This window comes from Streptomyces sp. NPDC003027, assembly GCF_053591435.1.
This window is the reverse complement of record NZ_JBSFTU010000014.1, coordinates 55,109-112,779: the sequence shown is the minus strand read 5'-3', so window position 1 is coordinate 112,779 and position 57,671 is coordinate 55,109. Positions and strand designations below refer to the sequence as shown.

The 57,671-nt window shown below is 71.8% G+C and carries 46 protein-coding genes (2 of these 46 running past the window's edge); 31 read left to right on the top strand and 15 right to left on the bottom strand.

The features are described from left to right. From ACWDX6_RS13265 to ACWDX6_RS13210, 12 genes are all read left to right on the top strand, one after another. On the top strand, window positions 1-344 hold the 3' portion of the coding sequence (locus ACWDX6_RS13265; protein ID WP_451485036.1) for an NUDIX domain-containing protein. Its footprint begins 283 nt before the window's first position; only the last 344 of its 627 coding nucleotides appear in the window; the start codon falls outside the window, past its left edge; its stop codon occupies window positions 342-344. 202 nt (window positions 345-546) lie between these two features. Further along, window positions 547-2,532, top strand: a complete 1,986-nt coding sequence (locus ACWDX6_RS13260; protein ID WP_451485035.1) for a tetratricopeptide repeat protein — start codon at window positions 547-549, stop codon at window positions 2,530-2,532. A 147-nt stretch (window positions 2,533-2,679) separates the two neighbouring features. Beyond that, window positions 2,680-3,795 carry an alanine dehydrogenase gene (ald, locus tag ACWDX6_RS13255; RefSeq protein WP_451485034.1) on the top strand — a complete coding sequence of 372 codons (1,116 nt, stop codon included), beginning with the start codon at window positions 2,680-2,682 and terminating at the stop codon, window positions 3,793-3,795. A 430-nt stretch (window positions 3,796-4,225) separates the two neighbouring features. Then, the gene (locus tag ACWDX6_RS13250; protein WP_229818740.1) at window positions 4,226-5,269 is read left to right on the top strand and encodes a ParA family protein; all 1,044 of its coding nucleotides are present in this window, start codon (window positions 4,226-4,228) and stop codon (window positions 5,267-5,269) included. Further along, on the top strand, window positions 5,266-5,757 hold the full coding sequence (locus ACWDX6_RS13245) for a hypothetical protein (RefSeq protein WP_451485058.1): 492 nt from the start codon (window positions 5,266-5,268) through the stop codon (window positions 5,755-5,757). Before ACWDX6_RS13250 ends, ACWDX6_RS13245 begins: the two co-directional genes overlap by 4 nt. 44 nt (window positions 5,758-5,801) lie before the next feature. Beyond that, complete coding sequence (locus ACWDX6_RS13240; RefSeq protein WP_451485033.1) at window positions 5,802-6,860, top strand: segregation/condensation protein A; 1,059 nt, start codon at window positions 5,802-5,804, stop codon at window positions 6,858-6,860. A gap of 32 nt (window positions 6,861-6,892) precedes the next feature. Continuing rightward, the gene (scpB, locus tag ACWDX6_RS13235; RefSeq protein ID WP_451485057.1) at window positions 6,893-7,447 is read left to right on the top strand and encodes an SMC-Scp complex subunit ScpB; all 555 of its coding nucleotides are present in this window, start codon (window positions 6,893-6,895) and stop codon (window positions 7,445-7,447) included. Continuing rightward, entirely contained in the window at window positions 7,447-8,604 is a 1,158-nt protein-coding gene (locus ACWDX6_RS13230; protein WP_451485032.1) for a pseudouridine synthase, read from the top strand. The genes scpB and ACWDX6_RS13230 overlap by 1 nt, the downstream gene beginning before the upstream one ends. Window positions 8,605-8,740: 136 nt before the next feature. Beyond that, a complete protein-coding gene (pnuC, locus tag ACWDX6_RS13225; protein WP_451485031.1) occupies window positions 8,741-9,394 on the top strand; it encodes a nicotinamide riboside transporter PnuC in 654 nt (217 codons plus the stop codon). Next, window positions 9,391-10,470, top strand: coding sequence for an AAA family ATPase (locus ACWDX6_RS13220; RefSeq protein ID WP_451485030.1), 1,080 nt, complete (start codon window positions 9,391-9,393; stop codon window positions 10,468-10,470). The genes pnuC and ACWDX6_RS13220 overlap by 4 nt, the downstream gene beginning before the upstream one ends. Continuing rightward, entirely contained in the window at window positions 10,467-11,204 is a 738-nt protein-coding gene (locus tag ACWDX6_RS13215) for an NUDIX hydrolase (RefSeq protein WP_451485029.1), read from the top strand. The genes ACWDX6_RS13220 and ACWDX6_RS13215 overlap by 4 nt, the downstream gene beginning before the upstream one ends. After that, window positions 11,201-12,217 (top strand): ADP-ribosylglycohydrolase family protein, encoded by a 1,017-nt coding sequence (locus ACWDX6_RS13210; protein WP_451485028.1) that lies wholly within the window; start codon window positions 11,201-11,203, stop codon window positions 12,215-12,217. The genes ACWDX6_RS13215 and ACWDX6_RS13210 overlap by 4 nt, the downstream gene beginning before the upstream one ends. Window positions 12,218-12,223: 6 nt before the next feature. On the opposite strand, the gene ACWDX6_RS13205 is transcribed toward ACWDX6_RS13210, so the two are convergent. From ACWDX6_RS13205 to ACWDX6_RS13195, 3 genes are read right to left on the bottom strand one after another with little or no spacing between them, the layout of a single operon-like run. Then, the gene (locus ACWDX6_RS13205; RefSeq protein WP_451485027.1) at window positions 12,224-12,922 is read right to left on the bottom strand and encodes a nucleotidyltransferase domain-containing protein; all 699 of its coding nucleotides are present in this window, start codon (window positions 12,920-12,922) and stop codon (window positions 12,224-12,226) included. 10 nt (window positions 12,923-12,932) lie between these two features. Next, window positions 12,933-13,415, bottom strand: a complete 483-nt coding sequence (locus ACWDX6_RS13200; protein WP_451485026.1) for a Rieske (2Fe-2S) protein — start codon at window positions 13,413-13,415, stop codon at window positions 12,933-12,935. Between the two features lie 46 nt (window positions 13,416-13,461). After that, window positions 13,462-13,791, bottom strand: coding sequence for a DUF952 domain-containing protein (locus ACWDX6_RS13195; protein ID WP_451485025.1), 330 nt, complete (start codon window positions 13,789-13,791; stop codon window positions 13,462-13,464). 168 nt (window positions 13,792-13,959) lie between these two features. On the opposite strand from ACWDX6_RS13195, the gene aroH reads away from it, so the two are divergent. The 5 genes from aroH (at window position 13,960) to der (ending at window position 18,475) form a co-directional block, all read left to right on the top strand. Continuing rightward, the gene (gene aroH, locus ACWDX6_RS13190) at window positions 13,960-14,322 is read left to right on the top strand and encodes a chorismate mutase (RefSeq protein WP_451485024.1); all 363 of its coding nucleotides are present in this window, start codon (window positions 13,960-13,962) and stop codon (window positions 14,320-14,322) included. Then, on the top strand, window positions 14,319-15,407 hold the full coding sequence (locus tag ACWDX6_RS13185) for a prephenate dehydrogenase (RefSeq protein WP_451485023.1): 1,089 nt from the start codon (window positions 14,319-14,321) through the stop codon (window positions 15,405-15,407). The genes aroH and ACWDX6_RS13185 overlap by 4 nt, the downstream gene beginning before the upstream one ends. 207 nt (window positions 15,408-15,614) lie before the next feature. Beyond that, a complete protein-coding gene (gene cmk, locus ACWDX6_RS13180; RefSeq protein ID WP_451485056.1) occupies window positions 15,615-16,292 on the top strand; it encodes a (d)CMP kinase in 678 nt (225 codons plus the stop codon). After that, a complete protein-coding gene (locus ACWDX6_RS13175; RefSeq protein ID WP_451485022.1) occupies window positions 16,289-16,966 on the top strand; it encodes a lysophospholipid acyltransferase family protein in 678 nt (225 codons plus the stop codon). Before cmk ends, ACWDX6_RS13175 begins: the two co-directional genes overlap by 4 nt. Window positions 16,967-17,026: 60 nt before the next feature. Continuing rightward, window positions 17,027-18,475: a ribosome biogenesis GTPase Der gene (der, locus tag ACWDX6_RS13170; RefSeq protein ID WP_451485021.1), complete on the top strand. Its 1,449-nt coding sequence runs from the start codon at window positions 17,027-17,029 to the stop codon at window positions 18,473-18,475. A 64-nt stretch (window positions 18,476-18,539) separates the two neighbouring features. On the opposite strand, the gene ACWDX6_RS13165 is transcribed toward der, so the two are convergent. Next, window positions 18,540-18,806, bottom strand: a complete 267-nt coding sequence (locus ACWDX6_RS13165; RefSeq protein WP_451485020.1) for a hypothetical protein — start codon at window positions 18,804-18,806, stop codon at window positions 18,540-18,542. Window positions 18,807-18,988: 182 nt separating this feature from the next. Beyond that, window positions 18,989-19,771, bottom strand: coding sequence for a hypothetical protein (locus tag ACWDX6_RS13160; RefSeq protein WP_451485019.1), 783 nt, complete (start codon window positions 19,769-19,771; stop codon window positions 18,989-18,991). Between the two features lie 204 nt (window positions 19,772-19,975). On the opposite strand from ACWDX6_RS13160, the gene ACWDX6_RS13155 reads away from it, so the two are divergent. Next, window positions 19,976-20,575 carry a LysM peptidoglycan-binding domain-containing protein gene (locus tag ACWDX6_RS13155; RefSeq protein WP_451485018.1) on the top strand — a complete coding sequence of 200 codons (600 nt, stop codon included), beginning with the start codon at window positions 19,976-19,978 and terminating at the stop codon, window positions 20,573-20,575. A gap of 16 nt (window positions 20,576-20,591) precedes the next feature. Here the strand turns inward: ACWDX6_RS13155 and ACWDX6_RS13150 are convergent, their stop codons facing one another. From ACWDX6_RS13150 to ACWDX6_RS13140, 3 genes are read right to left on the bottom strand one after another with little or no spacing between them, the layout of a single operon-like run. After that, entirely contained in the window at window positions 20,592-21,242 is a 651-nt protein-coding gene (locus ACWDX6_RS13150) for an ATP-binding cassette domain-containing protein (protein WP_451485017.1), read from the bottom strand. Next, complete coding sequence (locus tag ACWDX6_RS13145; RefSeq protein ID WP_451485016.1) at window positions 21,239-23,866, bottom strand: ABC transporter permease subunit; 2,628 nt, start codon at window positions 23,864-23,866, stop codon at window positions 21,239-21,241. The genes ACWDX6_RS13150 and ACWDX6_RS13145 overlap by 4 nt, the downstream gene beginning before the upstream one ends. Then, entirely contained in the window at window positions 23,854-24,270 is a 417-nt protein-coding gene (locus tag ACWDX6_RS13140; RefSeq protein WP_451485015.1) for a hypothetical protein, read from the bottom strand. The genes ACWDX6_RS13145 and ACWDX6_RS13140 overlap by 13 nt, the downstream gene beginning before the upstream one ends. A gap of 94 nt (window positions 24,271-24,364) precedes the next feature. On the opposite strand from ACWDX6_RS13140, the gene ACWDX6_RS13135 reads away from it, so the two are divergent. The 4 genes from ACWDX6_RS13135 (at window position 24,365) to ACWDX6_RS13120 (ending at window position 28,174) form a co-directional block, all read left to right on the top strand. Then, the gene (locus ACWDX6_RS13135; RefSeq protein WP_451485014.1) at window positions 24,365-24,895 is read left to right on the top strand and encodes a hypothetical protein; all 531 of its coding nucleotides are present in this window, start codon (window positions 24,365-24,367) and stop codon (window positions 24,893-24,895) included. After that, window positions 24,873-26,165 (top strand): ABC transporter substrate-binding protein, encoded by a 1,293-nt coding sequence (locus ACWDX6_RS13130; RefSeq protein WP_451485013.1) that lies wholly within the window; start codon window positions 24,873-24,875, stop codon window positions 26,163-26,165. The genes ACWDX6_RS13135 and ACWDX6_RS13130 overlap by 23 nt, the downstream gene beginning before the upstream one ends. A 68-nt stretch (window positions 26,166-26,233) precedes the next feature. After that, complete coding sequence (locus ACWDX6_RS13125) at window positions 26,234-27,508, top strand: glycosyltransferase family 4 protein (RefSeq protein WP_451485012.1); 1,275 nt, start codon at window positions 26,234-26,236, stop codon at window positions 27,506-27,508. 447 nt (window positions 27,509-27,955) lie between these two features. After that, window positions 27,956-28,174, top strand: a complete 219-nt coding sequence (locus tag ACWDX6_RS13120) for an I78 family peptidase inhibitor (RefSeq protein ID WP_451485011.1) — start codon at window positions 27,956-27,958, stop codon at window positions 28,172-28,174. Between the two features lie 157 nt (window positions 28,175-28,331). Here the strand turns inward: ACWDX6_RS13120 and ACWDX6_RS13115 are convergent, their stop codons facing one another. Further along, window positions 28,332-29,333: a phosphatase PAP2 family protein gene (locus tag ACWDX6_RS13115; RefSeq protein ID WP_451485010.1), complete on the bottom strand. Its 1,002-nt coding sequence runs from the start codon at window positions 29,331-29,333 to the stop codon at window positions 28,332-28,334. 406 nt (window positions 29,334-29,739) lie between these two features. On the opposite strand from ACWDX6_RS13115, the gene ACWDX6_RS13110 reads away from it, so the two are divergent. Next, a complete protein-coding gene (locus tag ACWDX6_RS13110; protein WP_451485009.1) occupies window positions 29,740-31,497 on the top strand; it encodes an MFS transporter in 1,758 nt (585 codons plus the stop codon). 66 nt (window positions 31,498-31,563) lie between these two features. Here the strand turns inward: ACWDX6_RS13110 and ACWDX6_RS13105 are convergent, their stop codons facing one another. Then, entirely contained in the window at window positions 31,564-31,998 is a 435-nt protein-coding gene (locus ACWDX6_RS13105) for a cell division protein SepF (protein WP_391144508.1), read from the bottom strand. Window positions 31,999-32,320: 322 nt separating this feature from the next. Here ACWDX6_RS13105 and ACWDX6_RS13100 point away from each other — a divergent pair, with 322 nt between their 5' ends. The 4 genes from ACWDX6_RS13100 (at window position 32,321) to ACWDX6_RS13085 (ending at window position 36,614) form a co-directional block, all read left to right on the top strand. Beyond that, on the top strand, window positions 32,321-33,604 hold the full coding sequence (locus tag ACWDX6_RS13100) for a DUF5685 family protein (RefSeq protein WP_451485008.1): 1,284 nt from the start codon (window positions 32,321-32,323) through the stop codon (window positions 33,602-33,604). 51 nt (window positions 33,605-33,655) lie between these two features. Continuing rightward, a complete protein-coding gene (locus ACWDX6_RS13095; RefSeq protein WP_451485007.1) occupies window positions 33,656-34,444 on the top strand; it encodes a DUF1684 domain-containing protein in 789 nt (262 codons plus the stop codon). Between the two features lie 199 nt (window positions 34,445-34,643). Beyond that, window positions 34,644-35,534: a S1 family peptidase gene (locus tag ACWDX6_RS13090; protein WP_451485006.1), complete on the top strand. Its 891-nt coding sequence runs from the start codon at window positions 34,644-34,646 to the stop codon at window positions 35,532-35,534. Window positions 35,535-35,711: 177 nt separating this feature from the next. After that, window positions 35,712-36,614: a S1 family peptidase gene (locus tag ACWDX6_RS13085; RefSeq protein WP_451485005.1), complete on the top strand. Its 903-nt coding sequence runs from the start codon at window positions 35,712-35,714 to the stop codon at window positions 36,612-36,614. Window positions 36,615-36,952: 338 nt separating this feature from the next. Here ACWDX6_RS13085 and ACWDX6_RS13080 read toward each other — a convergent pair whose 3' ends face one another. Then, window positions 36,953-37,333: a hypothetical protein gene (locus ACWDX6_RS13080; protein ID WP_451485004.1), complete on the bottom strand. Its 381-nt coding sequence runs from the start codon at window positions 37,331-37,333 to the stop codon at window positions 36,953-36,955. A 1-nt stretch (window position 37,334) separates the two neighbouring features. Then, a complete protein-coding gene (locus ACWDX6_RS13075) occupies window positions 37,335-45,386 on the bottom strand; it encodes a polymorphic toxin-type HINT domain-containing protein (RefSeq protein ID WP_451485055.1) in 8,052 nt (2,683 codons plus the stop codon). Window positions 45,387-46,032: 646 nt separating this feature from the next. Here ACWDX6_RS13075 and ACWDX6_RS13070 point away from each other — a divergent pair. Then, on the top strand, window positions 46,033-49,164 hold the full coding sequence (locus ACWDX6_RS13070) for a DNRLRE domain-containing protein (RefSeq protein ID WP_451485003.1): 3,132 nt from the start codon (window positions 46,033-46,035) through the stop codon (window positions 49,162-49,164). A 75-nt stretch (window positions 49,165-49,239) separates the two neighbouring features. Here ACWDX6_RS13070 and ACWDX6_RS13065 read toward each other — a convergent pair whose 3' ends face one another. Next, window positions 49,240-50,265 (bottom strand): ABC transporter permease, encoded by a 1,026-nt coding sequence (locus tag ACWDX6_RS13065; RefSeq protein WP_451485002.1) that lies wholly within the window; start codon window positions 50,263-50,265, stop codon window positions 49,240-49,242. Window positions 50,266-50,425: 160 nt separating this feature from the next. On the opposite strand from ACWDX6_RS13065, the gene ACWDX6_RS13060 reads away from it, so the two are divergent. The 3 genes from ACWDX6_RS13060 to ACWDX6_RS13050 all read left to right on the top strand — a co-directional run bounded on the left by ACWDX6_RS13060 (window position 50,426) and on the right by ACWDX6_RS13050 (window position 56,083). Next, window positions 50,426-54,040: a DNA polymerase III subunit alpha gene (locus ACWDX6_RS13060; protein ID WP_451485001.1), complete on the top strand. Its 3,615-nt coding sequence runs from the start codon at window positions 50,426-50,428 to the stop codon at window positions 54,038-54,040. Further along, window positions 54,037-55,035, top strand: coding sequence for a DNA polymerase Y family protein (locus ACWDX6_RS13055; RefSeq protein WP_451485000.1), 999 nt, complete (start codon window positions 54,037-54,039; stop codon window positions 55,033-55,035). The genes ACWDX6_RS13060 and ACWDX6_RS13055 overlap by 4 nt, the downstream gene beginning before the upstream one ends. A gap of 178 nt (window positions 55,036-55,213) precedes the next feature. Then, window positions 55,214-56,083, top strand: coding sequence for an esterase/lipase family protein (locus ACWDX6_RS13050; RefSeq protein ID WP_451484999.1), 870 nt, complete (start codon window positions 55,214-55,216; stop codon window positions 56,081-56,083). Window positions 56,084-56,086: 3 nt separating this feature from the next. On the opposite strand, the gene ACWDX6_RS13045 is transcribed toward ACWDX6_RS13050, so the two are convergent. Both ACWDX6_RS13045 and ACWDX6_RS13040 read right to left on the bottom strand, forming a co-directional pair. Beyond that, window positions 56,087-57,109, bottom strand: a complete 1,023-nt coding sequence (locus tag ACWDX6_RS13045) for a lytic polysaccharide monooxygenase (protein WP_451484998.1) — start codon at window positions 57,107-57,109, stop codon at window positions 56,087-56,089. Window positions 57,110-57,577: 468 nt separating this feature from the next. Beyond that, a protein-coding gene (locus tag ACWDX6_RS13040) for a response regulator (protein ID WP_451484997.1) crosses the window boundary here: on the bottom strand, window positions 57,578-57,671 show its final stretch. The gene runs 575 nt beyond the window's last position; 94 of the gene's 669 nt are visible here — the last part of the coding sequence; the start codon falls outside the window, past its right edge — the gene reads right to left on this strand; its stop codon occupies window positions 57,578-57,580.

Here is a 57,671-nt window from a genome sequence, read left to right as displayed (position 1 = left end):
AGCGTGAGCTGTACGAGGAGGCGCACGTCAAGGCCGAGGACTGGCGGGTCCTGACCGACGTCTACACGACGCCGGGCGGCTGCGACGAGGCGGTACGGATCTTCCTGGCGCGCGAGCTGTCCGAGGCGGACGGCGAGCGCTTCGAGGTCTCCGAGGAGGAGGCCGACATGGAGCTGGCCCGAATCCCGCTGGACGAGCTGGTCCGCGGTGTCCTCGCGGGGGAGCTGCACAACAACTGCCTGGTGGTCGGCGTCCTCTCGGCGTCGGCCGCCCGCACCGGCGAGGGTTTCGACGCCCTCCGTCCGGCGGACTCCCCCTGGCCCGCCCGCCCCTTCGAGGCGTAGTCCTGTCCGGACAGGCACCAGCCCTCCGGGTGGTGGCCGGTTCCTCCGGGGGGCGGCCGGTCTGACGATCTGCTGATCCGATCGGGGGATGTGTCCGCCGCGCTCCGCCGGGTCGGGGCCATGCCCTGAACTACGCTCGGGATCGCCCGTGCGGAGACCCCCGCGGGCTCGGCTCGTGCGCAGGTGGACGGGAGCGTGGCCCGTGACGGATCAGGCGGTGACAGCGGGCGGGGTACGGCAGTTCTTCGGGCGGCAGCGGGAGTTGAAGGCCCTGCGCGCCGACATCGAACGGACCGGGCTCGACACCCTGGCCGGCCGCAAAGCCCCCAGCGCACGCGTGCTCCTCATCGCCGGGCGACCGGGCTCCGGGCGGACCACCCTCGCGGAGGAGCTCGTCGCCGGCCTCGGCGACCGGTACCCGGACGGGGTGTTCCGCGCCCGGCTCACCGAGCCGGGCGGCGCCCCCGTCCCCACGGCGCGGGTGGCCCGGGGCCTGCTCCAGGACCTGGGGGTCGACGATCCCCCCGGCGCCGCCGAGGACGAACTGACCGGACTGGTCCGGCAGGCCCTCGCCGGCCGGCGCACCGTCCTCGTCCTCGACGACGCCGTCGACGCCGAGCAGGTCGACCCGCTGATCCCGGACAACCCCGACGCCCTCGTCGTCGCCGTCGCCAAGGGGCCCCTCACCGGAATCCCGGACGTCCGCCCCTGCACGCTCGGCGGCCTCGAACCCAAGTCCGCCATCGAGCTGATCACCACCTTCACCGGCTCGGTCCGGGTCACCGTCGACCCGCAGGCCGCCGAGACCCTCGCCGAGGAGTGCGGCGGTCTGCCCGCCGCCGTGGTGCTCGCGGGCGGCTGGCTCGCCGCCCGCCCCAAGGCGTCCGTCGCCGATCTCGCCAAGCGGCTGCGAGCCCTCTCCGGCGATCCGCTCACCCGCGCCTTCCGGCTGGTGCACGACTCCCTGCCCCAGCCGGCGGCGCGGATACTGCGATTCCTCTGCCTCGCCCCGCTCGGCCGCGCCGACGCCCACACCGCCTCCGCGCTGGCCGGCTGCTCGGTCTCCGCCGCCGCCACCACGCTCGCCGACCTCCTCGCCCTGGGTCTGGTCACGGAAGAAGAGGACGGGCAGTACGAGGTGCCCGGGCATCTCGTTCCCCTCCTGCGCGCCGAGACGGAGGAGCGCGACCGGCCCGCCGAGGTGGAGCTGGCCCGGGCCAGGATGCTGGAGCGGACCGTACGCCTCCTCCAGTCCTGCCGGGCCGTCACCGAGCCCGAGGGCTCCACCGCCCGCCAGAAGCTCGCCGGCCTGCCGCGCGCCCTGCGGTTCCCGAGCGCGGCCGCCGCCGCCGCATGGCTGGACCGCCGCCGGCCCGTCCTGCTCGCCTCCGCCCGCCTCGCGGTCGCCGACGGAGAGCTCGACACGCTGGCCCGCCGCCTGGTCGCCGCCCTGGTCAAGGCGGAGACGGCGCACCGGGGGGCCGAGGCGGCGGCGCCCGACCTGTACGGACTGCATCAGCTGGTCCTGGACGTGGCCGAGCGGCGCGGACTGCACCGGGAGCGGGCGGCGGCCCTGCTGAATCTGGCCGATCTCGACGCCAGGACCGGCCGGACCCGGGACGCGCTGGTCCGCTACCGGACCGCTCTGGACGCCGGACGGGCCGCGAACGACCCGTACGCGATCGGCAGGGCGATGGAATCCGTAGGCGGTTCCTACCAGGAGCTGGGGGACTGGCAGCGGGCCGGCGACTGGTACGGCCGCGCGCTCGCCCAGCGCCTCGCCCGCGACGAGCGGGCCGACCAGGCCCGGCTGTACGCGCGGCTCGGCGCGGTGCACACCTACGCGGGCCGCTACGGCGAGGCCCTGCGGAACTGGCGCGCCGCCGCCGCGGGCTATCGCCGCCAGGCCGATCTCCCCGGCTACGCGCGGGCGTTGAGCGAGGCGGCCCGGGTCCAGGAGTACGCCGGACGGCCCCAGGAATCCCTGCGGACCTGCGAGGAGGCGGTGGAGTGGGCCCGGCGCGCCCAGGACGTGCGCCTCCAGGCGGCGCTTCAGCTGCGGCTGGCCGACACCCTCGACCGGCTCGGCGACCCCGCCGCCGCCCGCCTGCACCGCTCAGCTGCCGAAAGACTCCTTGGAACCGAGGCTTCCGCCTACGAAATCCGCAGTGCTCCTCTCGAAGATTAATGCTTTGCAAGGCTAGACAGCGGGAACTCCTTCATTAGACTGGGTGCGCCGCGTTCGATCGCGGTCTGTCCCGGTGCGCCATGGTGCAGCCGGGTATGTATCGCATTGCCCCCAGTTATCCCCCTGATTCAAGGACCGTGATCGACGATGAAGGTCGGCATCCCCCGCGAGGTCAAGAACAACGAGTTCCGCGTGGCCATCACCCCTGCCGGTGTCCACGAGCTCGTCCGCAACGGCCACCAGGTCTTCGTCGAGCAGAACGCCGGTGTCGGCTCCTCGATCACGGACGAGGAGTACGTCTCGGCCGGTGCGCAGATCCTGTCCACCGCCGACGAGGTCTGGGCCACGGCCGACCTGCTGCTCAAGGTCAAGGAGCCCATCGCGGAGGAGTACCACCGCCTCCGCAAGGACCAGACCCTCTTCACCTACCTGCACCTCGCCGCCTCCCGCGAGTGCACGGACGCCCTGCTCGCCTCCGGCACCACCGCGATCGCGTACGAGACCGTCGAGACCGCGAACCGCGCGCTGCCGCTGCTCGCCCCGATGTCCGAGGTCGCGGGCCGGCTGGCCCCGCAGGTCGGCGCCTACCACCTGATGCGCTCGGTCGGCGGCCGCGGCGTCCTGCCCGGCGGCGTCCCCGGCACCCACGCCGGCGAGTGCGTCGTCATCGGCGGCGGCGTCTCCGGCTGGAACGCCACCCAGATCGCCGTCGGCATGGGCTTCCACGTCACCCTGCTCGACCGTGACATCAACAAGCTCCGCGAGGCCGACAAGATCTTCGGCACCAAGGTGAAGACGATCGTCTCCAACGCCTACGAGCTGGAGAAGGCCGTCGTCGAGGCCGACCTCGTCATCGGCGCCGTCCTCATCCCGGGAGCCAAGGCCCCGAAGCTGGTCACCAACGAGCTCGTCGCCAAGATGAAGCCCGGAAGTGTCCTTGTCGACATCGCCATCGACCAGGGCGGCTGCTTCGAGGACTCCCACCCGACCACCCACGCCGAGCCGACCTTCCAGGTCCACAACTCGGTCTTCTACTGCGTCGCCAACATGCCGGGCGCGGTGCCGAACACCTCCACGTACGCCCTCACCAACGCCACGCTTCCCTACATCGTGTCGCTGGCGAACAACGGCTGGGTCGAGGCGCTGCGCCGCGACTCCGCGCTGGCCCTGGGCCTCAACACCCATGACGGCAAGGTCGTTTACAAGGAGGTCGCCGAGGCCCACGGTCTCGAGCACCTGGAGCTGAACAGCCTGCTGGGCTGACCTCCGCCGCGGCGCCGTCAATGCGCGCCGTCAACTCACGCATCCGGCCGGACCTTGTGCACAAGGGTCCGGCCGGATGTGTGTCCGGCCACTTCGAGGCCCCTGTTCAACTCGCCTCGAACGTAACCCTTTAACCGATTCGCACACCCCTGAAACGTGTGGATGCGTGGCTGCGCGCCCTTGACAGAGGGGTGTTCGGTTGCCGACACATCGGGGCGGGTCCGGCGGATTGTGTTGCTGCGGAGCGGTGACACGCCATAGAGTCGCCAACCGTCGGCATGGTGCCACGCTGACCTATCGATAAATGTTCCTGGTCACATCCAAGGAGGTAAGACGACTTGTGAATGAGTCGACATTTACTCCCGGGGGTGGACAGCCAGGAAACCCTGTCGGCTCCGTCGCTGTCCGAACTTTCGCGACACATCAGCCCATGACGACAGCCCACACGATGAAGATGATGGACGGCCTACACGTGAACGCCACGGCCGGCAACGAGAGTGGCCGAGAGTCCACCCACTTCGCCGCCTACGACGAGGTGCCCGAGGGGCACTTCTACGACCCCGACGCCGAGTACGAGCCCGACCCGGAGTACGCGGCCACCCTCGCACCCGACGCTGCCCGACAGCGCCGCGAGCGGATCGGCCCCACCGGACGGCCCCTGCCGTACTTCCCGATCCCGGGCCCGTTGACCGACCACGGACCCGCGAAGATCATCGCGATGTGCAACCAGAAGGGCGGCGTCGGCAAGACCACGTCGACCATCAACCTGGGCGCCGCGCTCGCGGAGTACGGACGGCGGGTGCTGCTCGTCGACTTCGACCCGCAGGGAGCCCTGTCGGTCGGTCTCGGCGTGAACCCGATGGAGCTCGACCTCACCGTCTACAACCTGCTCATGGAGCGGGGCATGTCGGCGGACGAGGTACTGCTCAAGACCGCCGTGCCCAACATGGACCTGCTGCCCAGCAATATCGATTTGTCTGCGGCTGAGGTGCAGTTGGTCAGCGAGGTCGCGCGCGAGTCCACGCTCCAGCGCGCCCTGAAGCCGCTGATGAACGACTACGACTACATCGTGATCGACTGTCAGCCGTCGCTCGGTCTGCTCACCGTGAACGCGCTGACGGCGGCTCACAAGGTCATCGTGCCGCTGGAGTGCGAGTTCTTCGCGCTGCGCGGTGTGGCCCTGCTGACCGAGACGATCGAGAAGGTCCAGGAGCGGCTCAACCCCGAGCTGGAGCTCGACGGCATCCTCGCCACGATGTACGACTCCCGGACCGTGCACAGCCGTGAGGTCCTCGCGCGCGTCGTCGAGGCCTTCGACGACCACGTGTACCACACGGTGATCGGCCGGACCGTGCGCTTCCCGGAGACCACGGTCGCCGGCGAGCCGATCACCACGTACGCCTCGAACTCCGTGGGCGCCGCCGCCTACCGCCAGCTCGCCAGGGAGGTGCTCGCCCGGTGTCACGCCGAGTGAGTCTGCCCGGCGCCGACGAACTGTTCCGTACGACCGGGGGGATGGCGCTCCAGGCGTCGTCGCCGCGCAGGGGCGAGGCCCGGGTGCCGGCGCCGGCGGGCGAGAGCGACACGGGCGCGGCGGAGGGCTCCGGGGAGCACACGACGGCGTCCTCGGAGACGGCGGAGCCGCGGGCCCGGACGGCCGAGCCCGCGGAACCCGCGCCGCCGGTGAAGTCCGCGTCGCCGGTCGCCCCGGCGGCACGCCGGCGGGGCCGTTCGCCGAACCGGCGGCCGAGCGGGCGTGAGCGGCACGACGAGAAGATCACCGTCTATGTCTCCGCCGAGGAGCTGATGGACCTGGAACACGCGCGTCTGGTGCTCAGGGGTGAGCACGGTCTCGCCGTGGACCGGGGCCGGATCGTCCGCGAGGCGGTCGCGGTGGTCCTGGCGGACCTGGAGTCCCGGGGCGACGCGAGCATCCTCGTGCGGCGCCTGCGCGGTCGCTGAGGGTAGCCTGCGGCTGCCGCACCCCTGCTCCTCCCTGGACCCCGATGCCCCCGCCCCCCGCCGAGACGTCCCGCCCGCCCCGCCGCACCCTGGGGCGCGGCCCGGGGACGCCTCCGGCGGGCGCGCCGGACCGGACCGTCGAGCCCGCGCCCGAGCCCCCGCCCGGCCCCGCCGACGACCGGGCCCCGGCGGCGCCGGGCGCGGCCTTCGAGGACCGCCCGCCGACCCCGGACGAGACCCCGGCGGAGAGGGCGCCGGCCCCCGGCGCCGCCGAGGACTCCCCCGAGGACTCCGCCGAGGACGCTCCCGCTCCCGACGGCGGCCGGTTCACCGTCCGGCTGGCGAACTTCGAGGGCCCCTTCGACCTCCTGCTCCAGCTCATCTCGAAGCACAAGCTCGACGTCACCGAGGTCGCACTCTCCAAGGTCACCGACGAGTTCATGGCGCACATCCGGGCCATGGGTCCCGACTGGGACCTCGACCAGACCACCGAGTTCCTCGTCGTCGCCGCCACGCTGCTCGATCTCAAGGCCGCCCGGCTGCTGCCCGCCGCCGAGGTCGAGGACGAGGCCGACCTCGCCCTCCTGGAGGCCCGGGACCTGCTCTTCGCCAGGCTCCTGCAGTACCGCGCGTACAAGCGGATCGCCGACATCTTCGCCGAGCGGTGGGAGGCCGAGGGCAGGAGGTACCCCCGTACCGTCGGCCTGGAACCGCACCACGCCGAGCTGCTCCCCGAGGTCGTCATCAGCATCGGCGCCGAGGGCTTCGCCAAGCTCGCCGTCAAGGCCATGCAGCCCAGGGCCAAGCCCCAGGTGTACGTCGACCACATCCACGCCCCCCTCGTCAGCGTCCGCGAACAGGCCGAGGTCGTCGTCGCCCTGCTCAAGGAGCGCGGCACCGTCACCTTCCGCGAGCTCGCCCAGGGAGCCGAGGACACCCTGACGGTCGTCGCCCGCTTCCTCGCCCTCCTGGAGCTGTACCGCGAGAGGGCCATCGCCCTCGAACAGCAGGACGCCCTCGGCGAACTCACCGTCACCTGGGCCGGTGCCGGTGAAGTCCGCGTCACCGACGAGTTCGATCAGGAAACGGAGGCCCCGGCGTGAGCGACCTCAAGCCCTCCCTCGAAGCCGTCCTCATGGTCGTCGACGAGCCCGCCACCGAGGAGCACCTCGCCAAGATCCTCGACGTGCCCCGCCGCGAGGTCGGCGACGCCCTGCGCGAGCTCGCCGACGAGTACACCGCCCAGGGCCGCGGCTTCGAGCTGCGCCTGGTCGCGGGCGGCTGGCGGTTCTACACCCGGGCGGAGTACGCCGGCGCCGTCGAGGCCTTCGTCCTGGACGGCCAGCAGGCCCGGCTCACCCAGGCCGCCCTGGAGACCCTCGCCGTCGTCGCGTACCGCCAGCCGGTCAGCCGTTCCCGCGTCTCCGCGGTCCGCGGGGTCAACTGCGACGGGGTCATGCGGACCCTCCTCCAGCGCGGTCTGGTGGAGGAGGCGGGCGCGGAACCCGAAACAGGTGCGATCCTGTACAGGACGACGAACTACTTTCTGGAGCGGATGGGCCTGCGCGGCCTGGACGAGCTCCCCGAGCTCGCGCCCTTCCTCCCCGAGGCGGACGCGATCGAGGCGGAGACGCTGGAAGGGGTTCCGTCGTTCGACCCGGACGCAGACGACAGGACGACGAAAGACTGATGCGAAGCAGCAGCGGCAGGAACAGCAGCGGAAACAACGGCGGGAGCCGTGGTGGCAACAGCGGCGGCCGCGGCGGCAGCAGCGGCGGCAGCGGCGGCGGACGCGGTGGTCACCGCGGCGCCGGCAACAGCCGCGACGACAAGCCGGGCGGCGGCCGCCCGCGCAACCCGCGCCCCGAGGAGCGTCGCTACGACGTGGGTGGCACCGGCGGTCCGTCCGACGCCCCGAAGAAGGGTCGCGGCGCCGCGGCCCGCGGGGGCGCCAAGGGCGGCCCGAAGGCCCCCCAGGGCAACCCGCCCCGTCGCGGCCCGCACGGCCAGCGGCAGGCCCCGGCTCGCTCGCGCGAGCTCGACGCCAAGATCGAGCAGCGCAACCGCGACCGGTACGCGGACCGGCCCGAGATCAAGACCCCGAAGACCTTCCCGGGCGCGGAGCAGGAGGGTGAGCGGCTGCAGAAGGTGCTCGCCCGCGCCGGCATGGGCTCCCGCCGTGCCTGCGAGGAGCTGATCGAGCAGGCCCGCGTCGAGGTCAACGGCGAGATCGTCCTGGAGCAGGGCAAGCGCGTCGACCCGGAGAAGGACGAGATCAAGGTCGACGGCCTGACCGTCGCGACCCAGTCGTACCTCTTCTTCGCCCTGAACAAGCCCGCCGGTGTCGTCTCCACCATGGAGGACCCCGACGGTCGTCAGTGCCTCGGCGACTACGTCAACAACCGTGAGACCCGGCTCTTCCACGTCGGCCGGCTCGACACCGAGACCGAGGGCATCATCCTGCTCACCAACCACGGTGAGCTGGCCCACCGCCTCACGCACCCGAAGTACGGCGTGAAGAAGACCTACCTGGCCGCCATCACGGGCCCCCTGCCGCGAGAGGTCGGCAAGCGGCTCAAGGAGGGCATCCAGCTGGAGGACGGCTACGCCCGCGCCGACCACTTCCGCGTGGTGGAGCAGACCGGCAAGAACTACCTGGTCGAGGTCACCCTGCACGAGGGCCGCAAGCACATCGTGCGCCGCATGCTGTCCGAGGCCGGCTTCCCGGTGGAGAAGCTGGTCCGCACGGCCTTCGGCCCGATCGGGCTCGGTGACCAGAAGTCCGGCTGGCTGCGCCGGCTGACCAACACCGAGGTCGGCATGCTGATGAAGGAAGTCGGCATGTAGCCGCGTCGCCGCACGACGAGAGGAAGCCCGTGACCGCATGGCGGTCACGGGCTTCCTCGTTGCCGTCGACGCCCCTTCGCACTTGTGGGCGAACCTCCCGACCTTTATAGTCAAAATGACTCTTAAGGAGGCGGGCGTGAGCCTCGCGAGCTTTCTCGAACCCCTGCGGCAGCCGCTCGTCACCGTCCTGGACACCCCGGTCAGCTGGACCGAGGTCCTCGGCTTCGGCAGCGGAGCGCTCTGCGTCTGGCTCGTCGCCCGCCAGCACATCGCCAACTGGCCCATCGGCATCGCCAACAGCCTCTTCTTCATCCTGCTCTTCGCACAGGCGGGGCTCTACGCCGACGCCGGCCTCCAGATCGTCTTCATCACCCTCGCCGTGTACGGCTGGTGGACCTGGACCCACGGGGGTGGACCAGGTACCGACGCCCTCCCGGTGCGCCGCACCTCGCGCACCGAGTGGACGTGGCTGATCACGGCGGGGGTGGTGGGGACCCTCGGCCTCACCCTGCTGCTCGACCGCGCCACCGACTCGACCGTCCCCTTCTGGGACGCCCTGACGACCGCGCTCTCCCTCACCGCCACCTACGGCCAGTGCCGCAAGCGGCTGGAGTCCTGGTGGCTCTGGATCGCCGCCGACGTGGTCTACGTGCCCCTGTACGCCCACAAGGAGCTGTATCCGACCTCCCTGCTGTACATCGGCTTCATGACGCTCTGCGTCCTCGGCCTGCGCAACTGGAGCCGCGACCTCGCCGCACAGCGCGCCCTCCCGGCGGAGGCGGTGGCATGAAGCGCTACGGCCACGGCCTGGTCCTCGGCAAGTTCTACCCGCCGCACGCCGGCCACCATCACCTGATCCGCACCGCGCGCGACCGCTGCGAGCGCCTCACCGTCCTCGTCTGCGCCTCGTCCGTGGAGACCCTGCCCCTGGAGGACCGGGTCGACTGGATGCGCGAGATCCACCCCGACGTCCTCGTCGTCGGCGCCGTCGACGACATCCCCGTCGACCTCCACGACCCCGACGTGTGGGCCGCCCACATGGCCGTCTTCCGGGCCGCCGTGCCCGAACGCGTCGACGCCGTCTTCACCTCCGAGCCGTACGGGGAGGAGCTCGGTCGCCGCTTCGGAGCCGCGTCCGTCTGCGTCGACCCGGACCGCACCCTCTTCCCCGTCTCCGGCACCGCCGTCCGCAAGGACCCCGCCGGCTGCTGGGACTTCCTCGAACCGCCCGTACGGGCCGCGCTCACCCGGCGCGTGGTCGTCCTCGGCGCCGAGTCCACCGGCACCACCACCATGGCCCTCGCCCTGGCCGACCACTACCGGCGACGCGGCGGCGTGTGGGCCCGCACCCGCTGCGTACCGGAGTACGGACGCGAGTACAGCGAGCTCAAGCTCGCCGAACTGCGCGCGGAACGGCCCGGCGCGAACTGGACGGACGTCACCTTCCGCTCCAGCGACTTCCCCGTCATCGCCCAGCGCCAGGCCGAGCTGGAGGAGGAGGCCGCGCGGGCCGGATCGCCCGTGCTCATCTGCGACACCGACGCCTTCGCCACCACCATCTGGCACGAGCGGTACATGGGCACCACCAGCCCCGCCACCGGCGAGATCGCCGCCCGCGGCAGACAGCACCTCTGGCTGCTCACCGACCACCACGGCGTCGCGTTCCAGGACGACGGACTGCGCGACGGGGAGCATCTGCGGCCCTGGATGACCGCCCGCTTCGTCGCCCAGCTCGCCCACACCGGCCGCCGCACGGCCGTCCTCACCGGCCCGCACGAGGAGCGGCTCGCGGCCGCCGTCGCCGCCGTGGACGAGCTGCTCGCCGAGGCCCGGCACCTCGCCGACCCCCTGCCGGAGCGCCGATGAACCACGCCCAGGCCCCCGAGGGCTACGACCGGGACGCCTTCGAGCCCTTCGCCGTCACCGCCGACCTCGCCGTCTTCACCCTCCGCGAGGAGCGCCTCCACGTCCTGCTCGTCGAACGCGGCCAGGAGCCGTACGCCGGAGCCTGGGCCCTGCCCGGCGGCTTCGTCCTGCCCCGCGAGTCCTCCGAGCAGGCCGCGCGCCGTGAACTCGCCGAGGAGACCGGCCTGTCCGAGGCCACGGTCGCCGGACTCCACCTCGAACAGCTGCGTACCTACAGCGAGCCGGACCGCGACCCCAGGATGCGGGTCGTCTCCGTCGCGTACACCGCGCTCGTACCGGATCCCCCCGAGCCACGCGGCGGCGGCGACGCGGCACGGGCCCGCTGGACGCCCTACGGGACGCACGGGCCGCTCGCCTTCGACCACGACCGGATCCTCGCCGACGCCCGTGAACGGATCGGCGCCAAGCTGGAGTACAGCTGCCTCGCCACCGCCTTCTGCCCGCCCGAGTTCACGATCGGCGAGCTGCGGCAGGTGTACGAGACGGTCTGGGGCGTCGAGCTCGACCGCCCCAACTTCCGGCGCAAGGTCCTCGCCACGCCCGGCTTCGTCCAGGCCGTGGAGGGACCGCCGCGCCTCACCGGCGGACGGGGGAAACCGGCCGCTCTCTACCGGGCGGGGGAGGCCACGGCCCTCCACCCGCCGCTGCTGCGACCGGAAGGACGATCCGCATGACCAAGCAGGCGGCCACGGGGGCGCTGATCGGGCTGGCACTCGGTGACGCGCTCGGTTTTCCCACCGAGTTCAACGACGTGCCCTCCATCCTCGCCAAGTGCGGCCCGTGGCGGTCCATGGAACTCCCGGTGAGCCGGAACGGCATCGCGTACGTCACCGACGACACCCAGATGACCCTCGCCCTCGCCCGGGGCATCCGCACCGCCATGGACCGGGGCGTCCTCGCCCCGCTTCGGCTGGCCCGGCCGGTCCGCGAGGAGTTCGTCGACTGGTACCACTCCCCGGAGAACAACCGGGCTCCGGGCCACACCTGCATGGTCGCCTGCCGGCTCCTCGACGGCGACCGGCCCTGGCAGCAGGCCAGCCGGACCGGCTCCAAGGGGTGCGGGGCCAACATGCGGGTCGCACCGATCGGGCTCGTCCCCGGCCTGAGCGACGAGCAGCGCGCGGGCGCGGCCCAGCTCCAGTCGGCGCTCACCCACGGCCACCCCACGGCGCTCGCCGCCTCCGACCTGACCGCCCGTGCGGTCCACCTGCTCACTCGGGGCGTCGACCCGGCCGGACTCGTCGGCCACCTGCGCTCGTACGCGTACGAGAACCGCTCCCGCTACCACGAGAAGTGGCTCGGCGACCTCTGGGCGCACGCCCAGGACCCCACGCCCCGGCACTTCATCGAGCGAGGCTGGGACGAGTGCCTCGCGGTCCTGGAGAGGCTGGACGCCGTCCAGCGCACGGCCGACCCGGAACTCGACCCCTGCGAGTACACCGGCGACGGCTGGATCGCCGAAGAGGCGCTCGCCACCGCCCTCCTGTGCTTCCTCCTCTTCCCCGAAGCCCCCCTCACCGCCCTGCGCCGCGCCGCCTGCACCCGCGGCGACTCGGACTCGATCACCTGCCTGACGGGCGCGTTCGCGGGGGCACACCTGGGCGCCGGAGCCTGGCCGAAGGAATGGTCGGAGCCGATCGAGCACCGCGACGAACTGCTGTCGTTCGGCGCGCTCTGGGACGCTTGAGCCGGCTCAGCCCGGTTGGAGGACGCTCAGTGCCGAGGCGCGGCGGGCGCGCAGGAGGAAGTCCTCCACGCGGGCGTGGTCCGGGTTCGTCGGGAGCGGGCTCGTGGTGGAGGCGCGGTCGGCCTCCTCCGTGAGGCGGAGCATCCACGACTCGACCTCGGGCCACGGCACCTCGCCGCGCTTCACCGCGAGGAGCCGGTCCCGCTCGTCGCCCACGTGGATGGTCAGCTCGCCGGTCCGCAGCAGATCGCGGCAGCTCATCAGCAGCCGCAGCAGATGCATCGCGTGCTTCCAGCGCGGCTCCCCGTACTGGCGGACGTCGGCGTCGAGCTTCCTGCGCTGGCCGGCCGCGTACCGGACGAACGTCCGGTGCGCCTGACGGGAGAGGAACGCCCCGCGCAGCGCGACCAGTTCCCGGCCGGTGTCGTCGATCTGCTCGACCACGGGCGAGTGCAGGCACTCCAGGACGTTGGGGTTGGCCCGCAGGGCCAGTTCGCAGAAGCGTTCCAGCTCCCAGCTGAACTGCTCCTCGCCCGGCCCTTCCACGTGCGCCGGCGGCTTCTCCAAGCGCCAGAAGAGCGGGGTCGGGGCGAGGAAGACGCCCCGGCGGTCGGTGTCGCTCTCCTCCGTGGCCAGACCGAAGGCGCGCGACCCCATGACACAGGAGTAGATCGTGTGGTCGCGCACCAGTTCTACCGGAGTCATGGGCGACAGATTACGTCAGGGTGATGGCGTCCCCCGCCACGCTGATCCGCTCGGCCGGCAGGGGGCGGGTGGCCGGCCCCGCGGCCACCGCCCCGTCGGCGATACGGAACTTCGAGCCGTGGCAGACACAGTCGATCGTGCCGTTCTCGACCTTGCTGACCGTGCAGCCCTGGTGCGTGCAGACCGCCGAGAACGCCTTGAAGTCGCCCTCCGCCGGCTGGGTGACGACCACCTTCTCCTCCTTGAAGACGGTGCCGCCGCCGACCGGGATCTCGGAGGTACGGGCGAGCGCCGCACCGGCGGGCGGAGAGACGGCCGGACCCGTGGTGGCCGGACCGGTGGCGCCCGCGGTCGGGGAGGCGGTCGGGCCGGGCGTCGTACCCCCGCCCCCGTCACCGTCCGCGCCGCAGCCGGTGGCCAGCGCGGCGACCGACCCCGCTCCCGCCAGGAGCACGGTACGGCGCGGCGCGGCGTCTGGAGCTTGTCGATTCATGCCCTCCACCTTGGCGGCGCGCCCCGGCTCCTGGAGGGCGACACGCCTAGGAGGCCAGCTCCCTCGCACGGCCGTCCGCGTCCCGGCGCACCTCCAGGACGTCGACCACCGCCTCCCGCTCGATCGGCCCGTACACATGCGGGAACAGCGTGCCCCGCGACTCCTCCCAGCGGACCTCGCCGGCCAGCCGGGTCTCGTCGATGACCAGGACCAGGAGAGGACCGGGGACCTCCCGGTAACGGGCGTCGGCGACGGCGAGGGCCGCCGTCTCGTCCGCCGAGCAGTGGACGAAACCCTCGGCGGCCAGGGAGGCGGGCGCGTACGGGAGACCGGGGTCGGCGGACCACGCGGCCGCCGGTACGACGTGCAGAAGCATCCGACAGTTGTACCTCCCCTCCGCACCCCGTCCGGCCGCCCGCGCCGAGTGGCGGCGCTGACGGGCTCGGGTGACATTGGCCGTCTCGGAGGACGGTCGCCCCGGCTGCGCGCCGGCACGGCTGACTAGGCTGATCGGAGCACTGATCGCATTTCGAAGGAGCACGACGTGGCGGTACGAGCGGTCCGAGGCGCCGTCCAGCTGGAACGGGACGAGGCCGGACACATGCACGAGCAGGTCGAGGAACTGCTCACCGCCGTCCTGGAGCGCAACGGCCTCACCGCCGACGACCTGATCAGCATCTGGTTCACGGCCACGCCCGATCTGCGCAGCGACTTCCCCGCCGCGGCGGCACGCCGGATCGGGATCGTCGACGTTCCGCTGATCTGCGCGCAGGAGCTGGACATCGAGGGAGCGATGCCGAGGGTCGTACGGCTCCTCGCGCACGTCGAGTCGGACCTGCCCAAGGCGGAGATCGCCCACGTCTACCTCGGCGCGGCCGCCACCCTGCGTCAGGACATCGCCCAGTGAGGACCGCGCTCGTCATCGGAACCGGTCTGATCGGCACCTCCGCGGCCCTCGCGCTGGCCCAGCGGGGCATCGCCGTCCACCTCCGCGACCACGACCCGGCACGCGCGCGTACGGCGGCGGCGCTCGGCGCCGGCACGGACGAGCCGCCCGAGGGCCGCGTCGACCTCGCGATCGTCGCCGTACCGCCGGCGCACGTGGCGGCCACCCTCGCCGAGGCCATGCGGGAGGGCCTGGCCCGCGGCTACCTCGACGTGGCCAGCGTCAAGGGCGGGCCGAGGCGGCAGCTGGAGGAGCTGGGGGCCGACCTCACCGCGTACATCGGGACGCACCCGATGTCGGGCAAGGAGCGCTCCGGCCCGCTGGCGGCGACGGCCGACCTCTTCGAGGGCCGGCCGTGGGTGCTCACGCCGACCCGGGACACCGACACGGAGGTGCTGAACCTGGCCCTGGAGCTGGTGGCGCTCTGCCGCGCGGTGCCGGTGGTCATGGACGCGGACGCCCACGACCGGGCCGTCGCGCTCGTCTCGCACACCCCCCAGCTGGTGTCGTCGATGGTGGCCGCCCGCCTTGAGGAGGCGGACGAGACGGCCGTACGGCTGTGCGGCCAGGGCATCCGCGACGTCACCCGGATCGCCGCCTCCGACCCGCGCATGTGGATCGACATCCTCTCGGCGAACCCCGGGCCGGTCGCGGACGTCCTCGCGGGCGTCGCGGCGGACCTGGACGAGACGGTCCGGGCGCTGCGCTCCCTCCAGTCCGCCGACGAGGACGAGCGCCGCGGCGGCGCCTCGGGCGTCGAGGACGTCCTGCGACGCGGCAACGCCGGCCGCGCGCGCGTGCCCGGCAAGCACGGCGCGGCTCCGACGCAGTACGAGACGGTCGCGGTCCTCATCAGCGACCAGCCCGGCGAGCTGGCCCGTATCTTCGCGGACGCGGGCCGGGCGGGCGTCAACATCGAGGACGTCCGCATCGAGCACGCCACCGGTCAGCAGGCGGGTCTGGTCCAGCTCATGGTGGAGCCCTCGGCGGCGCCGGTCCTCGGCGCGGCGCTCAAGGAACGGGGCTGGGCGCTGCGGACGGGATGAGCCGAAGGGGCCGTCGTGCCCACTCGTTCCGCCGGGGCGGAACAGGTGGGCACGGCCCACGGGGGTGGCGCCCTTTCCGGGGCGGTGGCCCCCTGGGCCCCCGGCTGGGCCAGACGGGTGGCTGGGACTCGGTAACCTTGGGGTGGCCCCCCGCGTCCGCGAGGCCCTACCGCGTACCCCAGGAAGGTGTTCCCCACCGTGGAAACCGTGATCGTCGCCATCGACGGCCCCTCCGGCACGGGCAAGTCGAGCACCTCGAAGGCGGTCGCCGCCAAGCTGGGGCTGAGCTACCTGGACACCGGGGCGCAGTACCGCGCCATCACGTGGTGGATGATCAGCAACGGCGTCGACGTCAGCGACGCCGACGCCGTCGCCAACGCCGCCGCCAAGCCCGTCATCGTCTCCGGCACCGACCCGGCCCGCCCGACGATCACCGTCGACGGGGCCGACGCCGCCGGGCCCATCCGTACCGAAGAGGTCACCTCCAAGGTCAGCGCCGTCAGCGCCGTCCCGGAGGTGCGGACCCTCATCACCGAGCTCCAGCGGACCATCGCCAGGAGCGCGCAGGGCGGCATCGTCGTGGAGGGGCGCGACATCGGTACGACGGTGCTCCCCGACGCCGACCTCAAGATCTTCCTCACCGCCTCTCCCGAGGCCCGTGCCGCCCGCCGCTCCGGCGAGCTCAAGGGCGTCGACGTGGCCGCCACCCGGCAGGCCCTGATCAGGCGGGACGCGGCCGATTCCAGCCGCAAGACGTCCCCGCTCGCCAAGGCCGACGACGCCGTCGAGGTCGACACCACCGACCTGACCTTGGACCAGGTCATCGAGTGCGTCGTCACCCTCGTCGAGGAGCGGCGCACCGAGAAGCGGGCGGCCGCCCGGTGACCCTGCCCTCCAAGAGGGGCGCCGCCGTCGGGCGTGGCATCGGCATCGGGCTGATGTACGGCCTGTGGAAGCCGCGCGTCCTCGGCGCCTGGCGGGTGCCGGCCTCCGGCCCCCTCATCCTCGCCGTCAACCACGCGCACAACGTCGACGGACCCATGGTCATGGGCACCGCCCCCCGGCCGGTGCACTTCCTCGTCAAGAAGGAAGCCTTCGTCGGCCCGCTCGGGCCCTTCCTGGAGGGCATCGGCCAGCTCAAGGTCGACCGGGCCGGTGTCGACCGGACCGCGATCGGCAACGCCCTCGCGGTCCTGGAGCACGGCGGCGTCCTCGGGATCTTCCCCGAGGGCACCCGCGGCGAAGGCGACTTCGCCTCGCTGCGCGCCGGCCTGGCCTACTTCGCCGTCCGCAGCGGGGCGCCGATCGTGCCCGTGGCCGTTCTGGGGACCTCTGACCGGGACGGGCGGGACGGGCGGGAAGAATCAGCCCGCCCCGGGCGGTCGGTCAAAGCGCTGCCGCCGCTGCGCAGCCGCGTCGACGTCGTCTTCGGCGACGCCTTCCAGGCAGGAGACGGGAGCGGCCGGCGCACCCGCAAGGCGTTGGACGACGCCACCGTACGCATCCAGGAGCGGCTCACCGCCCACCTGGAGAACGCCAGGCGCCTCACCGGGCGCTGAGTGAGACTCTGAGTAGTGGGTTCGCACCCACCGACCACGAATGATCAAGGAACGGACTTCATGAACGACCAGCACGACCACGGGGCACTTGGCGACGCCGAGTACGCGGAGTTCATGGAGCTCGCCGCGGAAGAGGGCTTCGACGTCGAGGAGGTCGAAGGCGCGATCGAGGCGGCCGGGCACGGCCCGCTCCCCGTCCTCGCCGTCGTCGGCCGCCCGAACGTCGGCAAGTCGACCCTGGTGAACCGGATCATCGGCCGCCGCGAGGCCGTCGTCGAGGACAAGCCCGGCGTCACCCGCGACCGCGTCACCTACGAGGCCGAGTGGGCCGGCCGCCGCTTCAAGGTCGTCGACACCGGCGGCTGGGAGCAGGACGTCCTCGGGATCGACGCCGCCGTCGCGGCCCAGGCGGAGTACGCCATCGAGGCCGCCGACGCCTGTGTCTTCGTCGTGGACGCCACCGTCGGCGCCACCGACACCGACGAGGCCGTCGTCAAGCTGCTCCGCCGCGCCGGCAAGCCCGTCGTCCTGTGCGCCAACAAGGTCGACGGCCCCTCCGGCGAGGCCGACGCCACCGCCCTGTGGTCCCTCGGCCTCGGCGAGCCGCACCCGGTCTCCTCGCTGCACGGCCGCGGCACCGGCGACATGCTCGACGCCGTCCTGGAGGCGCTCCCCGAGGCGCCCGAGCAGAGCTTCGGCACCGCCGTCGGCGGCCCGCGCCGCATCGCGCTCATCGGCCGCCCGAACGTCGGCAAGTCCTCGCTCCTGAACAAGGTCGCGGGCGAGGACCGCGTGGTCGTCAACGAGCTGGCGGGTACCACCCGCGACCCCGTCGACGAGCTGATCGAGCTCGGCGGCAAGACGTGGAAGTTCGTGGACACCGCCGGTATCCGCAAGAAGGTCCACCTCCAGGAGGGCGCGGACTACTACGCCTCCCTGCGGACCGCCGCCGCGGTCGAGAAGGCCGAGGTCGCCGTCGTCCTGATCGACACCACCGACAACATCTCGGTCCAGGACCAGCGCATCATCACCATGGCGGTGGAGTCCGGGCGCGCGCTCGTCATCGCGTACAACAAGTGGGACGAGCTGGACGAGGAGCGGCGCTACTACCTGGAGCGTGAGATCGAGACCGAGATGCAGCAGGTCGCCTGGGCGCCCCGCGTCAACGTCTCCGCCAAGACCGGCCGCCACATGGAGAAGCTGGTCCCGGCGATCGAAACCGCGCTCGCCGGCTGGGAGACCCGGGTCCCCACCGGCCGTCTGAACGCCTTCCTCGGCGAGCTGGTCGCCGCCCACCCGCACCCGATCCGCGGCGGCAAGCAGCCCCGCATCCTCTTCGGTACGCAGGCCGGCACCAAGCCGCCCCGGTTCGTGCTCTTCGCCTCCGGCTTCCTGGAGCACGGCTACCGCCGCTTCGTCGAGCGCCGCCTGCGCGAGGAGTTCGGCTTCGAGGGCACCCCGATCCACATCTCCGTGCGCGTGCGCGAGAAGCGCGGCCGCAAGAAGTGAGCGGGGACCGACAACGGCTGAGGGCCGGGGCAGACGCCCCGGCCCTCAGCCGTTGCCGCGGGTCCTACAGGCCCCTGCGGGGCCCCGGCGGAAGCGCCGCCGGGACGTGGTGGTGCTGCGCCGACCAGGCCGTCGGCTGCGCCGCCTGCCGGTAGCCGTGATGGCCGTACAGGCCCGAGCCCACCGGTGTCCCGAAGGCCCGGAAGCCGAGATCCTCCTCGCCGCTGCGGTCCCCCGGCAGTGAGCGGAACGACCGGCGGTACTCCGCGTACAGGGCGTCGTAGATCGGCGTCGCCGACTCGCCCGTCGTGACGTCGTGGGCCGGACGCATCGAGGGGATCTGACTCGGACGGGGCTGGCGGAGTGGGTCGTATGAGTGCACGTATGTGCCAACGACACCGTCGTCCGTCGGATGCGGGCGGCTCTCCGAAAGAGGTGCCCGCCGGGGGCGGGGGACGCTCGGCATTCCGGGGAGCCGTGCCGAGGGCCCTAAGCCCGGACGCCCGTGCTCCCTCACGTGCCGGCCAGCGGCATCGCTGCGGCCACCAGACGGCCGTTGGCCGCCGCCTTCTCCAGCGCGTCGCGCAGCAGGTCCTCGCGCGGCTGCTGGCCGATCGAGCCCACCGGCGCCGCGAAGACGAGGACCGTGTGCGACTTGTTCGCGGCCGCCCGCCAGCCCTCGGTGACCTGGAGCGGCTGGTGGGCCTGCCACCAGGCGACCTGGCCGCTGCCGCCCGTACCGGGCTGCAGCACGGAGTGCAGCTGTCCCATCGCCACCAGCACCGACCAGCCCGGCAGCGTGCCCGGCTTCCGGTTGACGTCGGACACCGGCGCGAAGCCCTGCTCGATCAGCAGCGGCAGGAACTCGTCGGTCAGCCCGTCCGACCCCGGCCGGGCGACCGGCGCGGTCGGCTCGACGACCAGCGCGGGGTGCAGCTCCCCCTCGATCAGGACGAGCCCGCTGGTGACCCCGAGGACGGCCTGCTCCGGGTGGGCGGCGGTGAGCGCGTCGACCGCGTCCGTCGCGGCGATGGAGCGGACGGCGCCCTGGAGCTGCTCCTCCGCGACCTGGACGACCTGGGACGGGATGCAGCTGGCGTGGGCGAACGCCAGCACGGCGGTCTCCTCGCCGACGAACAGCACGGTGCTCGTGCGCTCCTGCTCGGAGTCGCCCGGCGTGCGGCAGGAGGTGCAGTCGTAGCTGCCCGGGGCATTGTCGCCGGCGAGCAGCCGGTCGGCTTCTTCGTCGCCGATCTCGGCGCGTACGTCCTCGCTGACGTCGAGCATGCGCGGCACGGGGGGCTCCCTGGACTCGGTACGTGCGACACCGGGCGGTTCCCGGCTCGTCTCATGAAGAGTTCAACGGGTCAGCCTCGGCCGGGGTCACGCGTCGCGGTCCGGCAAGTTGTACGACCGCCACATGACTCCGACCGGGTGGGGGACGGACGCCGTACCGCGCGGCACGGCGCCGGGGCGTGCCCGGCTGCCTAGCCTGCGTCGATGTCGAAGATCCGATTTTCTCGGGCCGCCGGTGTCTGTGTCGCCGCGCTGCTCGCCCTGGTTCCGGCGCCGGCCCGTGCGGACGATCCTCCCCCGGGGGCGTGGGGCGCCCCGGGAGCCCCCTCGGACTCCGGCGCCCCCTGGGACTCCGGCAGCCCGTGGGACTCCGGCGCCGCGTCGTGCGCCGAGGACCAGTGGCCGTGGGGCTGCGTCGCCGAGTGCGAGAGCAGCGGCCGCTGGAACGCCAACACGGGCAACGGCTACTACGGCGGACTCCAGTTCGCCCAGTCGACGTGGGTCGAGTTCGGCGGCTTGCGCCACGCCCCGCGCGCCGACCTGGCGACCCGGCAGCAGCAGATCACCGTCGCCGAGGACGTGCTGCGGGTCCAGGGCTGGGAGGCCTGGCCGGTCTGCTCGAAGCGGTACGGGCTGAGCGGCCGGGCCCATGTGGTCCAGCCGGGGGACACGCTCAGCTCGATCGCCCGGCGCTTCGGGATCCGGGGCGGCTGGCAGGCGCTGTACGAGGCGAACCGCGCCCTGATCGGCCCGGACCCGAACCGGATCGTCACCGGCACGATGCTGCGGATCGCGCCGCTCTAGGGAGTGCCCGGCGGGCTCACCGCAGCTCGGCGGCCTCCCCGCTGAACGCGAGGGAGCCGCGCCGCAGTTCGTGCGCCAGGGCGCCCTGCGGCAGGCCGGGCGGGAGGCGCTGCTCGGCGAGCACGACGGCGGCGCCGCCCTCCTCGCCGAGGGCGGCGAGCAGACGGTACGTACGGGAGGACACGTCCGGGGACATGCCGAGGGCGGGCTCGTCGACCAGCACCACGCGGGCGCGGGACACCACGGCGCGGGAGAGCGCGAGCATCCGGCGCTCACCGCCGGAGAGGGTGCCGGCGGGCCGGTCGAGGAGCGGGCCGAGCTCCGGGTACGCCTCCAGGGCCCCGGCGCGGCCGCCGGAGGCCAGGTCGAGGTTCTCCGCGACGGTCAGGGTCGCGTACACGGCCCGCAGGTCCGGGACGAAGCACAGCCCGCGCCGCGCCCGGTCGTGGGCGTGCAGCCGGGTCACGTCGGCGCCGCGCCACACCACCCGCCCGGAGGCGAGCCGGACGGTGCCGGCGAGGGCCCGCAACGCGGTGGTCCGGCCGGAGCCGTTGCGGCCGAGGAGGACGGTGACCGCCCCGGCCGGCACGGGCAGGTCCAGGCCGTGGAGGGCTTCCAGGGGGCCGTAGCGGACGCGGGCGGCCCGCAGGGCGATCTCGACGCTCATGACACGATCCGGCCGCCTTCCATGGTGTGCACGGTGTGGGCGATACCGGCGACGAGGTCCGGGTCGTGCTCGACGACCAGCACGGTGAGCCCGTCGGCGGCGAGCGCGGCGATGACGCGGGCGAGGGCGTCGGTCTCGGCGGCGTCCAGTCCCGCGGCGGGTTCGTCGGCGAGGAGGGTGTGCGGGCGGCCGGCGAGGGCGCGGGCGAGTTCGACGCGGCGCAGGGTCCCGGTGGGGAGGCCGGCGGCGGGGCGGTGGCGGACGGGACCGGCCAGACCGAGGAGGCGCAGGGCCTGTTCGGTCGCGGCGGGGTCGCGGACGTGGCCCTGCTCGGCGCCGAGCCGGACGTTCTCCTCGACGGTGAGGGAGGGGAAGACGGCGAGCTGCTGGAAGGTCCGGGCGATGCCGAGTCGGGTGCGGGCGTGGGCGCTCCGCCCGGTGATGTCCTCGCCGTCGAGGACGACGCGGCCGTGGGTGGGGCGGAGGGTCCCCGCGAGACAGTCGAAAAGGGTGCTCTTACCGGCGCCGTTGGGCCCGACGAGCGCGGTGACGCGACCGGGGACGAGGGCGAGGCTGACGTGGTCGAGGGCGGTGAGCCCACCGGGGTGGGTGAGGCTCAACTCGCGCGCGAGCAGGCGGGCGGGGGGCGGGGGTTCGGGGGCCCGCGCGGGGGGAGGTGTGACGCGCGGGGATCCCGGGGCCCGGGAGGGCCGCTGGGCCCGGCCGGTCGTGCCGGGAGGCGCGGCGCCCTTCCCGGGCCCCGGCGCGCGGCCCGGCGGCCCGGGAGGTTCCGCACCTCCCGCAGGCGGCCGTCCCGAGCCCGGTGGTTCCGTGTGCGGTGGGCGGTGGGTCTCGCGAAACGGGGTCGTGCGCGGGAGCCAGGACGTCAGTGGGGGTACACGGCCCACCAGGGCCGCGAGCGCGCCCTCCACCGCCGCCGCCACGCCGCCCCTCGTGCCCGCGTCCAGGCCGACCAGGAGGGCCGCGGCGGCCAGCGGGGAGAGGAGGCTGTCCGCGCCGAGTACGAGGATCGCGGCGAACCACAGGAGACCGCGGACCGGGTCGTAGGCCTCCGGGTCGAAGGCGCGCAGGCCCATGCCCAGCAGGCCGCCGCCCAGGGCCGCCAGCGCCGCGCCCAGGACGAAGGCGAGGAGCTTGAGACCGGCCACCCGTACCCCGGCCGCCTCCGCGCCGGGCTCGTGGTCCCGCAGCGCCGCGAGCGCCCGGCCCGTACGGCCCCGGCGCAGCGCCGCGACCAGGGCCAGGCAGCAGCCGAGGACGGCCAGCTCCAGCACGTAGTACACGCGGTCGTCCGCGAAGCCGGCCGGGCGGCCGAGGACCAGCCCGGCCGTCGCGTACGGCTGGGCGAAGACGAACCGGCTGACCGCCACCCCGACCGCCAGCGTCGCGAGCGCCAGCGCGAGGCCGTGCCGCCGGATCGCCGGCCACCCCGTCAGCAGACCCAGCGGCGCCACGAGGAGCACCGCGACCGCCAGGGCCGCCAGTTCCGGCAGCCCTCCCGCCGCCAGCAGCGCCGTGAAGAGCGCGCCGAGCCCCGCGTACGCCGCCTGCCCCAGCGCGATCTGCCCGCCCCGGCCCGTCACCACCACCAGGGAGAGCAGCACGATCGCCAGCGCCGGCACCTGGACCGAGGTGTGCAGGTCCGAGCCCGCGAACCCCAGGGGGAGCAGGAACAGGACGCCGGCCGTCACCCACACGCCGCCCGGCACCCGGCCCGTACCGGTCGGCGGCGGCAGCACGTCCTGGCCCCGGCCGCCCGCCCCCGGCAGGACGAGCGCCGCCACGAGCAGCGCCACCACGAACAGGTTCGCGCCCACCGCCTGGACCAGCGGCCCCGCCCACCCCTCGGGGTGCAGCCGGGTCAGCTGCGCCTGCGCGACCCCCAGCGCCAGAGCCGTCACGATCGCGACAGGCAGACTCCGCATCCGCGCGACCACCGCGACCGCGATCACCTCGACCACGAGCAGCGGCATCCCGTACGGGTCGAGCCGTACGTACGGGGCGAGCAGCACACCGGTGAGTCCGGCGGTGAAGGAACCGAACGCCCAGCCCGCCGCCGACACCCGGTCCGCGTCGATCCCGCCGAGCATCGCCAGCGGCCGGTTGTCGACCACCGCCCGCAGCTCCCGGCCGAACCGGGTCCACCGCGTCACCGCTCCCACCAGACAGGCGAGGAGGACCACCGCCGCGAGCTGCGCCCACGGGTCGTCGCCGAGCGGCACCGGGGCGTCGGCCCGCGCCCCCGGACCCCACACCAGCGCCGCCCCGCCGACGAGCAGCACGAAGACGCCGATCGAGGCCACCAGCGTCTGCGCCGGGTTCGAGCCGAGCAGCGCCAGCGGACGGAACACCCCGCGGTCCAGGACCAGGCCGATGCCCGGCGCCACCACGAGCAGGGTGAGCAGGGCTCCGAGCGGCAGCGGCCAGCCCCACTCCACCACCAGCTGCCGCAGCAGATACGCGCAGACCATCGCGACCGCGCCGTGCGCCAGATTGAGCACACCGGTCGTGCGGTACGTGACGATCATCCCGATGCCGGTGAGGGCGGCGGCGCTGCCCACGGCGAGGCCGGCCAGGGTGAGGTCGTACGTCAGCGAGGCCACGGCTCACACACCGGACAGGGGGCGAGCTCCGCGTCCCCCGCCGGCAGGGTGTCGTCCCGGCCGGCCACCAGCGGGCAGTCGGGCCGGTGCGCGAGCGTCCCGCCGGGGACCCGGACCGGCGGAGCCTCGGAGGAGGGCGCGGGCGGCTCCTCCGGTTCGGCGGCCGGCCCGTCCGCCCGCTCCTGCGCGGTACCGCGGGGCCCGCGGCCGGCCGGCGCGGTCCCGATCAGCACCGCGCCCGCCACGATCAGCGCCGCGCCCGGAACCGTGCAGGAGGCCAGATACGGCAGCTGCCGCTCCGCGAACCGCTCACCGGAGACGCCGTACCAGCCCAGCACGCACAGCACCGCGCCCACGGCGGCTGCCGTGAGGCCGCACCACAGCGGCGCCCGGGATGCCGGCACGGGAGCCTCCCTCTTTTTTGCGCTATCCCGCGATACGGAACACCCTGGAATCATCAGGCCGCCCGGCCTGAACAGACATCCGGTGGTGAGCCAGATGGTTCTCAGTCGACTCGGTGGACGTTCCCGCATCGCGGCCCTGGCAGCCGTCGCGGCCCTCGCCCTCGGCCCCGCGCTCGCCGGCTGCGCGGACGACGAGACCCCCTCGAACGAGGGCACGCCGGTGGTGCCGCCCGCGCCCACGTCGCCGACCGCGACGGTGACGGGCCAACCCACCGACCCGGACGCGGCGAAGGCCGAGATCACCAAGAACTGGACCGCCTTCTTCGACCCGAAGACCCCGACGGCCGAGAAGGTCGGGCTGCTGGAGAACGGCGAGAGGATGCGGGCCGTCCTCGGAGCCTTCGAGGGTGACAAGAACGCGGCCATGACGTCGGCGAAGGTCAAGGGCATCGAGTTCACCTCGCCCAACAACGCCGACGTGACCTACGACCTGCTCGTCGGCGGAAACCCCGCACTGCCCGACTCCAAGGGCACCTCCGTCCACCAGGGCGACGTGTGGAAGGTGTCCCAGAAGACCCTCTGCGCTCTGGTGCAGCTCAGCGGTGCGACCGCTCCGGGCTGCTGACGCGGGAGCGGCCCTGCTGCTCGCCGCGCTGCTCGCCCTGGTCACGGCGTGCGGCAGCCGGCTGCCGGAGCGCGCGTTCGAGACGCGGCCCACCGTCCACCCCTCCGGCGGTGAGCCGCTCCGCGTCGGCATCATCTCCAGCGCCACCAGCCCCGTCGGCGGCGACGCGTTCACCGGGCCGCGCGACGGCGCCCGCGCCTGGTTCGACGCCCTCAACGCGCGCGGTGGCCTGAACGGACGCCGGGTGGAGGTCGTGACCTGCGACGACGGCGGCAGCGGCGTCGGCAACAACGCGTGCGTGCACCGGCTGGTCGAGGAACGCAAGGTGTTCGCCCTGGTCGCCACGACCGCGCTCGAGTACGCCGGGGCGCCCCAGGTCGCGAAGGCCGGCGTCCCCGACATCGGAGGCCAGCCCCTGACCCCGGCGTACGACACCTATCCGCATCTGTACGGGATCTACGGCAGCTCCGCCCCGCGCACCGGCGCCTCGCCCGGCTGGGGCGGGGTCCTGTACGGCGGCACCGAGGTCTACCGCTGGTTCAGGAGCGAGCACGGCGCCCGTACCGCCGCGGTCGTCGCCTACAACCAGGCCGCCTCCGCCGCGTACGCCCGGCTGATCGCCGCCGGACTGCGGGCCGAGGGCTACCGGGTCGTCCACGAGCAGGTCGACTTCGCGCTGCCCAACTTCCGGGCCGTCGCGGCCGATCTGAAGGCCCAGGGCACCGACCTCGTCTTCGACGCCCTGGACACGCACGGCAACGCCCGGCTGTGCGAGGCGATGGACGCCGTCGGGGTCCGGGTCACCGCCAAGGTGACGAACGTGCAGAACTGGTCCTCCGCCGTCCCCCGCGACCACGCGAAGTCCCCGGTCTGCCGGGAGGCCCTGTTCGTGACGGGCTCCAGCCGCAACTACGAGGACACCGGCCATCCGGCGGTCCGTGACTTCCGGGCGGCGATGGGCGACCGGCCGCTGTCCCAGTGGCAGTTGGAAGGATGGGCGGCGGCCATGTGGTTCACCGACGCGGCACGCTCCTGCCTCGCCGGCGGCGGTCTCACGCGCGCGTGCGTCGAGGAGTTCGTCACCCGCCCCGAGCCGTACACCGCCCGGGGCCTGCTGCTGCCCGTGCGGTTCGAGAAGCTCGCCGAGCCCCCGAAGACCCGTCACACCTGCCTGTCGGTGGCGCGGTGGCGGGACGGGCGGGGCTGGGTCACCCAGGGGGACATGAACACCAACTGCGCCACCGTTCCCCAGCTCGGCTACCGACCGTGAACCGGCGGGCCGGGCACCCAGTACAGTCGCCCCCCGACGACCACTTGACCGGGGGGACCGGCAGCGCGATGCGTATCTCCTTTCTGCTTCACAACGGCTACCACATCGGGGGCACGATCCGGACGACGTTCACACTCGCCCAGGAGCTGGCCGCACGTCACGAGGTGGAGATCGTCTCCGTCTTCCGCCACCGCGACGAGCCGATCCTCGGCGTCCCGGCCGGGGTGACCCTGCGTCACCTCGTCGACCTGCGGAAGAACAGCGCCGGTTACGACGGCGAGGACCCCGACTTCGCCCGGCCCGCCCGGGTCTTCCCGCGCGGCGACGGCCGGTGGAAGCAGTACAGCGCGCTGACCGACGCCCGGATCGGCGAGCACCTGAGCACCGTCGACGCCGACGTGCTGGTCGCCACGCGCCCCGGGCTCAACGTGCAGCTGGCCAGGCAGGCCCGGCGCGGCCCCGTCCTCGTCGGCCAGGAGCATCTGATCCTGGACAGCCACAGCTACCGGCTCCGCCGGGAGATCGGCCACGAGTACGCGCTCCTGGACGCCGTCACCACCGTCACCGAGGCCGACGCCCGCTCCTACCGGAAGCTCGCGCTGCCGGGCGTTCGGATCGACGCGGTGCCCAACAGCGTGCCCGCGCCGAGCGTGCCGCCGGCCGACCCCACCGCGAAGATCGTCGTCGCGGCGGGCCGGCTGACCCCGGTCAAGCGGTACGACGTGCTCATCGACGCCTTCGCCGAGGTGGCCGCGGCCCGCCCCGACTGGAAGCTGCGGATCTACGGCACCGGCGACGCCGCCGGCAACCTGAAGAAGACGCTGGCCCGGCAGATCGAGCGGCGCGGGCTCGGTGAGCACGTCTTCCTCATGGGCACCGCCAATCCGATGGAGCCGGAGTGGGCCAAGGGCTCCCTCGCCGCCGTCACCTCGCGGCAGGAGTCCTTCGGCATGACCATCGTCGAGGCGATGCGCTGCGGACTGCCGGTCGTCTCCACCGACTGCCCGCACGGGCCCCGCGAGATCATCGAGGACGGGGTCGACGGCCGTCTGGTGCCGGTCGACGACGTGGGCGCGATCTCCCGGGCCCTGCTGGAACTCGTCGACGACGACGAACTGCGCGCCAAGACCGCGCGGGCGGCCCTGGCGGCGTCCGAGCGCTTCGACCCGGCCCGCATCGCGGCCCGGCACGAGGAGATCTGGTCGGCCCTCCTCGCCCGGGGCGCGAGCACCCGCACCCACGGACGCGTGGCGGAGGCGCTGCACCGGGGCGCCGGTACGGTCGTCGACGCCGTCTACACCCTGAAGGCGAAGGCGGGAGTGCTGGTGCGCCGCTACCGCTGACCCGGGATCCGCCGTACCGGGACCACGGCGGCGTGGCCTCCCGCCGCACCGTGGAGCCGCACCGCCTGGTGTGCACCGAGCGCCGCGGTATGAGCCGGCCCCGCTCGTGGGCGTCGACCTCGTCGCACCGGACGGCTCGGGCCGGTTGGCGGACGGCGTGTGAAACATGCGGGGAAAGCGTGAATGCGACCGGAGAGTGCGGCGGCCCGCCAATTCCCTTCGGGCGAGCCGGGAACGCAATTCCGAAGCGGCGTCGTGAGCTGCGCAGAGCCGCCTGGAATTGCCGGGGAAACGGCCGGAAACTGCTCGATCGGGTGAGGGCGTCAGTGTCAAACATATGTCGAGAACCTGTGACACAAGCGTGACCGGTGAGGTACCTGGGCTTGCTGCGGCATCTCACCCGCTCCGCGCTTCCGTCACCGTCCGGCGCCGCCTAACGTGAGGCGCATGACATCGAAGCCGACCTCTCCCGTACCGCCCGAAGACGGCTCCACGGAGTCCTATGTGGGGCTCGACGCGGAGCGCGCCGAGCAGCTCGCCAGAATCCGCGGCTGGAACGTGGTGCGCTCCCTGCCCCCCGGTTCGATCATCACGATGGAGTACCTGGAGGGCCGCATCAACTTCGAGGTGGACCAGGGCACCGTCATCCGCTGCTGGCTCGGATAGCGCACCCGGACGGAGACGGACGCGGGCCGTCCAAGACACGGCCGAGACACGGCCGAGACACGGCCGAGACCCGGGGAGACACGGGGAGACCCGGGGGGACATGGGGAAGGGCCCCGGCCGGAGCCGGGGCCCTTCCCCATGGGGTCGTCAGGGGTGTTCAGCCGCCCGTGAGCGGCCGCGAGTGCGACGGCCGACGGCTGCCCGCCGGGGCGACCGGAGTCCGCTCCGACCGCACGGCGTGCGTCCGGGAGGCGGTGAGCGGCGGAGCGAGCCGCCCGTCCCCGCGCCCGGCGGCCGGCCGGCCGGTCCTGGACCCGATGATCTCCCGTACCGGCTCCTCGGCGGCCGACGGACGCGGCGGGTGCAGTGCCGTGCGCGGACCGCCGGTCGCGACGGGCAGCGACGGCACCAGCCGGCGACGGGCCCGCACCTGCTCGCGCAGCCGGTCCCGCAGGCTGAGGATCAGCGCCTCCGCCCTGGCGATCAGCGGCTCGCACCAGGGCAGCGCCAGCAGGATCAGCAGGCCGGCGGCCCAGCCGAGCAGCACATCGCTCAGCCAGTGCGTACCGAGGTAGACGGTGGTGAGGCCGACGCCCAGCGCGACCACGGCCGAGAGGGCCGACAGATAGCGCCTGGCCCGGGGAGTGGTCGCCAGATACGCCAGGATCCCCCAGGTCACGACCGCGTTGGCGGTGTGTCCGGACGGAAATATATCGCCGCCGGCGAACAGTTCGGCCGATCCGATCTGTGTCGCGTAGTGGGGGCCGAGACGGCCGAGTCCGATCTTGACCGAGCCGACCGTGACGTTGAGCAGCAACAGTGCCGCGCCGAGGGTGAGCAGCGGCCGCAGGGTGTGCTGACGCCAGGAGCGCCAGCCCAGCCAGGCCGCCACCATCACGGCCGTCGGACCGCGCTGACCGAGAACGACGTAATAGTCCAGGAAGGCGTGCAGCTCCGGCCATTGCTGATAGGGCCGGAAGAGCATGATCTTCCAGTCGAGGGTCACCAACCAGGTCGACAGCAGTACGGCCACCACGATGGCGAGATAGAACGCCGACGTCCCGCCGAAGAGGGCGAGACGCGTGCGGGTCATCCGCGGGACCTCTATCTTCGGCGGTTCCGGCTCCCGGTCCAGCCGGGCAAAGATGTCGGTACGCACCCAATCGACGTTACAGGGAGTGAGTAGCGACCCTGGTCGATCCGGTCTCTTCGTGATGACGATGTGATGTGGAGTTGGTCTCAGTCGGGGGATTATTACCGGCCCCGGTCGGAGAATCCGATGACCTCCCGCCCAATTGCCGGTGAGTGACTTTCCGGAAGTCTGTTTGTACGCAGGGGAAATGCTTCAAACGGTTGTCCGCACGGAATTCCAGGCGGCGCGCGGCGCGGACGGAGTGGCGTACGCCACACTCCCGCGCCCTTCGGGGTGAGAGCTGCACCACGCGCTGGGCGCTTGAACTCGCGTACGCTGACGGCTCACTCGCCCGTCGATGCCGGGCCGCCCCGAGGACACGCGCCCCGGCCGGCGCCCACCGAGCGCGAGGGATTCACTGGGAGGTACGGACATGCAGCGGACGATCACGGCCGGAGCACGGCTCCGCGCCACCGGCGGCGGCGATGCCAACCGCTGGGTCGTCCTCGTCGTTCTCTGTGTCAGCCTGCTGCTGGTCGCGCTGGACGCCACCGTGCTCCATGTCGCCGTCCCCTCGCTCACCGAGGACCTGCGCCCCAGCTCCACCGCGCTGCTCTGGATCGTCGACGCCTATCCGCTCATCTGCGCCTCGCTGCTGATCCTCTTCGGCACGCTCGGTGACCGGGTCGGCCGGCGACGCGTGCTCCTGCTCGGTTACGCACTGTTCGGACTCGCCTCCGCGGTCGCCGCCATGGCCACCGCTCCCGAGGTGCTCATCGGGGCCCGCGCCCTCCTCGGCGTCGGCGGCGCGATGATCATGCCGGCCACCCTGTCGATCCTCCGGGCGGTCTTCCCCGACCGGCGGGAGCGCGCCACCGCCATCGGCATCTGGACGGCGGTCGCCGCCGTCGGTGCCGCCACCGGACCGGTGCTCGGCGGCTTCCTGGTCGAGCACTACTGGTGGGGCTCGGTCTTCCTGATCAACATCCCGCTGATGGCGCTCATCCTGCCGCTCGGCCGCTGGCTGCTCCCCGAGTCCAAGGGCGGCGGCGAGGGCCCCTGGGACGTGCTCGGCGCGCTGATGGCCGCGGCCGGTGTGCTCGGCGCCGTCCTCGGCGTGAAGCGGATCGGCGCAGGCGACCCCCTGCTCTCCCTCGCCACCGCGGGGCCGCTGCTGCTCGGGGTGGTGCTCCTGGTCCTCTTCGTGCGCCGCCAGCGACGGCGGACGCACCCGCTCATCGACATGCGGCTGTTCTCCCGCGCCGCCTTCACCACCTCCGTCGCCTGCATCGTGCTCGCCATGCTGGCCCTGGTCGGCCTGGAACTGATCGCCGTCCAGTACCTCCAGCTGGTCCTCGGGCTCAGCCCCCTGGAGACCGGGCTCCGGCTGCTGCCGCTCACCTTCGCCGCCATGGCGGCCGGCGCCACCGGCTCGTACACGCTGCGCCGGATAGGGCCGCGCCGCATGGTCGGCTGGGGCTTCGTGCTCACGGCCGCCGCCGTGCTGCTGCTGGTCCTGATGGGACAGCACGACCGGCCGCTGCTGCTCACCGTCGGCTTCGTGCTGCTCGGCTTCGGACTGCAGACCACACTCTTCTCGGCGTACGAGTCGATGCTCAGCGAGGCCCCGCCGGAGAGCGCGGGCGGGGCGGCGGCCATCGGCGAGACCTCGTACCAGCTCGGCGCGGGCATGGGCATCGCGCTGCTCGGCAGCGTGATGAACGCGGCGTACGCGCCCGGCCTCGTGGGCGTGCCCGGGGTCCCGGCCGAGGCGAGCCGGTCCGCGGCGAACTCGCTCGGCGAGGCGTACCAGGTCGCCGAGCATCTCGGTGGCGCGGCCGGTACGGCGCTGTACCACGCGTCCCGCCATGCCTTCGTCAACGGTCTGCACGTGACGCTCTTCGTCAGCGCGGGTCTTCTGCTGCTCGGCGCGCTGATGGCGCTGCGGCTGCCCCGGGTGATGGAGTGCCCGCCGGACGCGGAGGAGAAGGCCACCACCCTCGCCGGTGCGGCCGACTCCGGCGCCGGCGTGCGGGTGCCCGCCAGCCGGGAGCCGGTCCCGTGTCCCGACCGGGTCGGCCGTAAGACCGCCACCCGTGAGGTCTCCGGTCGCGAGGCCGCCACCGCCGGCCGTGAGGCCGTCGGTCGTGAACCGGCCGAGCGGGCGGGCTCCGGGCGCACGGCGCGCTGACCGGAGCGGAGGGTGCCTGGCGGGACGCCCGGTGGTCGGAAGTGATCCGGCCGGGGAGCGCCCCGCTCAGCTCTGGTTGAAGAAACCGTCCTGCGCACGCCCGGCGGAGTCACCGCTGACGATCTGCGTGTCGGCGGGGGTCAGCAGGAACACCCGCGTCGCCACGCGCTCGATCGATCCGCGCAGACCGAAGGCGAGGCCGGCCGCGAAGTCCACCACGCGCTTGGCGTCGGAGGGCTCCATCGCCGTGAGGTTCACGATCACCGGGACGCCGTCCCGGAACAGCTCGCCGATCCCGCGGGCGTCGCGGAAACCGTCCGGGGAGACGGTCGCGATCCGGCGGCCCTGCTCCTGAGCGGAGTCGGACGCCACCCGGACCCGGGGGTCCGTCACCCAGGCGTCGCCGTTCTCGGCACCCTCGGCGTACTCGTCGTCGTAGTAACGCTCGTCGTTGTCCTCGACGAGTCCCAGCCAGGCACTCGCCTTGCGCACCGATCCCATGGACGCCTCCTTTCAGCGCGGTCACTTGTGGTTCCGCAATACCCATCGTGGTCCATGATGCGGATCGCGCGCCAAGTGGATAGTCGCCGCGCAGGGGATTCGTGACGGTACTGGTGCAGAACGTGAGGCCCGTTAGCTGGCGAATCGTCAGGAAACTTGCGGTATGCGGGGCCTGACGGAGGATTGGACGGACTGCGCAACTTAAAATATGAAAGTCGGGCCGGAAGGGTGACGTGGCGGGCGTACGGGTGAACGGTCCCGGTCGATACGATGCCGGTCGCACACGCGCACGACACGCGCGCACGGCTCACGGGGGAGTCTCTTGTTCGGAATCGTCAGGCCCTGCACCCACCGTCTCGGCGACGGTCTCAAGACGGAGTGGATGGCCCATCTCTGCGGCCTCTGCCTGGCACTTCGGGCCGATCACGGCCAGTTCGCCCGGGTGGTCACCAACTACGACGGCCTGATCGTTTCGGTCCTGACGGAGGCTCAGACCGGTACCAGGACGGGGGCGGTTCCGGGCGGCCGTCGCACAGCCGGGCCCTGCCCGCTGCGCCGGATGAAGAGTGCCCCGGTCGCCCAGGGCGAAGGCGCCCGGCTCGCGGCGACGGTGTCGCTGGTGCTCGCCTCGGCGAAGATACGGGACCACGTCGCCGACCGGGACGGGTTGTTGGCCCGCCGACCGGTCGCCGCGGCGGCCCGCCGGGTCGCCAGGTCCTGGGACCGCGCGGGTGCGCGGACCGGCCGTCAGCTCGGCTTCGACACGGCGGTCCTGGTGGACGCGGTGGACCGGCAGGGCGGGATCGAGTCGCTGGCCGGGCCCGGAACGCCGCTTCTCGTCGTGACCGAGCCGACCGAGACGGCGACCGCGGCCGCGTTCGCGCACACCGCCGTCCTGGCCGGCCGGCCGGAGAACGCCGCGCCGCTGGCCGAGGCGGGGCGGCTCTTCGGGCGCCTCGCGCATCTGCTGGACGCCGTGGAGGACCGGCAGGCCGACGCCGTGTCGGGTGCCTGGAACCCGCTCGCGGCGACGGGTACCTCCCTGGAGGAGGCGCGGCGGCTCGCGGACGACGCGCTGCACGGGATACGGCTGGCGCTGCGGGACGTGGAGTTCGTCGACGGTGGACTGGCGCACCTGCTGCTCGCGCACGAGCTGCGCAACTCGGTGGACCGGGCGTTCGGGACGACGACCTGCGCGCACGGCGCCTCCGGGGCGTCGCCGGGCAGCCCCTACCAGGGCGGCGGCTCCGGCTCGTACGGTGCCTCCGGCTCGTACGGTGCCTCCGGCTCGTACGGTGAGGGGAACCCGTACGGCGGCGGGAATCCGTACGGCGTGGGTGGCCCCTACGGCGGCGGGGCGGGCGGCCCCGGGGGTCCCGGCGGGCTGCCGCCGCAGTTCGGCGACGGGGGCCCGCGGCGGCCCGAGCCGCGCGGGTTCCTGGCCGGCTGCGCTGCCTTCACCTGGCTGTTCTGCACGTGCCGGCTCTGCTGCGCGAAGGAGTACGAGGGCCCCTGGTCCCGGAAGAAGCGCAAGGGCTGCTGCCGGACCGAGACCGGCCGCGACTGCGCCTGTGACAGCTGCGAGTGCTGCTGCTGCGACTGCTGACGGCCCGTCGGCCGCGGCGGGTGCCCCGGCCGTATGGAAGGGTGGGACACCATGAGCACGGATCCTCGGCAGGACTGGCAACGCTGGCACGAGCAGCGCGTCGCCGCGGTCGCCTCCTCGTACGGCCCACTCTCCCTCACCGGCACGTACTGGCTCTCCGACCACCCGGAGGGGCGAATTCCGGCCGTTCCCGGGCAGTGGCGTGCGGACGGCGACGAGGTGGTCCTCACCGCCGGCGCCGAGGACGCCGTCACCGTCGACGGCAAGCCGCTGATCGGCAGCGTTCGGCTCACCGCCGACCACGCCCCGGTCCACGAGTCCCGGGTCGAGTCGGCCGGGCGGCGGCTGGTCGTGCTGCGCCGCGAAGGGGAGTGGGCGGTACGGGACTTCGATCCGGAGTCGCGGGCGCGCCGCGCCTTCCGGGGCATCGAGGCCACCCCGTACGACGACCGCTGGGTGGTGCCGGGCACCTTCCGGCCGTACGAGCGCGCCCGCAGCGTCCGGGTCGAGAACGCGGACGGCAGGGAGCGCGGGCTCGGCCTGTCCGGCGAGCTCTCCTTCGAGCTCCACGGCGCCGAGCACACCCTCCAGGTCGCGGTCGAGGACGACGGCACGCTGTGGGCGGTCTTCGCGGACGCCACCAGCGGCCGGGACAGCTACCGCTTCCGCTTCCTGCGGCCGGCCGCCCCGGCGGAGGACGGATCGGTGACGGTCGATCTCAACCGCGCGCTGCTGCCGCCGTGCGCCTTCGTGGACCATTTCATCTGTCCGTTCCCGCCGCCGGGGAACACCCTCGACACGGCGGTGCCGGCGGGGGAGCGGCGGGTGATCGAGGCCTGACCGGGGCCTCTCCTCCCTGGCCGGGACCGGCGGCCCGGGGCGCGGCGGGCGCCGACGGCGAGAGGCCCGCGGGCGCCCGTTCGGCATGCGGTCTTGTGCGTCCGCTCGCCGAAGGCCACTATCACTGGCGTGCTGTCAGGGACACGACACCCTGATCGCGTCTCACGGGCCCGCCCTCCACGGGCCCCTCCGCTTTCCCATGAGGAGATCAGTGAGGAGACCAGTGAGCAGACCAGTGAGAACCGAGCGCGCCCGATGGTTCGCCGTCGCGGCGGCCCTCGCGGCCACCACCGCCGTCGCCCTCCCCGCGGCCCAGGCGGCCACCGCCCCGGCGCCCGCCGGAGCCACCCAGCTCGCCCGCGCCGACGCCGCCGTCCTCAAGGCGGACGTCGGAGGCACCGCGTGGTACGTGGACCGGGCCGCCGGCCGGGTCGTCGTCACCGCCGACGCCACCGTCTCCGACGCCGAGATCGCCAAGATCCGGCAGACCGCCGGCCCCGACGCGGGCGCACTCACCATCGAGCGCACCCCCGGCGTCTTCAAGCCCCTGCTCGGACCCGGCGACGCCATCTACGGCGGCGGCTACCGCTGCTCCCTCGGCTTCAACGTCCGCAGCGGCAGCACGTACTACTTCCTCACCGCCGGCCACTGCGGCAACTCCGTCAAGACCTGGTACGCCAACTCCGCCCAGTCCACGCTGATCGGCGACACCGTCGGGTCCAGCTTCCCGGGCAACGACTACGCCCTGGTCCGCTACGACAACACCTCGCTCAGCCACCCCGGCGGCTTCACCGCCGCCGACGCCTACGTCGGCGAGCCCGTCAAGCGCTCCGGCTCCACCACCGGCACCCGCAGCGGCACCGTCACCGGCCTGAACGCCACCGTGCACTACTCCGGCGGTGGCACCGTGCGCGGCATGATCCAGACCAACGTCTGCGCCGAGCCCGGCGACTCCGGCGGTGCGCTCTACGACGGCACGAAGGCACTCGGCCTCACCTCCGGCGGCAGCGGAAACTGCTCCACCGGCGGCACGACCTTCTACCAGCCGGTACCCGAGGCCCTCGCCAAGTACAAGGTCAGTCTGTACTGAGCCACCGCACCGAACCTCTCGGGCCGGCCCGGTGGTTGAGCGTCGTACGGCCGAAAGGCCCTCTTGCGGCGCCGAGCCGGGCGGGCCGAGACTCCCCCACAGCGCCGGCCCCCGGGCCGCGCCTCACGGGTCCGACACCCCACTGCGGGCCCCCGATTCCCCGCTGGAGGAACCAAAGTGAGGATCAAGCGCACCACCCCCCGCAACGCCACCGCGAGACGCACCCGCCTCCTCGCCGTCACCACCGGGCTCGTCGCCGCGGCGGCACTCGCCGTCCCGACCGCGAACGCCGACACCGCCGAAACGTTCAGCGCGACGCAGCTCTCCGCCGCGAGCGACGCCGTCCTGGCCGCCGATGTGGCCGGTACCGCTTGGCACATCGACCAGGCGACCGACACCGTCGTCGTCACCGCCGACTCCACCGTCTCCCAGGCGGAGATAGCCCAGATCAAGCGCCAGGCGGGCGCCAACGCCGGGGCGATACGCGTCGAGCGCACGCCCGGGAAGTTCACCAAGCTGATCTCCGGCGGGGACGCGATCTACGCCAGCAGCTGGCGCTGCTCGCTGGGCTTCAACGTCCGTGACAGCGCGGGCAACTACTACTTCCTGACCGCCGGCCACTGCACCGACGGCGCGGGAACCTGGTACGCCAACTCCGGCCGGACGACCGTGCTCGGCTCCACCTCGGGATCCAGCTTCCCGAACAACGACTACGGCATCGTCCGCTACACCAACAGCTCCATCGCCAAGCCCGGCACGGTCGGCAGCGTGGACATCACCAGCGCGGCCAACGCCACCGTCGGCATGTCCGTGACCCGCCGCGGCTCCACCACCGGCACCCACAGCGGCTCGGTCACCGGCCTCAACGCCACGGTCAACTACGGCGGCGGCGACATCGTCTACGGCATGATCCGCACCAACGTGTGCGCCGAGCCGGGCGACTCGGGCGGCGCCCTCTACTCCGGCAGCCGCGCGATCGGCCTCACCTCGGGCGGCAGCGGCAACTGCTCGTCGGGCGGCACGACCTTCTTCCAGCCGGTCACGGAGGCGCTGAGCGCGTACGGGGTCAGCGTGTACTAGCCGCAGGCGGCACCTGCGCAGCACCATGACCCGAACGAGACATCAGGTCCCCCGGCCGGACGCGGCCGGGGGATCCGTTCGTCTTCGACCATGTGGCGGCAGGCCTCACCGGAAAGGCGTTCCAGTGGGGCCTGCTCGGCCTGCCCGACTTTCGAACTTCGACACCGACATGAGCGACGACCAGCTGGCGGTCGCGGTGACGGTGGTCGTGGAGGACGCGGAGACTCGCCGGAGGAGGACGGGCTGAGGCTGGAGAGGGCGGGGTCGGTGAGGTGCGGGCCTGCCGTCAAAAGCCCAGCGGCCCCACCGGAAAGAGATCCGGTGGGGCCGCTGGGTCTTTATACGGAACCAGTGACGGGGTCATCTCCAGGGGAGATGCCAACCCCGACGCATCCGATCACTTTGAGCGGATGCGGATCGAGGTAGAGCTGAAACCAGTATCCCGCTCGTTCACGGTCGTCCACGTAGCCCACAAGAAGGCCCCGCTCGCCCATTTCGGCAAGACTCGCAAGGCATTCCGTGGCCCCGACGACCGGCCTGCCGCGCCGTTGCGTGGCTGTCACCCTGCGGTGCAGGACGCCCCGAAGTCTCGGCGCCGGAACGGTGCCGAGCCAGACGTTGAAATGCGCTCCAGAAAGCAGTGCATTTTTGGCCTGAACACTGACCTCGGATCCGGACTCCCATGCGGCGAGCAGTTCACTCGCGGATACTTGGTTCATCTCATCGCCGCCTGACGGGTGACCAGGTCTCCCCGAGGTCGAAGCTGATCTCGTCGGCCTCGATTTCACCGACAATGAGATGCTCGTCTTCACCCCAGTTTTCATATTCCGTGTCGTGGATCTGAATATTCCTCGACGGTCCGATGGCGGGATCGATGTTTGCCACCCTGATACGCAGCATCACACCTTCCCCAACCCAGTTGTCGCCCAGAGTCTGGGCACTTTCCGTGGCCGTATCGGGGTCGTCCGTCCACGACGTGAAGTTGCTGTCTGTCTTGTTTGCACCGGAGTGCTCTTCGATGGTCCGGTTGCCTCCGATGGGAACCGCACGGCCTTCAGCAGCGGCATCGTAGCGGTTGTGCCCCCTAGCAAGACCCCGGTACAGGTACCCGTCCTGGCTCCTTCCACAGTTGTGGACCAAGACCGGGGCACTGCCCGCCACAACATAGTAGGTGTGGACGTCCGAGACGGTCAGGTTGTGAACCGTGGCGCCCTGACCGGTCCACCGCCGGACGGCGGTGACCTGTACATGGGTACCCGTGCTGGTCTGAAGCCACTCGCCCGATGTCAGGTCCGTGGCGTCGATCCAGCTGCCGAGCTCGGGGACCCAGAAGGGGTGGCCGTCGGTCGCGGTGACCTGGGCCGTCTTCGAGCCGGCTGAACCGTCGACGTCGATGGTGACGGTGACCAGCTTCTTGAGGCCCTGCCCCCTGATCTCAGCGGTGACCGTCTCGATCCGGGTCTCCCCGGTCCTCGGGTCGGTCGCCTTGATCTTGTCGCCGGTCTTGACCTTCTCGATCGGCTTGGTGGAACCATCGGCCATCAGCACCTTCGTGCCGGGCACGAAGCTGTTGTCGGCCGTGCTGCAGGAACCGCCGCTGCCACCGCTGCTACCGCCGCTGGCCTTGCCGGAGCCACCACCACCGCTGGAGCCTCCCTTGCTGCGGGAGGAAGCGCCGGACTTGCCGCCGCCTCCGCCGCCGGAGGTCTTGCTTCCGCCGCCCTTGCTCGGTTGCGAGGAGGACTTCGGTGCGGCCTTGGACTGGGACTGCTTCTGGACGGGGTTACCCGTCTTCCGCTTCGCGGCGGCCGCTTCGTCGGCCTTTCTCTTGGCGGCTTCCGCGGCCTTCTTCTTCGCTCTTTGGGCCGCCTCCTTCTTGGCCTTCTCGATAGCGGCCTTCTTGGCCTTCAGTGCAGCTGCCTCGGCTGCCTTGGCCGCCTTCAGCACGGCCTCGGCCGCCTTTTTGGCTGCCTTGAAGGCCTTGATGGCATCGATCGTGCGGTTGACCGCCTTGATGAGGGACGGGATCTTCCCGAGCTTCATCCACGGGACGGCATCGACCACGATGCTGACGCAGGACCACATGTCGCCGCCGAAGCAGGCCATGGCGTCGTTGATGCCGATGAAGTCCTTCAGCGTCTCCCACGCCACGGCGAGGATGACCGAGGTGAGGGACTTGCCCTGCATCGCCTGCGCCTGCGCGACCTGGGCAGCGGACAGGCCGGCGCCGGCGAGGGCCGCGGCCTTCTCCGATGCGGTCAGGCTGATCGCGAGCCCGGTCGGGTCGGAGTACGTGACCGGGTTGTTCTGCGCGTAGCCGTATCCGTTCGACTGCAGCGGATCGTTCAGATCGATCAGCGGGTCGACGGAGAGGAAGCGTCCGACCACCGGGTCGTACAGGCGGACACCCAACGGCTGGTAGCCCGAGGAGTCGTCCCGCGTCTTGCCCAGGAATCCCTTGTGGTTCTGGAGGTTGGCACCGGCGGTGCCGCGCTCGTTGCCGAAGGGGTCCTGCTTGCGGATGCGCACCGACTGACCGCCGTAAAGGGCGACCTCCGTGTACGCGCTGCCCTGATGGTCCGTGGTCTGGGCGACCAGGGTCTCGGATCCGGTGCCGTAGGCGTAGCGCATGACAGCACCGCCCGGAGCCGGGTAGGTGCGCTGGGTGTTGACCAGGACGCCGCCCTGCTGGACGGTCACCTCGGCCTCGCCCAGGTGGAGAGTGGCCTGCTTGCCCTTGATGGTGAGCAGACGGGTGCCGCCGGGGCCGTAGATGTGACGGGTGTCGTTCTGCGGCAGCCACTGCTGGGCCGCGGAAGCGGCGTCGCAGGTGGCGAGCACGATCGGCGTCGCGTTCACGTTCGCCGCGCCCTGGACCGCGAGGCACAGACCGGAGGCGATGTGAATGAGCTGGCCCGAGGCGTTGCGCCTCAGTTCCTGTGCGGTCGCCTGCGTGGCGGTGGCGCCGCACTTCTGGACCTGGACCGCCGATCCGGCCGTGTTGGCGGCGGGCTGGAGGCACCAGGTGCCGTTCACCGAGAGCGAGCCCCGGTTAGGGTCGGTCTGGGGAACCGTCGCCGTGCCCGGCGTGGGCGTGAACTTGAAGTTCTGCGCCACCGAGGTGTTGCAGGTGTACAGCTGGAGCGGCTGGCCGGCCGCGCTCAGACCCGACTTCAGGTCCAGACACTTCTGGCCGAGACCCACGTACGGGGTCTTGCCGCCGGTGCCCGCGCCGGTGATCCGGTCGACCAGACCGTCGTGCGTCCAGCTGAATTCCTGCTTGTCGCCGTTCTCGACCGAGGTGATCGTCTTGGTCTCACCGGTGAGCTCGTACAGACGGGTTGCCTCGGCGGTCACCTCCGCGCCGGCCGGCGTCTTGTACTTCTTCGTCACCTTGGTCAGCGTGTGCGGCTGGTCCTTGGCGGCGTTCTTGCCGTACGCGTACGTGGTGACCGCGTTCTTGGTGGTGTCGCCCGTAAGGTCGTTCTCGGTCAGCTGAGTGCGGTTGCCGAGCAGGTCGTACTCGTACTCCTGCCAGTAGCCCGACGTGTCCTTGCCCGCGGCGACCCGGAGCGTGCCGTCCGCGTTCTTGTTGAGCGAGCCGTCCGGGTTCCTCGGGTTGACGCAGTTCGTCTGGTCGTTGGAGGTCCAGGCGGACTTCAGCTGCCCGATCGGGTCGTAGACGAAGCACTGGCGCTCAGCGATCCCGGTGGACTTCTCCTGGATCGAGGTGACGTTGCCGGCCGGGTCGTAGCGGTAGGCCCGGTTCGATACCAGGTTGCCGTCGACCACGGTCCTGTCGGCCGTGGTGTCGTTGGGGCCGCCCTTCTCGCGGTAGACCGACTGCTCGGTGAGCTCACCGCTGGACTCGTCGAAGGAGTTCTGCGTCCACACCCGGTACGGCAGGGAACCGAGGGTGGAGCGCAAGACCTGGCCGTACGGGGAGTAGACCGTCTCCGAGCCGTACCAGTCCTTGCCGGAGATGGAGCGCGGCTTGCCGTCCTTGTTGTAGCGGACGACCAGCTTCTCCGCGCCGAACTTGCCCACCTCGGGAAGGGTGGTCTCGTCCAGCATGCCTCGGTCGTTGTACGTGTAGTCGTACCTGTAGTCCTTCTTCAGACCCCAGGTGTCGACGATGGACTGCGGCAGGGAAAGCGTGGTCGAGGTCGGCTGGTACTCCTTCGTGTAGCCGTGGACCGTCTGCGTGTACGCCTCTCCGTCGGTGTAGCGGACGGCGGTGGCGGGCATGCCCTTGCCGCCCGGGGCGGTGTCGTACGTGAACGAGGAGAGCAGCTTGCCGGCGGGGCCGACCTCGCGAATCTCCTTGGGACGCGACAGCTCGTCGTAGCCGTACCAGACCTTGACGCCACGGTCGTTCTCGGTTATCTGGACCCGGCCGAAGGCGTCGTACGTGTTGCGGCTCGTGCCCGAGTCCGGGTCCGTCGACGTCAGTATCTGGCCGTTGTGGTTGTACGTCCACGACCACGGGTGAGTCGTATCCGCCGACGCGATCGCCTTCACGGTCTGGCCGCGCCCGTCGATCTGGTAACGCGTCGACGTGTAGCGCTCCTTGACGCCTGTCGGCGAGGTGTACTCGGGCGCCGCCGGGTTGAAGGTGTCCGTGCGGACGGTGCGGCCGAGCGCGTCCGTCCAGACGCGGTAGGACGAGTCGCCCTTCGGATGGATGACCTTCGACCAGTCCTCGCCGTACTCGTAGTTGACGGCCCGCTCCGGGACCTCCTGCGAGACGGCCTCGGTCGTGCCCGTGAGCTTGACCTTGAGGACCGGCATCTCCTGCAGCACGCGGCCGAGACCGTCGTACTTGTAGCGGGTGATGTTGGGGATGGTGGTGTCCGCCAGCGGGGTGAACAGCTCGCCGCTCGGGGCGTCCTCGTTCAGGTAGGCGTTGTTGGTCTGGTAGACCTCACCGGCGTTGTTGTACAACGTGTCGGTGATCAGACGACCGCCGCCGTCCGCCTCCTCCTGCGACTGCCGCTCGCGGCCCAGACCGTCATAGATGGTGACGGACTTCTCGATCCGGTCCTTGTAACCACGCGCGTACGTGGTGACGTACGGAGGCTTGCGGATCTTGCCGCCGTTCGGGTCGTTCGGGTCGGGCTCCTCGGCCGGGATGACGTACTCGGCCCTGAAATCCGGCACGCCCGAACCAGGGGTGCGGCCCGGGGCCCACGCCTCGGCCATACGGCCCATCGGGTCGTACACGGCCTCGCTGACGTGGTTGTTGGCGTCGGTCGTCTTCACGGTGACCGAGCGGCCCGGCTCCAGCTCCTGGATCTCGCTGTGTCCGAGCACGTTGGTCGTGGTGATCTTGAAGACCTGGCCGGTGGCCGGCCCGATGGGCTCGTACTTGATCGTGGAGAACTTGGGCGTCGGCTGGGTCAGCTGCTCCGCCGGGGTCTGCTTGACCACGCGGCCGATGGCGTCGAACTCCTTGGTGCCGTTGCTCTGGAAGCCGGTGCCGGTGCCGTTGAGCGTCCACGCCTGGGTGGCCAGAGCGCGGGTCGTGGCGCTGAGTGCGTCGCCGTACTGCCCGCCGTCGTAGGCCGTGCGATTGCCTCCGCTCAGCGAACCGTAGTCCGTCCACTTTGCGTTCGTGCAGAGCGTCGGGGAGACCAGGACCTGCTTGCTCAGACCGATCAGGTTCTTCGCCGTCTGGTGGATGTACTCCGACTTGGTGCAGTACTCGTCACCGGTCTTACCGGTGTCGCCCAGCGACTCCACCAGCGTCGGAAGTCCGTACGTCGAGTCGTACGTCGTCGTCGTCTTCACCGACCGCATCGTGCGCGGGTCGTCCGCGTTCGTGCCCGACGACTTCGTGTAAGCGATCTCCTCGGGCTCCGTGACCCGCCACGCCGTCAGCGGCTTGAGCCCGTCGCCGAGGTCGCGGCTGGCGAGCTCGGTCGCCTGCGGGATGGTGACGCTGCGAGTCAGCCAGTCGGTGTCCGCGTCCGTCGCGTTGGAGTAGGACAGCTCCTCGGAGATGCGGCCGGCGAAGGCGTCACGGTCGTACACGGGCTCGCCGTTGTAGGTGATCGTGTTGCCGTGGACGTCCTTGACGGGGACGGTGTCGCCCATGCCGCGGAAGAAGCGGGTGACAGCCTTGGTCTTCGGGCCCTCGGCGCCCGGGACGTCCTCGGTGGGCGTGGTGCCCTCGCCGCTGTCGGCGGTGGCCTTGCGCTCACCGGTGAGGACCGTGGTCTGCTCGAAGCCCGCGAACTGCGAGTAGGTCCGGGTGGACTTCTTGGAGAACTCGGCTTCGGCGAGCTTCCAGCCGGCGTTCTTGTAGTCGTACGAGGTCAGCGTGGAGTACGAGCCGTCGACGTTCGGCAGTTCCTCGATCGAGGCGACCACGTACTTGTTGAACCAGTCGATGTCCTCGACCTCGGCGTCCGGGTGCCAGAACACGGGGTAGCACAGCCGGGTGTTGGACTTCAGCGCGGCGGTGTCGGTCTTGCCCGGCAGGTTGGTGCTGTCGAGGCACGCGGTCTCACGGGGCTTGTAGGTGACGACCGTCTCGCCGCCGTACTCGTTGACGACGCGGGCGATGCGCAGACGCGAGAAGCCGGGCCGCGGGTCTGTCTCCGGGCTGCCGCGGTAGACGCGGTTCGGCATGGCCTCTTCGTTGGACTCGAACCGCACCGCGTTGAGCTTGACGGAGGCGTCGGTGGAGCCCTCGCGGTCGTAGCCGGTGCGCTGGATGGACTCCAGCCACAGCGCCGTGTTGGCACCGGTCTCCAGGACCGGGAAGTTCTGCTTGAGCTGGTACTCGTCGACGACCTGACGCGCGGTGGTGTCGGTAAGGCGCTGCGCGGAGGTGGTGATCTTGTCCAGGCGCTTGCGGGTCCAGAACGTCGGACCGGCGTTCCAGCACTTGCGGGTGTACGTCGAGGTGACGGCCTTGCAGTTCAGGTCGGCCGGGGTGTCGTACCAGATGCGGTACTTGCCCGGGTCCTTGTCCGTGAAGTTCGCGTCCGTGCAGGTCAGCGTGTTCTCGGTGTAGCAGCGCTCTTCGACGGAGAAGTTCACACGGGCCGGGGCCGACGCGGAGAAGATGCTCTCCTTGCGCTGGCCGTAGTCGATCCGCGACAGGTAACCGCCGCGGTGGTACTTGACCGGGCCCTTGAAGTAGAAGTTCTTCGCGTAGTAGTTCTCCTCGCGCTCCCACCACAGCGACATGGCGTTGCCGTGGATGTCCTCGACGTAGTCGAGGTTCCAGCGCCAGGCCTGGTGGCAGGAGGAGTTCTTCCAGTCGGCGGTCGTCGAGCCCGCGTAGCACGGCTCACCCGCGTGGTTGCCGTAGACCGGCACCGCGAGGACGGAGTCGGTGTACGGGTCGTCGGCGGCGGTGCCGTTGTCCGACCAACCCGGAAGCTTGTTCAGACCGAAGTGGTAGCGAGTGCCGTCCTTGGTCGTGACGACCCAGTACTCGCCGTCCTTGTCCTTCAGCCCCGAACGCGGGTCCTTGGACGTGTCCTTGATCCGCTCGATCTTCGAACCGTCACCGTTGGCGGTGAACCACTGGCCGACGGGCTTGCCGTCGGAGCCGAGCGGTCCCTTCGTCGCGTCCCACACCAGCTCGGTGGTCATGCCGCCCAGCGACAGGGTGGCGTTCTCCGAGCCCCAGCACAGGTCGGCCGTCTTGTGGTCCTTGTTGTTCGACCCGGCCTTCTTGGAGTCCTGGCGGCAGTTGTTGTACGTCCGGGTGATCGAGCCCGCGTTGTAGTCCCAGCCGTCACCGATCCAGGAGGCCTGGTTGTTCGACGCCGAGGTGCGGCCGTCGACCGACTGCGAGTTGTACGACAGGCCGACCTTCGGCATCAGGCCGCCGGCGGTCTCCGGGACCTGCACCTGGTAGCTGTAGGTGAACGCGCCGTTCGACGAACCCGCCGCCCAGGAACCGGAGGACAGCAGCGGCGAGGCGGTGAAGTCACCGGTCGCTGAGGCACCGGTGTCCATCGCACCGACGACCTGACGGCCAGAAGCGCCCACGTTCGACGAGAAGGCGGCCTTGCGCGCCGAGGCGCCCGAGGCCTTCGAAGTGTCCTCGTCCGGCAGCAGGTTGGCGACCGGAATCGTGCCGGACAGGATCTGGCGGGTCGCGGCGTTCTTGGTCTTGCCGGACGTCGCCTTCAGCTTCGTCTTGGCCGCCGGCACCTCCTTGACGGTGCTGCGCAGCCGCTCGACCTCGACGTCCGGCTCGTCCTTGCCGGACATGGGCTCGGTGCCCGTGTCCGGCGCACAGTCCTCGGTCTCCGGGGAGTCGATGACACAGCTCGGCAGCAGAACGAGACCAAAACGCTCAGCGGCCAGTTGACCGTAGCGGTCCTCGAAGGCGGTCGTGTCGACGTCGACGAGCACCTGGGCTGCCGGGTCCGCCCCCGCCGGGGGCACGATCTCCATGATCATGCCGGGCACGCCGGTGTCCTCGGACGTGGTGGTCGCCTTGACCGCGACCTGCCAGTCACCGGCGATCAACGCGGCGTTCTGGCCCGCCGGCACACCCAGACCGACCGGCAGGAGCGCCGAGGTCGTCGTGTTCACGACCTGGACCGTGGACCCCGGCGCCGCCGTCGACGGGTCCGCCTTGCCGGCGTCCGCCACCCAGGGGTCCGTCGCCACCGGCTTGTATGCCGTGATCGGCTGCTCCGGCGCCGTGCTCAGCGCCTTCGGAGCCTGGGCGTCCTCGGGCAGCGTGGTGCTCTGCGGGAGGTCCGGGAGGTCGACCTCGGAGGTCTGCTCCTCACGGGTCATCCCGTCACCGGGAACGGCCAGGGCCTGACCGCCCAGGCTCGTCACCGTCAATATCGATGACAACAAAAGGACGGTCGCCGTGCGGCTTCGCCGACGGCGCCGTCGTTGTGACTCTGTCATGGCTAGGCGATCCCGCCCCGACCATGACAGTGGTTCTGAAGCACGCATGCGCGTCGACTCCCACCCAGACGAACAAGACAACGGAGGAGGTGCGGAAACACCAAAGAGCACGCGCCTGAATTCAGGCGCGTGCGTGCGCACTCTCTGTCATGCGCGCCACATTTTCAAGATCGAGGATCGTGATGCGGGAGCACGGAGGTGATCTTCACCACGGTGCATTTACTGACAGAGCCCATGCGCCGTTGATCTTTGCGATAGATCGGACATGGGAGATCTTCACACCGCAATAACGGGTTAAAGGCGCACAAGGTCGGACGGCCTGACGGGTACTCAGTTCACTACCACGCGGCACATAACGTATTCATAAAACCTTTAGATATAGACGTCGAATGCCGATCGTGTGATCGTGTGCGCGCCTTGTGCCCCGCGGCCTACCCGTTGGGGCTGTCTGTGTTGTCCTCAATCCACCTGGTTTCCACGGGAGTAGACCGCCGTGCCTGCGCCGCCTCGTCTTCTCAGCCCATTCGTGCGCACGCGCACACGGCTGACCCTCACCCTCGGCCTCGTACTGGCCGCACTCACCGCCACGCTCCTGCCCTGGTGGCAGCCGAGCACGCCTCCGACCGCCAAGTCCCCCGTCACGGACGCCAAGCAGGCGTCGACCGGTCCGAAGGACGAGGCCGCCGCGGCGGCCGAGGCCAAGCGGATCGGCAAGAAGGTGCTCGTCGACACGGCGACCACCGAGACCCAGCTCGTGTGGGCGATGCCCGACGGCAAGATGCGCACGCAGATCCACGCTCTGCCGCAGCGCGCGAAGAATACCCAGGGCAAGTGGGCGCCGATCGACAACACGCTGCACCGGACAAAGGCCGCCGGCCAGCTGGCCGTCCGCCCCGTCAACGCCGTCGTGCCGGTCCGCTTCTCCGGCGGCACGGCTTCCGCCTCGGAGCGTGCGGACCGCTCGTACAGCCGCGCGCCGCTGACCGATGAGACCGTGCTGGCCGAGGTCGACCTGGGCGGCCACACCGTCGTCTACACGTGGCCGGGGGTTCTGCCCGAGCCGGTGCTGGACGGTCCGCGTGCCCTGTACTCCGAGGTCCTGCCGGGTGTCGACCTGCTGCTCGTGGTGCGTGAGGAGGGCGGCTTCGGTCAGCTCCTGATCGTCAAGAACCGCGAGGCCGCGCAGAACAAGGACCTCGCCGCCGTCTCCTACGGCCTGCGCTCGAAGACGGCCGTCTTCCGGCAGGACGCGAAGGCCAACCGGATCCAGGTCCTGGACAAGGCGGGCAAGGAGGTCGGCAACATCCCCACCCCGTTTGCCTGGGACTCCAACGGTCGTGACTCCGAGCTGCCCCCGGGCACCCCGCAGCGCACCTCCGTGGCCACCACGGCCGACGTGCTCAAGCTGTCGGGCCTGACCGGCATCGAGCCCGGCGCGAAGTCCGCGCAGCTGCCCGTCACCCTCGACGGTGACGGCACCGGTGCGGCCCGGCTCCACCTGAACGTCGCCCGAACCGGCCTGCTCACCCACAAGGACACGAAGTTCCCGGTCTTCATCGACCCGCCGCTCAACAGGGCTTGGCTGGCGTGGACGGTGGCGTACAAGAAGTACCCGAACTCCAGCTTCTGGAACGGTACGAATTTCTCCTCCGGTACCTCCGACGCCCGTGTCGGCTTCGAGAGCGACACCGGTGGTCTGGCCCGCTCCTTCTGGCGGATGGAGTTCTCCTCCACCCTCAAGGGCGCGAAGTTCGACTGGGCCACCTTCAAGGTCAAGAACAACCACTCCTGGTCGTGCACCGCACGTCAGATGGAGTTCTGGCTGACCGGCTCGATCTCCTCGGGTACGACGTGGAACGCGCAGCCGAGCTGGGGCAGGGTCCTGCACAAGAAGTCCTTCGCGCACGGCTGGTCGAGCTCCTGCCCGGACGACTACGAGGCGTTCACGGTGACGTCCGCGGCCCAGGAGGGTGCGGACAAGGGCTGGGGGAACATCACCTTCGGCATGCGCGCCTCGACCGAGACCGACACCCAGACCTGGCGCAAGTTCGCCGCGACCGGCGCCGTGATGGAGGGCCAGTACAACCGTCCGCCGTCGCAGCCCACCTACGGCACCTCCTCGCCGGGTGGCGACTGTGTGCCCGGCCCGACCAACAGCGTCCTCATCGGCCGGACCACCATCACGCTGAAGGCCAAGGGTCACGACCCCGACGGCACCCTGCCCAAGCTGCGCTTCCGTTTCTGGAAGTCCGGCTCGACCACCAAGAAGGAGTACGTCGCCACCCCGGCGACCACCGGCTACGGCCAGATGGTCATCGAGGCCACCGATCCGCTGCTGAAGGACATCACGGCCAACACGCTCTATTCGTGGGACGTGCGCGCCGAGGACTCGGCCGGTGAGGTCTCCACGTTCTTCCCGAACGGCACCGAGCCGTGCCGCATCACCGTCGATCCCACGGCGCCGCCGCAGCCGGAGATCACCAGCACGGTGTTCACGGAGGCCACGGCCGACGGCAAGACCTGGGCGTCGGTGAACTTCGGCAAGCCGGGTGACTTCACCTTCACGGCGGCCGGAGCCACCAAGTTCAAGTACGCCTTCGAGGGCGTCGGTTACGTCGACGCGCCGACCCCCGTCAACGGGACGGTCACGATCAGCAACGTGACGCCCAAGCACGCGGGCCCGAACGTGCTGACCGTCTACGCCTACGACGCCAACGGCAACCAGAGCATCCGCGGGGACTACAGGTTCTACCTGCCGCCGCGCGACAAGGCCGACGGCCCCGGCGACACGGGTGGCGACGACATCGCCGACCTCGTCATCGTCGACGCCAACGGCAACCTGCGGAACTGCGTCGGCGCTCCCGACGGAGAGCTGTACACCTGCCTGGCCGCCTCCTACGTGACCAAGGACAAGAAGCTCGACCCCGCCGGCCACTGGTGGAACGGCACCAAGGCCGCGCTGATCGCGCACTACGACGACGTCTACCCCGGTGACGGTTCGACCGACCTGTTCTCGGTCTCCCCGGACGGCCAGTTCTGGCTCTACCCGGGCGACGGCTACGGCAGCTTCAACGTCGACGACCGCATCGAGATCCGCCTGCCCCAGGGCGCCCCGGCTCCGTCCACCTGGACGCAGATGAAGGCGATCGGCGACATCACCGGTGACCAGAAGCCCGACCTGGCCCTGCGGGCCGGCACGGCCTTCTGGGTCCTGTCCGGCTACACCGGCGCCACCTTCCAGACCGCCACGCTCATGGAGGGCTCCGCCTGGGCCCGCCGCGACATCGTCAACATCGCCGACATCAACAAGGACGCGACGCCCGACCTGCTCTGGCGCAACCTGGACAACGGCAACATGTACGTCCGCCACGGCAAGCCCGGCACGGGCACCGGCAGCGTCGACCTCGTGTCGCTCAAGCAGGCCGCCAACTCCCTGAACGGTGACGTCTCCTACGGCACCAACTGGACGGAGGCCAACGTGGGGGTCGCGATCGGCATCCCGGACATCAACGCCACCAAGGACGGCGTTCCGGACATCTGGGCCCGCTCCGAGGACACCGGAAACATCAAGGTCTACCACCCGACCACCACCAACACCGGCGCACCGGTGAAGACCGTGCTGTCGGTGGACTGGCGCACCGTCAAGTCGTTCGGCTGATCCCGCCCGCCCACTGAACACCGAGCCCCGGCCGCCTGCTACGAGCAGGCGACCGGGGCTCGGTCGTTCAGCGGCTCAGGCCACCTCGTCCGCGATCCGCTCCTGCTCCGGTGTGCGCTTCAGCGAGGACAGCACCAGGGTGATCACGGTGCCGACGAGCGCCCAGGCCGAGAGGACCAGGAGCGAGCCGGTGACGTCGTTGCCCTTGAAGTACGCGATCGAGCGCGCCGCCCAGGTGCCCGCGCCCGGGGGCAGGGCCGGGCCGATCGCGTTCCAGAACGGGGGCAGCATCGGGAGCGGGAAGGCGCCGCCCGCGCTCGGATTGCCCGCGATCACGATCAGCAGGATCGCCAGGCCGATGCCGACGATGCCGAAGAGGCACTGGAGGGCCAGGGTGGCCGCGCCGACCGCGAAGACGACCAGGGCGCCCAGGCCCCACAGGGCCGCGACGCTGCCCGGCAGGGCCCCCAGGATCGGCCCCACGATGACCGCGCCGCCGAGGCCGCCCAGGACCGAGTAGAGGGCGAGCACACCGAGCCGGATGATCGCGCGCTCGCGGTTGGCCGGCCGGGAGCCCGCGCTGATGGCGAGGATCGCGGCGCAGATGTAACCGCCGACGCACCAGCCGACGACCAGGTAGAACGCCGAGAGGCCGTCGAAGTCCTGCTTGGAGGCCGGGGCGATGTCGACGGTTCGGACCGTGCGCCGGTTGGCGGCCTCGACCTCGGTGAAGAGCGTGTTCAGGGCGGAGGACAGCACCGCGCCGCCGCCGGAGGCGACGAGCAGGGTGTCGGTGGTCCCGGCCGGGTTCACCACCAGGGCGCCGTCGATCTCCCGGTTCATGATCTGCTTCCGGGCCTCGGCCTCGTCCATGACCGTCCGGGGGTCGAGCGGCTGGCCGGGAAGCTTCTCCAGTCGTCCCATGAGCTGGGCGGAGACCTGCTGCGGCGCGACCACGCCGAAGGGCACGTCCTTCGGTTTCGGGCTGTGCAGCGCCCCGACGTACGAGGCGATGAACAGCAGCTGGAGGGTGAACACGCCGAGGACGAGCAGGGCGGCTCGCGGGGTGACGGCGCTCTTCAGTTCAGCGGCGAGGCTCATGCCCCCACGCTCCGGGGCTGGGGGTGTTCGCGCAGGTGGGCCGGGGCCGAACGGATGACGGGCGGGCCGGACACCCGCCGCATCGTACGCACGTTCGAAATGGGTTAGGGTGAAGAAGAGGGGGTGGGAACGTACGTACGAATCGATGCGGGAGGTGCGCATGCCGGGGTTCACGCATCTGCACACCGCGTCGGGCTTCTCCCTGCGCTACGGCGCCTCGCACCCCGAGCGGCTGGCCGAGCGCGCCGCCGAGCGCGGCATGGACGCCCTGGCCCTCACCGACCGGGACACCGTCGCGGGCGTGGTCCGCTTCGCGAAGGCCTGTGCGGCGGCGGGGGTGCGGCCCTTGTTCGGCGCGGACCTGGCGCTCGCCGGTCCCGCCCCGGCGGGCCGGGCCGGGGCCGGTCCGCACGGTGCCGGTCCGCGTGGTGCGGGCCCCGCCGGTGCCGGTGCCGGTGCCGGTCTCGGGCGCCCGCGCGACCGCGGCCCGAACGCCGGGACCTCCGCGCGCCGCGTGCCCGTGTGCGGTGGCGCCTTCGTGGACGAGTCCGCGCCCCGCGCCGTCTTCCTCGCCCGTTCCCGTGAGGGCTGGGCCGCGCTCTGCCGGATGATCACCGCCGCCCACGCGGAGGGCGAGCGCCCCCTGCTGCCCTGGGACGCCCAGCACGGCGACGGCCTGATCGTGCTCCTCGGCCCCGCCTCCGACGTCGGCCGCGCCCTCGCCGCCGGCCGCCCCGACCGGGCCGCCCGGCTGCTCGCCCCCTGGCGCGAGCGGTACGGCGACGCGCTGCGCCTGGAAGCCGTCCACCACGGGCGGTCCGGCACGGGCCCCGGCTCCCTGCGGCTCGCCGCCCGTACCGTCGGCTTCGCCGCCGAGCAGGGCGTCCGCCCGGTCCTCACCAACGACGTCCGCTACGCCGACCCCGGCCAAGGCCCCGTCGCCGACGTCCTCGACTCCGCCCGCCGCCTCGTGCCCATCGACCCCCGCAAGGAGCTCGACAGCGGCGAGGCCTGGCTCAAGGGCGCGGACGGCATGGCGGCCGCCGCCGAACGGATCGTCGAGGCGGCGGGCTTCCGCCGGGACACCGCCCACCGGCTGCTCGAACAGACCCGGGCGGTCGCCGCCGACTGCCTGCTCGACCCGGAGGACGACCTCGGCATCGGCTCCGCCCACTTCCCCGAGCCGCACCTCGTCGGCGCCGCGCACCGCACCGCCCAGCGCGTCCTCGCCTCCCGGGCCGCCGCCGGCATGGTGCTGCGCGGTTACGACAAGCGCCGCGCCTACTGGGACCGGATGCACCGTGAGTTGGACATCATCGACCACCACGGTTTCGCCACCTACTTCCTGACGGTCGCTCAGGTGGTGGACGACATCAAGAAGATGGGGATCCGGGTCGCCGCCCGCGGCTCCGGCGCCGGCTCCCTCGTCAACCACCTCCTCGGTATCGCTCACGCCGACCCGGTCGAGCACGGGCTGCTGATGGAGCGCTTCCTGTCCAAGAACCGCACCGCCCTGCCCGACATCGACATCGACGTCGAGTCCGCCCGCCGTCTGGAGGTCTACCGCGCGATCATCGACCGCTTCGGCACCGAGCGGGTCGCCACCGTCGCCATGCCCGAGACCTACCGGGTGCGCCACGCGATACGGGACGTGGGCGCGGCCCTGTCCATGGACCCCGCCGAGATCGACCGGATCGCCAAGGCGTTCCCGCACATCCGGGCCCGGGACGCGCTCGCCGCCCTCGACGAACTGCCCGAGCTGCGCGAACTCGCCGGACAGAGGCAGAAGCACGGCAGGCTCTGGGAGCTGGTCGAGGCCCTCGACAAGCTCCCGCGCGGGACCGCCATGCACCCGTGCGGGGTGCTGCTCTCGGACGCCTCGCTGCTCACCCGTACCCCTGTCGTGCCCACCAGCGGCGAGGGATTCCCCATGTCCCAGTTCGACAAGGAGGACGTGGAGGACCTCGGGCTGCTCAAGCTCGACGTCCTCGGGGTTCGGATGCAGTCCGCCATGGCCCATGCCGTCGCCGAGATCGAGCGGGCGACCGGCGAGAAGGTGGACCTCGACGACCCGGAACAGGTCGAACCGGACGACCCGAAGACGTACCGGCTCATCCAGTCCACCGAGACCCTCGGCTGCTTCCAGATCGAGTCGCCCGGCCAGCGCGACCTGGTCGGCCGGCTCCAGCCCGCCACCTTCCACGACCTCGTCGTCGACATCTCGCTCTTCCGGCCCGGCCCGGTCGCCGCCGACATGGTCAGGCCGTTCATCGAGGCCCGCCACGGCCGGGCCCCCGCCCGCTACCCGCACCCGGACCTGGAGGGCGCGCTGAAGGAGACGTACGGCGTCGTCGTCTTCCACGAACAGATCATCGAGATCGTGCGGATCATGACCGGCTGCGGCCGGGGCGAGGCCGACCAGGCGCGGCGCGGGCTTTCGCACCCCGAGTCGGAGGGGCGGATCAAGGTCTGGTTCGCTCAGCGGGCCGCGCGGCGGGGGTACGACCTCGAGACGATCGCCCGCACCTGGGAGATCGTGGAGGCGTTCGGCTCGTACGGTTTCTGCAAGGCGCACGCGGTGGCCTTCGCCGTCCCCACGTACCAGTCGGCCTGGCTCAAGGCGCACCACCCGGCGGCCTTCTACGCCGGGCTGCTCACCCATGACCCGGGGATGTACCCGAAGCGGCTGCTGCTCGCGGACGCGCGGCGGCGCGGGGTGCTGGTGCTGCCGCTGGACGTGAACCGGTCGGCGGCCGCCCACCGTATCGAACTGGTGTCTGAGTCGCCGGAGGTGTGGGGGCTCCGGCTCGCCCTCGCCGACGTCCACGGCATCAGCGAGGCGGAGAGCGAGCGGATCGAGGCCGGACAGCCCTACGCCTCGCTGCTCGACTTCTGGGAGCGGGCCAGGCCGCGAAAGCCGGTGGCCGAACGGCTCGCGCAGGTCGGTGCGTTGGACGCCTTCGGCGCCAACCGGCGTGATCTGCTGCTGCACCTGACCGAACTGCACCGCACCCAGCGCGGAGCCGCCTCCTACGGCGGGCAACTCCCGCTCGCCCAGGGCCGGAAGACCGCCCCCATCGGTCTGCCCGACCTCGACGAGTCGGAGCGGCTCAGCGCCGAGCTGGGCGTACTCGGCATGGACGCCTCCCGCCATCTCATGGGCGACCACCACGCCTTCCTGCGGGAACTCGGCGTGGTCTCCGCCAAACGGCTGCGCGAGGCCCCGCACGGGCAGACCGTCCTGGTCGCGGGCGCGAAGGCGGCCACCCAGACCCCGCCGATCCGCTCCGGCAGGCGGGTCATCTTCACCACGCTCGACGACGGCACGGGCCTGGTCGACCTCGCCTTCTTCGACGACTCCCACGAGGAATGCGCGCACACCGTCTTCCACTCCTGGCTGCTGCTCGTCCGGGGCGTGGTGCAGCGGCGCGGCCCGCGCAGCCTCAGCGTGGTCGGGTCCGCGGCCTGGAACCTCGCGGAGCTGGTGGAGCTGCGGGCGACCGGAGGTCTGGAGGCGGTGGGGGAGCGTCTCGCCTCCCGGCCGGAGAGCACCGGCGAGAAGACCGCCGACGGGAAGCTCGCCGACGGGAAGTCCGCCGGCGAGAAGACCGCGGATGGGAAGCCCGCCGAGGGGAAGACCACCGACAGTGGTCGCCGGATCAGGATGTCGACGGGGTACGAGATGAACCCCTGGGCGGACCTCCAGCCGGCCGGCGAGGGCGCGGCGACCCCGTCGCGGAAGTTGTGGCACAGCAGTCCGGGGAGCGCGGGATGATCCTCTGTGTACGGTTCCGGCTGGAACCCGCGCCTTTCGAAAGCGGAGGGGCCGAGCCGATGCTGCCGCGACTGGTGGAGCTGCTCGGCGAGTTCACCCCGGTCGTCGAGGCCGCCCCGCCCGACACCCTGCTCGCCGACGTGCGCGGCGCGCTGCGCTACTTCGGCTGGAGCCCGGCGGAACTGGCCTCGGTGGTACGGGTCAGGGCGCTCGCCCTGTACGGCGTCGACTGCGTCATCGGGGCCGGTCCCAACCCGATGCTGGCCCGGATGGCCGCCCGCGAGGCCCGCCCCGGAGCCACCCTGGTCGTCGAGGATCCGGAGAGCTTCCTGCGGGACCGCCCGGTCGCCGCGCTCGACGGGGTCGGCCGCACCACCGCCCGTACCCTCTGCGCGTACGGACTCGACTCCATCGGCCGGGTCGCGGACGCGCCGCTCGCCGTGCTCCAGCGCCTGGTCGGCGCGAGGACGGGACGCGAGCTGGGGGAGCGGGCGCGGGGCGTCGACCGTACCCCGGTCGTACCGAACGCGCTCTCCCGCTCGATGGCCGCCGAACGCTCCTTCGACCGGGATGAGTTGGACCCGTCGGCCCAGCGCCGGGCGCTGCTCTCGCTCGCCGGGGAGCTGGGCGCCCGGATGCGGGCGGAGAAACAGGTGTGCCGCTCCCTGACGGTGACCGTGCGGTACGCGGACCGGTCCACCAGCAGCCGTACCCGTACGCTGCGCGAGCCGACCGCGCACTCGGCGGCGCTCACCGCCCTCGCGTACGCGGTCCACGAGTCGTTCGGGCTCCAGCGGGCACGGGTGCGGGGGATCGCGCTGCGCGCGGAGGGGCTCGCGCCGGCCGAGGGGGCCGCGCACCAGCTGACCTTCGACCCGGCGGACGAGAAGGCCCGGAGGATCGAGGCGGTGGCGGACCGGGCGCGCGCGAAGTTCGGTCCGCGGGCGGTGCTGCCGGGCTCGCTGGCCCAGGGGCCGGGGCCCCTGGCCGCCTGAGGCCGGGCCGCTACTCCTTATTGACGAGGAGTCATTTTTTACCGACGCGTACCTTCCCGGCAAGAACTACTCGTGCGTAGCTTGGCATGAGCAGAGCAATCCCCCCTGTGGTCCGGACCGCAGGGCTCGCTGCCGTCGCTCGTCCCAGGTTTCCCTTGAGCCGCAAGGAGATCGCACGATGCTGCCCTGGAAGCACGCGCTCAGAGCCGTGTCGGTCCTGCTGCTGACCGCCGCCGCCACCCTCGCCCCCACCGCCTCCGCCCAGGCCACCACGGCCGCCACCACCGTGAGCCGGGGCTGGAACGACTTCACCTGCAAGCCCTCCACCGCGCATCCGCGCCCGGTCGTCCTCGTCCACGGCACCTTCGGGAACTCCGTCGACAACTGGCTGTTCCTCGCGCCGTACCTGGTCGACCGCGGGTACTGCGTCTTCTCGCTCGACTACGGCCGGCTGCCGAACGTGCCGTTCTTCCACGGTCTCGGCCCGATCGAGAAGTCGGCCGAACAGCTCGACGCTTACGTGGACAGGGTGCTCGCGGCCACCGGCGCCGCCGAGGCCGATCTCGTCGGCCACTCCCAGGGCGGCATGATGCCTCGCCACTACCTCAAGTTCCTCGGCGGGGCCGAGAAGGTCAACGCGCTCGTCGGGATCGCCCCCGACAACCACGGCACCACCCTGCTCGGCCTCACCGCGCTGCTGCCGTACTTCCCCGGCGTCGAGGACCTGCTCAGCGAGAAGACCCCCGCTCTCGCCGACCAGATCGTCGGCTCCCCGTTCCTCACCCGGCTCAACGAGGGCGGGGACACCGTGCCGGGCGTCACGTACACGGTCATCGCGACCAGGTACGACCAGGTCGTCACCCCGTACCGCTCGCAGTTCCTCGACGGCGAGCACGTCACCAACGTCCTCATCCAGGACAAGTGCGCGCTCGACCTCTCGGAACACGTGGCGATCGGGACGGTGGACCGGGTCACGTTCCACGAGGTGGCCAACGCCCTCGACCCGGCCCACGCGACCCCGACCACCTGCGCGTCCGTGGTCGGCTAGCGGTCAGCGGCTGCGTCGGCGGCCGCCCGCCGACGGCGACGAGCGGCGGACCGTCGCGAAGAGCACCGCCGCGCCGATCGCCAGGACGGCGGCGCCACCGACCGCGAGGTATGGGGTCATGGCGTCGCCTCCGGTCGCGGCGAGGCTCTCGCCCGAGCCGTCGGCGGCCGCCGGCGCGTTCGGTGAGGTCGGCGTCGCCGGCTCGGTCGGCGTGGTGGGCTCGGACGGGGCCGGCGCGGGCGGCGCCGAGGCCGGGGCGGCGGCCGTCTCCTTCGCGCCCGTCTCCGCCTTGTCGTCCCCGTGCCCGCCGTGTTCGACCGACGACTCGTCCTTGCCGTCCTCGATCTGCTCGTCGGTGGGTGCGGACGGCGCCGGGGCCGTACCGCCGCTGTCGCGGCCGAAGACGACGTCGGAGCAGGTGTAGAACGCCTCGGGGGAGTCCGAGCGCTGCCAGATCGAGTAGATCAGATGCCGGCCGGACTTCCGCGGCACGGTCCCGTCGAAGACGTAGTCGCCGCCCTCCAGCCTCGGATCGGTCACCGTCGCGAACGGCTTCTCCTCCAGGTCCGACCAGCTCAGCGGCTTCGACGGGTCGTAGCCGTCCTTGGTGACGTACAGCTCGATGGAACCCCGGTGCGGCGCGGTCGCCTTGTAACGGAAGCGGTGCGCACCGGAGTCGAGCCGGCTCGCCGGCCAGTCGGCGCGTGCCAGGTCGAGGCCCCGGTACTTGTCGTTGCCGGCGCTGCACAACGCGCCGTCCGGGATCAGCTCGCGGTGCTTGCCGGCCGCGTTGGCGATGTTCACCGCGTTCCAGTCGTAGAACGCCTGCACCCCGCTCGCCGCGACCGCCGCCTTGCACGCGTCGGACCTCGGGCTCTCCGGCCCCTCCGCGTAACAGGCCGAGACCCGGCTCACCGGATCCGTCATCGACCCGTGCGCGGAGGCCGGGGCGGCGGCGAGACCGGCGAGCGCGAGCGGCGCGATGCCGAGGGCGAGAGCGGTGGAGGCCTTGCGGCGAGCGGTCATGTCGGAGCAACTCCTTCGGCGGGGGCCGGTGGGGGACGCGGGGACGCGCGGACGCGCGGAGGCGCTGACGCGAGGAAGACGCGGGGGCGGTCCGGCCCGGCGGCGCAGCCCCCCGAGAGCTACGGCACCGACGGCCCGGACCGGCCCGGCGCTCAGCAAGCTAGCCCGTCGAAACCGTGGAAAGGGCTGCTGGGCGGGGCGGACGGCGATCTTTATGGTCGCCTTAAGGCAGGAGTAAGAAGCCGCTCAGGAAGCGGAGGGAACGGCACCGGAACGGTGGCCCGAGCGGGGCCCGAGTGAGGCCCGAGTGGAGCCCGAACCTGCCGAGACGAAGCTCGCCGAGCGGCCCCGAACCGAGCCGGACGGGGAAGCCACCGAACCAAGCCGAACGGGGAAGCCACCGAACCGAGCCGAACGGGGAAGCGCCCCAAGCGCGAGCCGTCGCGCCCCGCGGGAGAGCCCGCGTGTTCAGCCCAGCCGGCGGTAGCGGCGCTCGGGCCGCCCCGTCCCCCCGTACCGCAGGGTGATCTCCGCGCGGCCCGTCTCCGCGAAGTACTCCAGA

What these genes read in the sequence shown, in the direction of transcription:
- ald (WP_451485034.1), top strand. Translation starts at nt 2,680, where the DNA reads ATGAAGGTCGGCATCCCCCGCGAGGTCAAGAACAACGAGTTCCGCGTG.
- ACWDX6_RS13250 (WP_229818740.1), top strand. Translation starts at nt 4,226, where the DNA reads ATGACGACAGCCCACACGATGAAGATGATGGACGGCCTACACGTGAAC.
- ACWDX6_RS13240 (WP_451485033.1), top strand. Translation starts at nt 5,802, where the DNA reads ATGCCCCCGCCCCCCGCCGAGACGTCCCGCCCGCCCCGCCGCACCCTG.
- scpB (WP_451485057.1), top strand. Translation starts at nt 6,893, where the DNA reads ATGGTCGTCGACGAGCCCGCCACCGAGGAGCACCTCGCCAAGATCCTC.
- ACWDX6_RS13230 (WP_451485032.1), top strand. Translation starts at nt 7,447, where the DNA reads ATGCGAAGCAGCAGCGGCAGGAACAGCAGCGGAAACAACGGCGGGAGC.
- ACWDX6_RS13220 (WP_451485030.1), top strand. Translation starts at nt 9,391, where the DNA reads ATGAAGCGCTACGGCCACGGCCTGGTCCTCGGCAAGTTCTACCCGCCG.
- ACWDX6_RS13215 (WP_451485029.1), top strand. Translation starts at nt 10,467, where the DNA reads ATGAACCACGCCCAGGCCCCCGAGGGCTACGACCGGGACGCCTTCGAG.
- ACWDX6_RS13210 (WP_451485028.1), top strand. Translation starts at nt 11,201, where the DNA reads ATGACCAAGCAGGCGGCCACGGGGGCGCTGATCGGGCTGGCACTCGGT.
- ACWDX6_RS13205 (WP_451485027.1), bottom strand. Translation starts at nt 12,922, where the DNA reads ATGACTCCGGTAGAACTGGTGCGCGACCACACGATCTACTCCTGTGTC.
- ACWDX6_RS13200 (WP_451485026.1), bottom strand. Translation starts at nt 13,415, where the DNA reads ATGAATCGACAAGCTCCAGACGCCGCGCCGCGCCGTACCGTGCTCCTG.
- ACWDX6_RS13195 (WP_451485025.1), bottom strand. Translation starts at nt 13,791, where the DNA reads ATGCTTCTGCACGTCGTACCGGCGGCCGCGTGGTCCGCCGACCCCGGT.
- der (WP_451485021.1), top strand. Translation starts at nt 17,027, where the DNA reads ATGAACGACCAGCACGACCACGGGGCACTTGGCGACGCCGAGTACGCG.
- ACWDX6_RS13165 (WP_451485020.1), bottom strand. Translation starts at nt 18,806, where the DNA reads ATGCGTCCGGCCCACGACGTCACGACGGGCGAGTCGGCGACGCCGATC.
- ACWDX6_RS13155 (WP_451485018.1), top strand. Translation starts at nt 19,976, where the DNA reads ATGTCGAAGATCCGATTTTCTCGGGCCGCCGGTGTCTGTGTCGCCGCG.
- ACWDX6_RS13150 (WP_451485017.1), bottom strand. Translation starts at nt 21,242, where the DNA reads ATGAGCGTCGAGATCGCCCTGCGGGCCGCCCGCGTCCGCTACGGCCCC.
- ACWDX6_RS13135 (WP_451485014.1), top strand. Translation starts at nt 24,365, where the DNA reads ATGGTTCTCAGTCGACTCGGTGGACGTTCCCGCATCGCGGCCCTGGCA.
- ACWDX6_RS13125 (WP_451485012.1), top strand. Translation starts at nt 26,234, where the DNA reads ATGCGTATCTCCTTTCTGCTTCACAACGGCTACCACATCGGGGGCACG.
- ACWDX6_RS13120 (WP_451485011.1), top strand. Translation starts at nt 27,956, where the DNA reads ATGACATCGAAGCCGACCTCTCCCGTACCGCCCGAAGACGGCTCCACG.
- ACWDX6_RS13110 (WP_451485009.1), top strand. Translation starts at nt 29,740, where the DNA reads ATGCAGCGGACGATCACGGCCGGAGCACGGCTCCGCGCCACCGGCGGC.
- ACWDX6_RS13105 (WP_391144508.1), bottom strand. Translation starts at nt 31,998, where the DNA reads ATGGGATCGGTGCGCAAGGCGAGTGCCTGGCTGGGACTCGTCGAGGAC.
- ACWDX6_RS13095 (WP_451485007.1), top strand. Translation starts at nt 33,656, where the DNA reads ATGAGCACGGATCCTCGGCAGGACTGGCAACGCTGGCACGAGCAGCGC.
- ACWDX6_RS13090 (WP_451485006.1), top strand. Translation starts at nt 34,644, where the DNA reads ATGAGGAGATCAGTGAGGAGACCAGTGAGCAGACCAGTGAGAACCGAG.
- ACWDX6_RS13080 (WP_451485004.1), bottom strand. Translation starts at nt 37,333, where the DNA reads ATGAACCAAGTATCCGCGAGTGAACTGCTCGCCGCATGGGAGTCCGGA.
- ACWDX6_RS13075 (WP_451485055.1), bottom strand. Translation starts at nt 45,386, where the DNA reads ATGACCCGTGAGGAGCAGACCTCCGAGGTCGACCTCCCGGACCTCCCG.
- ACWDX6_RS13065 (WP_451485002.1), bottom strand. Translation starts at nt 50,265, where the DNA reads ATGAGCCTCGCCGCTGAACTGAAGAGCGCCGTCACCCCGCGAGCCGCC.
- ACWDX6_RS13060 (WP_451485001.1), top strand. Translation starts at nt 50,426, where the DNA reads ATGCCGGGGTTCACGCATCTGCACACCGCGTCGGGCTTCTCCCTGCGC.
- ACWDX6_RS13055 (WP_451485000.1), top strand. Translation starts at nt 54,037, where the DNA reads ATGATCCTCTGTGTACGGTTCCGGCTGGAACCCGCGCCTTTCGAAAGC.
- ACWDX6_RS13050 (WP_451484999.1), top strand. Translation starts at nt 55,214, where the DNA reads ATGCTGCCCTGGAAGCACGCGCTCAGAGCCGTGTCGGTCCTGCTGCTG.
- ACWDX6_RS13045 (WP_451484998.1), bottom strand. Translation starts at nt 57,109, where the DNA reads ATGACCGCTCGCCGCAAGGCCTCCACCGCTCTCGCCCTCGGCATCGCG.